A 49,984-nucleotide genomic window follows, 5' to 3' on the forward strand; every position below is an offset into this window, starting at 1 on the left:
CGCGACGACGCCGCCCCGCCCGCCGAGCCGGTGGGCAGCCGTCCCTGGCTACCGATCCGTCAGTGCACCCAAAGGGCGTAGACGGTGCCGCCGTTGTTCAGACACAGGTACACCGGTCCGTGTGCCGGAACCGTGGCCTTGCCCGCCGCGTCGCACGACTCGGCGCTCGGGTAGTAACCCCAGAGGTAGAAGCCGCTCGGATCCGCCATCGCGGGTTGCGCGGCAACCCCCACGCCCAACATCGCCGCGGCCAACGCGATACCCGCCATAGCCTTGCGCATGTGCTCGACTCCGTTCTCGACCCGAGGGCAACTCGGGCCGCTGGAAAGGTCGTTCGGGCTGAACATGTGGAACATGTGGTGCCGGCGCGCACGCGGAAAACGCTAGCCCGTGCCATCGACACGAGCAATAGGTCTATACCAATTGAATCGATCCACGCATCGATCCACACGTTGCTCACACGTTCGGCCCGTGCTCGGCCGGAATGCGTCCCGGGTTCGGACGGTTGTAGCGACGAAGGAGAACCCTCGCCCGCCGGAGGAGAGCCCATGCCGACGTCCACACCCGGCCACGTCGTGACCACCGTGCACAGTGCCCAGACCGTGACCGTCGAGATCGACGGCGAGGTGGTGGCCCGGTCCAGCCGCCCCGTCGTGCTCTACGAGACGGGTCTGCCCGTCCGCTACTACCTGCCGCCGGACGACGTCGACCTGACCCGCTTCGAGCCCACCGACACGCACACCACGTGTCCGTTCAAGGGCGAGGCCTCCTACTGGACCTACCTGGGCGGCGCCGACTCCGCCCCGCGCCCGGACGTGGCCTGGGAATACCCGAAGCCCATCGAGTCGGTGCCCGACATCGCCGGTCACCTGTGCTTCTACGACTCGGTCGCGCGCGTCACGGTGGAGGGCGAACCCCCGGCCCCGCCCGCCTGATGATCGCGGCGGCCGGCACCGATCACCGACCCGGTCCGGGTTCCGCCGACGCCCGGCCGACGGCCCGATCCGCGGCCGGGTCGGCGAGTGCGAAGAAGCGCGCCGCGTTGCCGCCGAGGATCAGCGCCCGCTCGTCGGGGCTCAGCTCCGGGCAGTCCCGGACCACCCCGCCGGGGTCCGACTCACCCAGCGGGAACGGGAAATCGGTGCCGAGCATGACCCGGTCCGCGCCCATCACCTCGACCAGCAACCGCAGCGCGCGCGGGTCGAAGACGGCCGAGTCGACGTAGAACCTGCGCACGTACTCCGACGGCGGCCTGGGCGAGTCGGCCCGCACCAGATCCCGGTTGTGCCACGCGTTGTCGGCCCGCCCGAGCAGGAACGCGAAGCTGCCGCCGCCGTGGCAGAAGCACAACTTCAACGACGCGGGCAGCCGTTCGAACGCGCCCCGCAGGATCATCCCCAGGATGCTCAGCTGGGTCTCCGCGGGCATCCCGACCAGCCACGGCAACATGTGGTCGCGCATCCGGTCGCCACCGAGCATGTCCCACGGGTGTACCAGGACCGGGATGCCCTCGTCCCCGCAGTGCGCCAGGAACTCGACGATGCCCTCGTCGCCGAGGTAGCGCTCGCCGACGTGGTTGCCGATGTGTACGCCGCGATGCCCGGCCGCGACCGCCCGCGACACCGTCTCCCGGGCCGCGCCGAGGTCCTGCAACGGCACCTGGCACAGCGGCAGCAACCGCCGCGGGTCGGCCGCGCAGTAGTCGAGGATGCGGTCGTTGACCAGTTCGCACCACTCGACCGCGCGCGCCGTCTCGGCCGCGTAGCCGAACATCAGCGGGGTCGAGGAGATCGCCTGGACGTCCACGCCGAGCGTGTCCATCTCGGCCAACCGGCTCTCGGCGTCCCACAGCGGCGCGCGCACCGGGCGGTACTCGTCCGGGCCGCTCATCATCATCCCGGTGCCGTCCCCGCTCACCCGCAACCACGGCTCGCCCGCGCCCGCCAGCACCCGGCTCTCGGCCCGCGAGATCCTGGGGAAGACGTGCGCGTGGACGTCGATGACGGTCGCGGAACCTCCGTGCTCCACCGCCGGACTCGGCCGACGGTCGGAGCGCAGGGGGAGCGCGCGGTCGAGGCTCATTCGGCCGCTCCGGGCCGGGACACGATCCTCGGCCGCATCGCCTCGGGCCACACCCGACCCGGGTGGATCGCGCCGCAACGCGGGCAGGCGCGGTCGCCGGCGTAGAACGCCTCGAACAGCGGCGGCAGGTCGTCCACGATCGAGCGCACCTGTACCGGCGAGCGGTGCACCAGGTGGTGACACTCGACGCAGTACCACTCGAACGCGTCGACCTCGCCCTCGGCCCGACTGGACTCGATCACCAGTCCGACGCTGCCGGGCTCCGGTCGTTGCGGCGAGTGGCGGACGTGCGGCGGCAGCAGGAAGACGTCGCCCTCGTCGATCGGGATGTCGACCGGCGGCCGGCCCTCCTCCTCCATCACCCGCAACACCATGGACCCCCGGAGCTGATAGAAGAACTCCTCCAGCGGGTCGTCGTGGAAGTCGGTGCGCTGGTTGGGGCCGCCGACCACGGTGACCACGAGGTCGGTCCCGGTCCAGACCTGGACGTTGCCGACCGGCGGCCGGAGCAGGTCCCGATGCTCGTCGATCCAGGCGGTGAAGTTGAACGGCAGGCCGTTGCTCGGCTTCGGCAGACTCATCTCGCCCTCTCGGGATTCGACGACGGAGGCAGCGGAGGAGACGGTTCGGATCGTGGCGGCGTCCCCGGACGTTCCCCGGACGGGACGGGCCGCGGGATGTGGGCGACGCAGGAGATCTCGATCAGCAGGTGCGGATGCGGGAGTTGGTGCACCGCGACGGTGGTGCGGGTGGGGCCGCTCTCGTCGAAGTACTCGGCGTAGACCTCGTTGTAGCCGCCGAAGTCGTTCATGCTCACGAGGTACGTGGTCACCGAGACGGCGTCGGCGAGCCCACCCCCGGCGGCGGCGAGCAGATCGGCGATGTTCTCGATCACGGCCCGGGTCTGCGCACGGATGTCGAGATCGGTGGTGCCCGCCGGGTCCACCCGGGCGCCGACGATGCCGCCGTCGGGGCGCCGCGAGCTGGTCCCCGACACGTAGACGAAGTCGCCGGCCCGGCGCACGTGCGGGAACCGGCCGCGCGGGGCGGCCTTGCCCGCGACCACGATGGCGTCGTCGGCGCTCACCGGGTGCTCACCTCGGCCCGGCCCAGCCCCGCCGCGGACACCCGCACATGGACGCCCTTCGGCAGTGGCAGCGCGGCGGTGGCGGCGCCGGCCAGCACGATCCACCCGGGCCGCAGTTCCAGGCCGGCCCCGGCGGCGAGCCGGGCGGCGGCGATCAGCGAGCGCAGCGGGTTGCCCAGGATGGCCGCCGACGACCCGGTCGCCACGGGCCGGCCGTCGATCTCGACGAGCAGGCCCAGGTTGGCCGGATCGACCGCGCCCGGGTCCTGCCACGGACCCACGCCGAAGCCGGCCGCCGAAGCGTTGTCCGCGATCACGTCGGGCAGCGTGAAGGCGAAGTCGGCGTAGCGCGAGTCCAGTACCTCGTAGGCGACCGCGACGCCGGCGACCGCGCGCACCGCCTCGGCCGGGGTGACCGCGCCGGCGAGCGGGCGGCCGATCAGGAACGCGATCTCCGGCTCGATCCGCGGCTGGATCAGGCCGGCGGTGTCCAGGACCCCGCCCTCCTCGATCAGCATCGCGTCGGTGAGCAGGCCCCAGATCACGTCGTCGACGCCCATCTGGATCATCTTGGCGCGGCTGGTGAAGCCCATCTTGACGCCGATCGGCGCCTCGCCCCGGGCGATCCGCCGCTCGATCACGGCACGTTGGACCCGGTAGGCGGTCGCCGGGTCGAGGTCGGCGGTGTCGGTGGGGCGCTCGGCGGTCCGCCCGGCGAGCGCGGCCTCGTCCAGCCGGGCGGCGAGCGCCGCGACGAGGTCCGCGTCGTGTGAACCGCTCATCGGTCGTTCTCCTCGGTGTCGTTCGCGGCGAACGCGACCCGGACGTCGCCCAGTCCGTCGATCCGGGCCTCCAGCACATCGCCCGGGACGACCGGCACCATCGGGCCGAGCGCGCCGGTGAGCACGGTGTCCCCGGCGCGCAGCGGGCGGCCGAGGCGGACCAGGCGGTCGGCGAGCCACAGGGCCGCGTGCAGCGGATGGCCCAGGCAGGCCGCGCCGACGCCGGTGGAGACCGGTTCGCCGCGCCGCTCCAGGACCATGCCGGCGAGCCGCAGGTCGACGTCGGTGAGCGCCGCCGGGCGGTTGCCCAGCACGTACATCCCGGACGAGGCGTTGTCCGCGATCGTGTCCGCGATGGAGATGTCCCAGTCGCGCACCCGGCTGCCGCACACCTCGACCGCGGGCAGGACGAACGCGGTGGCCCGGATCAGGTCGGCGACGGTGTGCCGCTCGTGCGTGAGGTCGGCGCCCAGCACGAGGGCCACCTCCGCCTCGGCGCGCGCCTGCAGCACCGCGCCGATCGGGATCTCGGCCCCGTCGGGCACCGCCATGTCGGCGTACAGCATGCCGAAGTCCGGCTCGTGCACCCCGAGTTGGCCCTGCACGGCGGCGGAGGTCAGGCCGATCTTGCGGCCGACGAGCCGGCGGCCTTCGGCGAGCCGGGTCAGGGTGAGTCGTTCCTGGACCGCGTACGCCTGCTCGACGCCGTGGATCAGGTCGCGAACCGGTGCGCACGGCACGCCGGTTCGCTCCGCGTCGAGCAGTCGTGCGGCGGCGGCCTCGACGGCTTCCCCGTCGGCTCTCCCGCCGGCCGCCTCGCCGGTCGTCCCGCCGGCCGTCCCACTGGCATTCGTCACTGTTCCGGACCCTCCACAGCCTTCGGTGTCCTCGATGCCTTCGATGTTTTCGACGCCTTCAGATGGCGATGCAGATGTTGACCGGCTCGGAGAAGAAGTCGAGCGAGTATTCGCCGCCCTCTCTGCCGATGCCCGATGCCTTGATCCCGCCGAACGGGGTGCGCAGGTCGCGCAGGTTCCAGCAGTTGACCCAGACGATCCCGGCCGCGACGCGCGGGGCCACCCGATGCGCGCGGGACAGGTCGCGGGTCCAGATCGTCGCCGCGAGGCCGTACGGGCTGTCGTTGGCCAGTGCGATCGCCTCGTCCTCGGTGTCGAACGGCGCCACGTGGCAGATCGGCCCGAACACCTCCTCCCGCACGGTGCGCGCGCTCGGCGGCAGGCCGGTCAGCACGGTCGGCTCGACGTGGAAGCCCCGATCGCGCTCGTCGCCGAAGCTCGGTATCCCGCCGCCGGCGACGACCGTCGCGCCCTCCTCGACCGCGAGCCGATAGTAGGACAGCACCTTGTCTCGATGCGCGGCCGAGATCATCGGCCCGTAATCGGTCGACGCGGCGGCTCTGCGGCCCAGTTCGGCCACGAAGTCGGCGTGGATCGAGCGCTCGACGTAGACCCGCTCGGTGCACAGGCAGATCTGCCCGGAGTGGGTGAAGGCGGAGCGCAGGGTGCCCGCCACGGCCTGCTCGAAGTCGGCGTCCGCGAACACGATCGCCGGGTTCTTCCCGCCGAGTTCGAAGGAGACCGGGGTGATGTGCTCGGCGGCCACGCGCATGATCGCGGTACCGGTGGCCGACTCGCCGGTGAACGCGATCGCGTCGACGTCCGGGTGCGCGGTCAAAAACTCCCCGGCGGCGCCCGCGCCGTGACCGTGGATCAGGTTGAACGTGCCGACCGGCAGGCCGACCTCGTGAATCACCTCGGCGAGCAGCGTCGCGGTGGACGGCGTCTCCTCCGACGGCTTGGCCACCACGGTGTTGCCGGCCGCGAGCGCGGGCGCCACCTTCCAGGTGAGCAGCAGCAGCGGAAGGTTCCACGGCGAGACGATCGCGACCACGCCGAGCGGCCGGCGCACGGTGTAGTTGAGCGCGTGCCCGGTGCCGCCGCTCCAGCCGGGCACGGCGGTCGAGTGGGCCCGCTCGGGCCGGCCGTACAGCAGGTCGGCGTAGGCCCGGAAGTTGCCGATCGCACGCGGGATGTCCACGCTCGCGGCCAGGTCACGCGGCTTGCCGGTGTCCGCGACCTCGGCGTCGACGAACTCGTCGAAGCGGGCCTCGACGCCGTCCGCGATCCGCCGCAGCGCCGCGGCCCGCGCCTCGACCGCCGAGCCGCCCCACGCGGCCAGCGCCGCCCGGGCCGCCGCCACGGCCGCGTCCACCGTCTCCCGGTCGGCCTCGGGCACCTCGCCCACCACCGCCCCGTTCACGGGGTCCACGAGCGGGAACCGCGCGGCGCCGGCGGGCCGGAACTCCCCCGCCACGTAGTGCGCGGGCCGGACCGCCTTCCCGGCCGCCGAACCTGCCATCGCCGATCCCTTCGTCACGGTGACGGTCGCCGTCGCCGTCGTTGTCAATCATCCGTCCCCGGGTTTGTCACCTCGGGCTTTCCCACTCCGAGCCTCCCGCGCCACGGCATGTCCGTCCAATACCTGTTGGCGGCTCGCACATATCGTTTCCGGTATACCATGCAACTAATGCTTAACTCCTTCTTGACTCATTAGATCGAAGATCGATAGAACTGACCCACCAGCCCGACGACGAAGGTGGAAGATCATGAACATCGCCGCGATCCCGCAGGTGGCGCACCGGTTCGTGGAGGTCGACGGGGTTCGGGTCTTCTACCGGGAGGCCGGACCCGCAAACGCGCCCACGCTGCTCCTGCTGCACGGATTCCCGTCGGCCTCGCATCAGTTCCGCCGGTTGATCGACGTGCTCGGCAACGACTTCCACCTGGTCGCGCCGGACTACCCCGGCTTCGGGCACACCGAGGTGCCGGACGGGTTCACCTACTCGTTCGACCGGCTGGCCGACGTGGTCGAGGGGTTCGTGGACGCGCTCGGCCTCGACCGCTACGTGCTCTACACCTTCGACTTCGGCGGGCCGGTCGGCATGCGGCTGGCCGAGCGGCGGCCGGCGGCGGTCGCCGGACTGATCGTGCAGAACGCGAACGCGTACGCCGAGGGCCTGTCCGAAGTGGCCCGCGACTTCGTCGCGCTCACCCCCGAGATCGCCGGTGCGCGGGATCGGGCCGCCGAGTTGCTGGTCCTGCCGGTCACGCGCGGCCAGTACGAGGGCGGTACGGCCGACCCGACGCTGGTGGCCCCCGACGGCTGGACGCTGGACCAGCACTTCCTGGACCTGCCGGGGCGCAAGGACGCCCAGGTCGACCTGGCCCTGAACTACCACACCAACGTCGCGCTGTACCCGAGCTGGCAGGCGTGGCTGGCCGAGCACCGCCCGCCGACGCTGATCGTGTGGGGCCGCAACGACATGTTCTTCCCCGAGGCCGGCGCGCACGCCTACCTGGGCGACCTGCCGGACGCCGAGGTGCACGTCCTGGACACCGGCCACTTCGCGCTGGAGGACAAGCTTGCCGAGGTGGCCCCGCTGATCGCCGACTTCCTGGACCGACTCCCGCGCTGAGCCGGGCCCGGGTGGGGCGAGCCCGGGCGGATCGGGGCCCGGGCCGGGCGTTTTGGCTTCGCCCGGTGGCGTCGATAGGTTGGCAAAACGTGTTGTTGCCGATCGAAAGCGGTTCCCGGTGGATGTCGCCCGCGCCATGGCCCACGATCCGCACGGTGTCTTCGCCCGCATGCGCGAGGCCGGTCCCGTACACACGATCGTCGCACCCGACGGCAGCCCGGCGTGGCTGGTCACCCGGCACGCCGACGTACAGGCGGCGCTCGGCGATCCCCGGTTCTCGCTGGACAAGTCCCATGCCAGGCCCGGTGGCTACAAGGGGTTCGAACTGCCGCCCGCCCTGGACGCCAATCTGCTGAACATGGACCCACCCGACCACACCCGGCTGCGTCGACTCGCCGGCCAGGCGTTCACCGCGCGGCACACCGCGAACCTGCGCCCCGAACTGGAGCGTGCGGCCCAGGCGTTGGCCGACGACCTCGCCACCCGCGAACGGGTGGATCTGGTTCGCGACTTCGCGACCCCGTTCGCGGTCGGCGCGATCTCCGAACTGCTCGGCGTACCGGCCGAGTCCCGGACCGACTTCCGCACCTGGACCAACGCGGTGCTCGGCGCCGACGCCACGCGCGAGGGCATCCGCGCGACCGTGCGCGAGATGTACACGTTCTTCGTCGCGCTGCTCGCGGCCAAACGGGCGAATCCCGGCCCCGACCTGCTGTCCGCGCTGATCGCCGCGCGGGACGCCGACGATCGGCTGAGCGAGGACGAACTCACCTCGCTGGCCTTCCTGCTGCTGTTCGCCGGCTACGAGAACTCGGCCAATCTGATGGCCGGCGCGCTGTACGCGATGGTGGACGACGAGGTGTTGCGCGACGCGTTGCGGGCCGACCCGGAGGCGGTGCCGACCCTGGTCGAGGAGGTGGCCCGGCACATGTCCCCGGCGCTGCTCGCGATTCGGCGATTCCCGCTGGAGGATCTGGAGTTGGGCGGGGTGACCATCCCGGCGGGCGACACGGTCTTCCTGTCCATCGCGGCGGCCAACCGCGATCCGCGCCGCTACCCGCACGCGGACCGCGTCCGGCTCGACCGGCCCGACCCGGCCCGCCATCTGAGCTTCGGCCAGGGCATCCACTACTGCATCGGCGCGCCGCTGGCCCGCTTGGAGGGCGAGATCGCGGTCCGTACCGTGCTGACCCGCTTCCCGAAGGTCCGCCGGCACGCGCCGGTCTCCTGGCAGCCCTCGGTCCGGGTGCGCGGACTGAGCAGCCTGCCGGTCGAACTCGGCGGCTGACCCGCCGGATCCGCCCGCCGCGTGCCGTTCCCGTGGCGGGAACCCCCCTGGTCGGTGTTGCCGGGACCAATGGACTGTCACAAGTCTGTGAGAACCCTGTGCGAAGGGGATCGCGCCCCGTGACGTCCGGGCGGAAAAGGACGAGAGTGGAGGCAGCACGGCAGGGGATCGACGGCGCGAGGCCACAACCGTCGAAGTGTGGCGTGCGATGGATGGGGAGTCTCAGAGATGGCTGTTCGTCGAGCGATGGCAACACGAACGCGCAACGACAACGAGCGGGCACCCGGCCGGGCGGCGGGCGTGCGCTGGTGGACCCGGCGGACCACGCAGGCCGCCGCGATGCTCGTGCTGATGGTGGTGGCACTGGCGGTCGGGCCGTCGCTCGGCGTGCTGCCGTCGTTGTCCGAGCGGGTGAACGGGGTCAGCCGGATCACCGACGTGGTGCACGACTCGGATTCGCACGGCCACCACCGGCACTGACCGTCGCACGGGTTCGGCGCCGGCCCGCGGGGCCGGCCCGTCGCGCGCCCCGACGCGCCCGCTCCCGGCGCCTCAGCACCGCACCGACTCGATCGCCCGGCGCAGCCCGACCTCCAGGATCTCCGGGTCCTCCCAGTCGCGGGTGACGTGGTCGAACAGCAGCCCCTGGAGCAGGGCGAGCAGGACGTGCCCGTCCAGGCGCGCGTTCGTCGATCCCAGAGCCAGCGCGACCAGTTCGGCGAAGCCGCGGAACTCGGCCTGACAGCGGATCATCTCCTCGCGGATCAACGGCTCGCGCGCGCCCGCGAGTTCCAGCTCCAGACGGGCCAACTGCACGTCCCGGCCCTCGTTCCACCACTCGCGCACGAACCGGGCGATCCGCGGGTAGTCGATGGCGATCGGGCGCACCGCCGTCATCCGCAGCAGCTCGTGGGTGATCTCGTTGGCGTACATCTTGTCGAGGGTGGCCATCCGGTCGATCACGGCCAGGATCAGCTGATCGCGCGTCTTGAAGTAGTACGTCACCGAGCCGTTGGGCAACCCCGCCTCCTCCTGCACCGCGCGATGGGTCAGCCCGCGCAACCCCTGCGAGGCAAGCACCCGGATCGACGCGTCGAGCATCAGCGTGCGGCGGTCGGCTCGTGCGGGGGTCGGGGACGACGTGGCGGGTTCGTTGTCGTGCGGCATGGGTCCATTATCCCCGAGCTTGACGCTTGTAGAGATTTTCTCTACAACTATAGAAACTACTTCTACGAACGTAGGAATGGCCGATGGCTGCCTCAGGGATACCCGTCACCGCCGCGCCACGGGGGATCGACACTTCCGCGTCCAAACGTTCCGGCCGCCCGACGAACCCCAAGCCGGTGCTGCTGCTGGTGTGCGTCGCCCAGTTCGTCCTGCTGGTCGACGACACGATCGTCAACGTCGCCCTGCCGACCATCGGCGACGACCTCGAGTTCGGCGAGAGCTCGCTCTCCTGGGTCACCAACGCCTACTTCCTCACCTTCGGCGGCTTCCTGCTGATCGGCGGCGGGCTGGCCGACCTACTCGGCCGGCGCCGGTTGTTCGGGATCAGCCTGACGGTGTTCGTCCTGGCCTCGGCGGTGTGCGGACTGGCCCCGAACGCCGGGGTGCTGATCGGCGCCCGCGCGGCGCAGGGCATCGCCGGCGCCCTGCTCTCCCCCGCCGCGCTGTCGATCCTGCTGGCCACCTTCCGCGACCCCGCCGAGCGGGCCCGCGCACTCGGCACGTGGGCCGCGCTCACCGGACTCGGCGCGGCCACCGGACTGCTCCTGGGCGGCGCACTCGTCGAATGGACCCACTGGCGCTGGATCTTCCTGATCAACCTGCCGATCGGCGCGCTCGCGCTGTTCGCGCTGCCCCGCACGATCGGTCCGGACGATCGCGACACTCCGCGCCGGGTACCGGACTTCGCCGGTGCGGCGCTCGGCACCGCCGCCGTGCTGACCCTGGTGTACACGGTGGTCGAGACCGACAAGCACCCGTGGGGTTCGACCCGGACCCTGATCGGCCTGGGCGTGGCCGTCGTCCTCGCCCTCGGCTTCACCGTGCGCCAACGCGCGGCGGCCGAACCGCTGTTGCCCCGAGCGCTGTTGCGGATGCGGCACGTGGTGCTCGCGGACGTCCTGGTCCTGGTCGCGGCCGGCGGACTGTTCGCGATGTTCTTCTTCCTGACCCTGTACATGCAGCGCGTCCAGGGCTGGTCGCCGATGCGCACCGGCCTGTCGTTCCTGCCGTTCAGCGTCGGCATGGGCGCGGGCGCGGCGGTGTCCACCAAGCTGCTCGCGCACCGGGGACCGCTGCTGCCGGTCAGCGTGGGTCCGGCCGTCGCGGCGGGCGGCATGTGGTCGCTCAGCCGACTGGACGCGCACAGCTCGTTCGCCGCGCACCTGTTGCCCGCGCTGGTGATCACCGGGCTGGGTCTGGGGGTGGCGTTCGTCGCGATCATCAACACGGCGACCGGCGGTGCGGGCGAGGGCGAGGGCGGGGTCGCCTCCGCCATGGTGACGACGTGCCAGCAGATCGGCGCGGCGATCGGCATCGCGGTGCTCGTCACGGTCGCCACCGATCACACGAGGAACCAGGTCGAGTCGGGCGTGGAACGGGGCCGGGCGGCGATCGACGGATTCGCCCGGGCGTTCGAGATCCAGGCGGGTCTGATGGCCGCCGCGGCGGTGATGGGCGTGGTGGTCGGGCTGGCCGCCGAGCGGCACCGCACCGCCCAGGGGTAGGCCGCGTACGTGACGCCGGCTCGGGTGGATCACCCGGGTCGGCGTCGGGGGGTGGTGGGCCGGCCCGGGTGGGTTCGGCGGGGCGATCCGCGCCGGTGTGATCATGTGCTCCGAACCGGTGAACTCCGCCCGACTCGTGCGTGTCCGCACCGAAATGATCACAAACGTATGCCAGATACACGATATGGACACCACTTCCGCCATGTCGTCACGTCGCACGGTGCTGATGGGCGCCGCGGCAACCGCCACCCTCGGTCTCTTCGCCGCCGCTCCGTCCGCTTTCGCCACGGACAAGCAGCCCTCCCCCCGTCCCGCCTTCGTCCCGGACCCGGTCGACACGGTCGACGCCGGCCCCCAACGCATCGCGGTGACCTTCGACGACGGACCACATCCCGACAACACCCCCGAGGTGCTCCGAGTACTGCGCCGCTATCAGGTGCGCGCGACGTTCTGCGTCGTGGGCGCCCAGGTCGAGAAACATCCCCAGCTGCTACGCGCGATCCACGACGCCGGACACATGGTCGCCGGCCACTCGTGGTCCCACCCGGACCTTCGGCTCCTGAAAGCCACCGAGGTGGCCGAGGAGGTCGACCACAACCTCTCCGCGATCGCACGGGTGTTGCCCCGGTATCGGGTCGAGTGGTTCCGCGCGCCGTACGGCGGCTGGTCGCCGGAGGTGATGGGTGCGCTGAGCGCTCGCGGTCTGCGTCCGCTGGGCTGGTCGGTCGATCCGGTGGACTGGTCGCGCCCGGGTGCGGACGCGATCACCGAGCGGGTACTGGGCGCGCTCACGACCGGCTCGATCGTGCTCAACCACGACGGCGGCGGGAACCGCGACCAGACGGTCGCCGCGCTGGATGTATGGGTGCCCGAGGCGCTGTCCGACGGGTACCGCTTCGTGCACCCGGCCTGACCCGCACCCGCGGCGGGCCGCCGCCACCGCTGCCGCCGCCGGGCCCACGTCGACCTCCGCGCGACGTGGGCCCGGACCGGCCGGGCCGGAGCGGGGGGAGCGGACCGGCGGCTCAGGTCGGCTTGGCGCAGCGTGCGCAGCGGCCGGTCAGGGCCACGGCGGTCGGGTCGAGGGCGAAGCCCTGTTCCGCGGCCAGCCGGAACGCCACGTCGTCCAGCAGGTCGCCCGGGGCGTGGCCGACCGTGCCGCAGACCCGGCAGCGTACGTACACCCGTGCGCCGCCGACGAGATGGCCCGCCAGATGGTAGGTGGCCGCGTCGTGCCGGAGCCGGGTGAAGGCGACCAGGTCGAGGCGTTCGAGGGCGTCGAGCGCCCGGTAGATGGTGGTCCGGTGTACCCCCGGCGCCGCGCGGGAGACGGCGGCGAAGATGGCGTCGGCGCTCAGGTGTTCGTCGGCGTCGGCGAGGACCCGCAACACCGCCGTACGCGCCACCGTGACCCGCTCGCCGTGCGCGCGGATCTGCCGCACCGCCTCGGCCACGGGGTCGGGGGTGGGGTGCTGTACACCGTCGTCCATATGCAACAGTGTCGCATCTGGCCGGCGCGTGATCCGGCCCGGGGCGACCGACCGGACACCCCGACGCAGGCCGGCGAGGCGGCACGAAGGGGGTGGGGGCGGTGCCGATCCGAGACCGTGACGACGCCTGCCCCGGGGTCGTGGACACCTCCCCCGCCGACGACGGACTGATCGCGCGCGTACGCCTGCCGGGGGGCCGGCTCGGGCCCCGCCAGGTGCGTGAACTCGCGGCCCTGGCGCGGCGGTTCGGCACCGGCTCGGTGGACCTGACGGCCCGCGCCAACATCCAGCTGCGCGGCCTGGGCGAGGCCGACCTGCCCGCCTTCGCCGAGGCCGTCGCGGCGGCCGGCCTGATGCCCTCGCGCAGCCACGACCGGGTGCGCAACATCCTGGCGAGCCCGCTGGCGGGTCGCGATCCGCGGGCCCTGCTCGACGCGGACCCGATCCTGGCCGCCGTGGACGAGGCCGTGTGCGCGGCGCCGGACCTGACCGCGCTGTCCGGCCGCTTCCTGATCGGCATCGACGACGGCGGCCTCCCGATCGCCTCCGCCCGCCACGACCTGGACCTGGTGGCCCGGTCGGCGAACACCGTCGCGCTGTACGCCGCCGGCCACGACACGGGATGGCGCTTCGCCCCGGCCGACGCGGCGACGGCGATCGTCCGCGCGGCCCGCGCGTTCCTGACCGCCCGCGCCGACAGCGGCGCCTGGCACGTCCGCGAACTCCCGCACGGCGCGCTGGCGTTCGCCGCCGAACTGGGCGGCGACCCGGGGCGTCCCGGGCCGATCCCGGACGGCTCGGCTACGCACCCGGACGCGCGGCGGCGCGACGCGGGGGCGCCGATCGGGGTGCTGCGGCAAAGTGACGGCCGGTATGCCGTCGGGGTCTCGGTGCCGCTCGGGCGGTTGACGCCGGAACAGTTGCGCGCGCTGGTCGCGACGGGGGCCGAGGTACGGATCACCGGCTCCCGGGGCCTGGTCGTCCGCGACCTGGTCGACCCGGCGGGCGTATGCGCCGGATTGGCGGCGGCCGGCCTGTCCGCCGACCCCGAGTCGCCGTGGCGCGGGGTGAGCGCGTGCAGCGGCCTGGGGGCGTGCCGCCGAGCCCTGGCCGACGTCCGCGCGGAGGCGACCCGCCACGCGCTGGGCCACTCCCGGGCCACCGCGCTCGTCCTCGACGAAGACCTGCACCAAGACCTGCACGAGGACCCGGACGAAGACCTCTCCGGCAACGCCGGTTCGGCCTCCCCCGGACGTGTCGCCACACACTGGGTCGGTTGTGCTCGCGCCTGTGGCACACCCGCCGGGGCGACCGTGTTGGTGGCCCGGGAGGACGGTGGCTACCTGGCCCTTCGGCCGGGTGCGGCCGGGCCGCCGGGTGCCGAGGGGGCGACCGCGCCGACCGGGCCGACCGGGCCGCCGAGTCGGACATGAGCGTCGGCGCCCACCCCCCGACCCACCCCCGCCGTGGCCGACCGCCACGTACCCCGATCACCATCACCCCGACCACCATCACCCCGCTCGCGGGCGAAGGAGCAGCCGACGTGGACGACTGGATCAAGGACGGCCCCGAGATCTATCGGCGTTCGTTCGCGACCATCCGGGCCGAGGCGGACCTGTCCCGCTTCCCCGAGGACGTCTCGCGCGTCGTCGTCCGGATGATCCACGCCTGCGGCATGACCGACCTGCCGCAGGACGTCGGCTTCCATCCCGACGTGGCCCGCGCCGGCTCGGCCGCCCTGCGCGACGGGGCGCCGATCCTGTGCGACGCGAACATGGTCGCGTCCGGGGTGACCCGCAAGCGGCTGCCCCGGGACAACGACGTGCGCTGCCTGCTCGCCGACCCCCGCACCCCCGTGCTCGCCGCCGAGCAGGGCACCACCCGCAGTGCCGCCGCCGTGGACCTGTGGGTGGACGACCTGGGCGGCGCCGTGGTGGCCGTCGGGAACGCGCCCACCGCGCTGTTCCGGCTGCTCGAACTGATCGACCTCGGCGCCCCGCGCCCCGCCGCGATCATCGGCATCCCGGTCGGCTTCATCGGCGCGGCGGAGTCCAAGCAGGCCCTCGCCGAGCATCCCGCCGGCATCCCCTACCTCGTCGTGCACGGCCGCCGCGGCGGCAGCGCGATGACCGCCGCCGCGCTGAACGCGCTCGCGAGCGAGCAGGAATAGCCGATGCCCCGCACGAGCGGCGCGCGGACCCGCGGCACCACCCCCACACCCACCCCCAGGAGCACAGCGTGACCACCACCGGCCGCCTGTACGGCATCGGCCTCGGCCCGGGCGACCCCGAGCTGATCACCCTCAAGGCGCATCGCCTGATCACCTCGGCCGACGTGGTCGCGTATCCGGTCAAGAAGGGCGCCCGGGGCGTCGCGATCACCATCGCCGAGCCGTATCTGACCGCGACCCAGCTGCGCCTGCCGCTGGAGTACCCGGTGACCACCGAGAGCACGGATCACCCCGGCGGCTACGACGGCGCGCTCGCCGACTACTACGACACGACCGCCGCCGAGATCGCCGCGCATCTGGACGCCGGTCGCGACGTCGCGGTGTTGTGCGAGGGCGACCCGTTCTTCTACGGCTCGTACATGTACTGGCACGAACGGCTCGCCGACCGCTACCCCGTCGAGGTGGTCCCCGGGGTGACCTCGGTCAGCGGCGCCGCGGCGGTGCTGGGCCGCCCGCTCGTCCAGCACGACGAGGTGCTCACGATCCTGCCCGGTACGCTCCCGCCCGACGTGCTCGCGGCGCGGCTGCGCACCGCCGACTCGGCCGCGGTGATCAAGCTCGGCAAGCGGCATTTCCCGGCCGTCCGGGGGGCGTGCGAGGAGGCCGGACTGGCCGATCGCACGTGGTATGTGGAGCGGGCCACCACCGAGCGGCAGCGGGTGCGCCCGCTCGCCGAGGTCGACCCTGCCGAAGTCCCGTACTTCTCCCTGGTGATCACCCCCTCCACCGCGCCCGGCGGCGAGTTCGCCACCAACCGCACCCCGCGCGAGCCGGAGCCGGACTACGCCGTCCCCGAACCCACCGGCGAACTCGGCTCGATCGACGTGGTCGGCCTGGGCCCGGCCGGCCCCGAATGGCTCACCCCCGACGCGCACGCCGTGCTGGCCGCCGCGGACCACGTGGTCGGCTACGGCCCGTACGTCGACCGCGTCCAGCCCCGCCCGGGCCAGAAGCGGCACCGCACCGACAACCGGGTCGAGGCCGAACGCGCGCGCCACGCCATCGCGTTGGCCGAGGCGGGCGGCCGGGTCGTGGTGGTCTCCTCCGGCGACGCGGGCGTGTTCGCGATGGCCTCGGCCGTACTGGAGGCCGCACACGAGACGAGCACCGAGGTCCCGGTCCGGGTGGTCGCGGGGCTGTCCGCGATGCAGGCCGTGGCGGCGCGCGCGGGTGCGCCGTTGGGCCACGACTTCTGTGTGATCAGCCTGTCCGCGATCCTCAAGCCGTGGGACGTGATCGAGCGCCGGTTGACCGCCGCCGCCGAGGCGGACCTCGCGGTGGCGATCTACAACCCGGCCTCCAAGACCCGGCGGACCCAGGTCGCCGAGGCCCGCGACCTGTTCCTGAAGCACCGCTCGCCGGACACCCCGGTGGTGGTCGGTCGCGACGTCGGCGGTGCGAGCGAGTCGGTACGGGTGGTCCGCCTCGCCGACCTGGACCCGGACGTGGTCGACATGCGCACGCTGCTGATCATCGGCTCGTCCCAGACCCGCGCCTACCCGCGCCCCGACGGCGGCACCGGCGTGTACACGCCGCGTCGCTACCCCGCCTGAGCGTGCGGGGCGGGGTCGAGGTGCGGATTTATGGCACAGTGACTGATATGTACGCCTCACGCCCCGCCCGGCGCCCCGCCGACGGCCGCCCTGGCCAGGACCCAGCGCGCGGCGCTCGCCGCGTCGGCGACCTGTTCCGGCGCGGTCGCCTCGGGACGGCGGATCAGCACCACGGGCAGGCCGAGTTCGCGGGCCGCGGTGAGTTTGGCCGCGGTCTGGGTGCCGCCGCTGTCCTTGGTGACGATCGCCTCGACGCGGCGGTCGCGCATCAGCGCGATCTCGTCCTCGACCGTGAACGGGCCCCGGGCCAAAAGCACTTCGCAGGCCCGGGGCAGTGCGCCGGTGGGCGGCTCGACGCTGCGCAGCAGAAACCACAGATGGTCCAGGTGCGCGTACGGCGCGGTCTCCAGGCGCCCGGTGGTCAGGAACACCCGGCGGGCCAGTCCGGGCAACACCCGTGCGGCGTGCTCGGCCGAGTCGACCGGGTGCCAGTCGTCGCCCGGCACGGCCGTCCAGCCCGGCCGTTGCAGCCGCAGGAGCGGTACGCCGACCTCGGCGCAGGCGGCGACCGCGTGCGCCGAGATGCGGGCCGCGAACGGGTGGGTGGCGTCGACGACGCCCGCCACGTCCCGGTCCCGCAGCCAGGCCACCAGGCCGGGTATTCCACCGAAGCCGCCCACCCGGGACTCGCCGACCGGCAACACCGGCGCCCGGGTCCGCCCCGCCAGCGACGACACCACCCGCAGTCCGGGCGTGTCCGCGACGAGTGCGGCCAGGGTCCGGGCGTCGGAGGTGCCGCCGAGCACCAGCAGCACCCGACCGTCGGCCGGCCGGCCGGATGGTGTCGCCTCGCTCATGATCGGCTCCCGCTCCGATGACGCGCCCCGATCGCCCGCTGCGTCGCGGCTGGACCACCGGGGCGTGTGCCACGGCCGCCACCACGGCCGCCTATCAGGCCCTGCTGAGCGGCGAGTTCCCGGATCCGGTGACGGTGTACCTGCCCGGCGGGCAGACGCCGGCGTTCGCCCTCGCGGTCGAGGAGCGTGGCGCCGACGTGGCGATGGCGGGTGTGATCAAGGACGCCGGGGACGATCCGGACGCCACCCACGGTGCGCTGATCCGGGCCACCGTGCGGCACGCGGCGGCCGGGTCCGGGGTGACGTTCCGGGCCGGGCCCGGGGTCGGCACCGTGACGCTGCCCGGTCTGCCGCTGCCCGTCGGCGAACCGGCGGTCAATCCCGTCCCGCGCATGCTGATGCGCGAGGCGGTGGCGCGGGTGGCCGGCGCGTACGGCGGCACCGGTGACGTCACGGTGGAGTTGTCCGTGGACGACGGCGAGCGCATCGCCGAGCGGACCTGGAATCCGCGCCTGGGCATCCTCGGCGGCCTGTCCATCCTGGGCACCACCGGCATCGTGATCCCCTACTCGTGCTCGGCCTGGATCGACTCGATCCGCCGGGGCATCGACGTCGCGGCGGCCACCGGCGAGACGCACGTGCTCGGCGCCACCGGCACCACGTCCGAGCGGGTCGGCGCCGAGCTGCACGGGTTGTCCGGCACGGCCCTGCTGGACATGGGCGACTTCGCGGGTGCGCTGCTCAAGTACCTGCGCCGGCACCCGATTTCGCGGTTGACCATCGCCGGCGGCTTCGCCAAACTCTCCAAGCTCGCCGACGGACATCTCGACCTGCACTCGGGCCGCTCGCAGGTGAACCTGGACCACCTCGCCGAGCGAGCCGCGGCGGTGGGCGGGGACGCGGAGTTGGTCGCGAACATCCGCGCCGCGAACACCGCGCTGCACGCCCTGCAACTGGCCCGTGCCGCCGGGGTCCCGCTCGGCGACGCGGTGGCCGAGGCCGCTCGGGACGCGGCGCGCGACCTCCTGCGCGGCAGCGAGACCCCGATCACCGTGGACGTGATCGCGATCGACCGCGGCGGCACGATCGTCGGCCGCGCCGAACCCGGGTAGCGGCGCCCGCCCGTTCATCCGGCCGGCTGCGACGCCGCTGCCCGGTCGCGCGCCTCGCTGTACAGGTGGCTGTCGCAAAAACCCGGTTCGCCCAGCACGCGGCCGACCATGATGACCGCCACCGCCCTGATCCCGTTGTCGCGCACCAGCGACACCAGGTCGGCCAGTTCGCCGCGCACGATCAGCTCGTCGGGGCGCGACGCGCGGGCGACCACCGCGACCGGGCAGTCCGGGCCGTACAGCGGGGTCAATTCGGCCACCACACGCTCGACTTGGCCCACCGCCAGGTGCAGCACGAGCAGCGCGCCGGAGCGGCCGAGGCCGGCCAGGTCCTCGCCGGGCGGCATCGCCGTCGCGTTGCCCGCGACCCGGGTCAGGATCACCGTCTGACCCACCGTCGGCAGCGTCAACTCCCGGCCCATGGCCGCCGCCGCGGCGGCGAACGCCGGTACGCCCGGGGTGATGTCCCACGGGATGCCGAGCGCGTCGAGGCGGCGCTGCTGCTCGGCCACCGCGCTGAAGAACGAGGTGTCCCCCGACTGGAGGCGGGCCACGTCGTGCCCGGCGGCGTGCGCCGCCCGCAGTTCCTCCACGATCTGATCCAGGTTCAGGTCGGCGGTGTCCACGAGGCGGGCGCCGGGCGGTGCGGCCTCGACCAGTTCGCGCGGTACGAGTGCGCCCGCGTACAGGCACACCGGCGACGCGGCGATGATGCGCAGCCCCCGCACCGTGATCAGGTCGGCGGCGCCGGGGCCGGCGCCGATGAAGTGCACGGTCATGGGTGGGACTGCTCCTCGTCGGAGGGGAAAACGGACACGGGTTTCACGGCCACCCATTGGGTGACCGGCATCGCCGGCCGCCACCCGGTGAACGAGCCCACCGGGCCGGACCGGGTAACCTGAAGGCGGGTCAACTCGCCGCCGAAAACCGCGCGTTGCCGCACCAACTCGGCCTCGGACTCGGCGACCACGGCGTTGGCCACCAATCGTCCGCCCGGGCGCAGCGCGTGCCAGCAGCGCTCGACCACGCCGGGCGTCGTCAGCCCGCCGCCGATGAAGACCGCGTCAGGCGTCTCCCCGTACAGCGCCTCCGGCGCCCGGGCGACCACGATCCGCAGATCCGGCACGCCGAGCGCGATCGCGTTCGCCGCCGCCCGCTCGGCCCGGTCCGCACGCGCCTCGAACGCCGTGGCCCGGCAGTGCGGATGAGCGCGCATCCACTCGATCCCGATGCTGCCGCTGCCCGCGCCGACGTCCCAGAGCAGTTCGCCGGGGCGCGGCCCAAGGGCGGCCAGCGTCACCGCCCGGATCTCCCTTTTGGTCAACTGCCCGTCGTGCGTGTAGGTGTCGTCCGGCAGGCCGGCCAGCCGGCTCAGTCCCGGCCCCGGCCCACACGCGACGGCGACCACGTTCAGGTCCGCGAACCGCCGCTCCGGGGCCGCCGCGAGCGCGTCGGCGGTGCCGCGCCACATCGACTCGTCCGGGCCGCCGAGGTGTTCGAGCACGGTGACCTCGCTCGTCCCGAACCCGCGCGCCACCAGCAGTGCCGCCGCCCGACCCGGCGTCAGCCCGTCCGCACTGAGCACCAACACCCGCTGGTCCGTGGCCAGTTCGGCGGCCAGGGTGTCGAGTGGTCGGCCCACCGCGCTGACCACCGCCACGGTCTGCGTCGACCAGCCGAGCCGCGCGCAGGCCAACGACGCCGACGAGGCCGCCGGCAGCACGGTGACCCGATCGGCGCCCAACCTCCGGACCAGCGTGGCCCCGACGCCGAAGAACATCGGGTCGCCACTGGCCAGTACGCACACCCGCCGGGACGCCGCCAGGTGGGCCACGAAGCCCACCTGGAACGGCGACGGCCAAGCGATCCGTTCGGCCTTGGTGTCGGGCACCATCGCCAAGTGCCGCGCTCCGCCGACCAACACCTCGGCCTCGCGCACCGAGTCCCGGGCCGCCTCGGACAGTCCGACCCAGCCGTCGTCCCCGATCCCGACCACGGACACCGGACCGGTGCCGGTGAACGGCGCCCCCATCAGGGACACCGCCTCCGACACCAGCCCGGCCCCGGTCTCCCGCTCAGCCATCCCCCGCGTCCTCGCCGCCTTCGAGATCGCCCTCGACATCCAGGTACACCTCGCGCAGCCCGTCGAGCGTGGCCGCCTCCGGCTTCTCCCACATGCCCCGGTCGGCCGCCTCGAGGAGCCGCTCGGCGATCCCGCGCAGCGCCCACGGGTTGGACGTGCGCATGAACTCGCGGTTGGTCTCGTCCAGGACGTATTCGCCCGCGAGCTTCTCGTACATCCAGTCCGCCACCACGCCGGTGGTGGCGTCGTAGCCGAACAGGTAGTCCACGGTGGCCGCCAGCTCGAACGCGCCCTTGTAGCCGTGCTTGCGCATCGCCTCGATCCAGCGCGGATTGACCACCCGGGCGCGGAACACCCGGGCGGTCTCCTGCTGGAGGGTGCGGGTGCGGACCGCGTCGGGCATGGTCGAGTCGCCGATGTAGGCGGCCGGAGCGGTCCCGGTCAGCGCGCGCACCGCGGCGACCATGCCGCCGTGGTACTGGAAGTAGTCGTCCGAGTCGGCGATGTCGTGCTCGCGCGTGTCGGTGTTCTTGGCCGCGACCGCGATCCTGCGGTACGCGTCCTCCATGTCCTCGCGCGCGAACACCCCGTCCAGGCCGCGCCCGTAGGCGTAGCCGCCCCACGTCGCGTACACCTCGGCCAGGTCCGCGTCGTCGCGCCAGGTGCGCGCGTCGATCAGCGGCAGCAGGCCCGCGCCGTACGCGCCCGGACGCGAGCCGAACACGCGCGTGGTGGCGCGCCGTGCGTCGCCGTGCCGCGCGACGTCCGCCCGCACGTGCGCCCGGACGTAGTTGTCCTCGTCCGGCTCGTCCGCCTCGGCGGCCAGCCGCACCGCGTCGTCGAGGAGCAACACCACGTGCGGGAAGGCGTCCCGGAAGAAGCCGGAGATACGCACGGTGACGTCCACGCGCGGGCGGCCCAGTTCGGCGGGCGAAATCGTCTCGATCCCGGTCACCCGGCGCGACGCGTCGTCCCAGATCGGCCGCACGCCCAGCAGCGCCAGCACCTCGGCGATGTCGTCGCCGCTGGTCCGCATCGCACTGGTGCCCCAGACCGAAAGGCCGACCGAGCGCGGCCAGTTCCCGTCGTTGTCGGCGCGGTAGCGGGCCAACAGCGAGTCGGCGAGCGCCTGTCCGGTCTCCCAGGCCAGTCGGCTGGGGATCGCCTTCGGATCCACCGTGTAGAAGTTGCGGCCGGTCGGCAACACGTTGACCAGCCCGCGCAGCGGCGAACCGCTGGGCCCGGCCGCGACGTAGCCGCCCTCCAGGGCGTGCAGCACCGCGCCGATCTCGTCCCCGGTGCGGTCCAGGCGCGGCACGATCTCGGTCGCCGCGAACGCCAACACCTCGGCGACGGCGGGCGATTCGTCGCCCAGCACCTCGGCGGTGACGGCCGCCGCCCGGGTCGGGTCCCAGTCGGCCGCCTCCATCGCCGCGACCAGCCGATGCGCCCGGTCCTCGGCGTCGTCGGTCTCGGTGCGCGAGGCGCCGCCGCCCTCGACCAGGCCGAGGGATTCGCGCAACCCCGGCAGCGCGGCGGCCCGTCCGCCCCACACCTGGCGCGCCCGCAACATCGCGGTGACCAGGTTGATCCGGCCCTCGCCGGTGGGCGCGTCGCCCAGGATGTGCAGGCCCTCGCGGATCTGCGCGTCCTTGACCTCGCAGAGCCATCCGTCCAGGTGCAGGATCAGGTCGTCGAACTCGGCCTCGTGCGGCCGGTCGGTGATGCCCAGGTCGTGGTCCAGCTTGGTGGCCTGGATCAGCGTCCAGATCTGGCTCTGCAGGGCCGGGCCCTTGGCCGGGTCGAGCGCCTGCACGTTGGCGTATTCGTCGAGCAGTTGCTCCAGCCGGGTCAGGTCGCCGTACGTCTCGGCGCGCGCCATCGGCGGCACGAGGTGGTCGACGATGATCGCGTGCGCGCGCCGCTTGGCCTGTGCGCCCTCGCCCGGGTCGTTGACCAGGAACGGGTACACCAGCGGCAGATCGCCCAGCACCGCGTCGGGGCCGCACTCCGCGGACAACCCCAGGTTCTTGCCCGGCAGCCACTCCAACGTGCCGTGCTTGCCCAGGTGTACGAGGGCGTGTGCGCCGAAGCCGGCCGGCCCGGCGGGCGCGTCCAGCCACCAGTAGGCGGCCAGGTAGTGGTGGCTCGGCGGCAGGTCCGGGTCGTGGTAGATGGCGACCGGGTTCTCGCCGAAGCCGCGCGGCGGTTGGATGATCAGGATGACGTTGCCCGCGCGCAGCGCGGCGAGCACGATCTCGCCCTCCGGGTCGCGCGAGTGGTCCACGTACAGCTCGCCGGGCGGCGGGCCCCAGTGCTCCTCGATGTTCGCGCGCAGTCCGAGCGGCAGGGTGGCGTAGCGCTCGCGGTAGGCGGCGGCGGAGATCCGGACCGGGTTGCCTTCGAGCTGACCCTCCGTCAACCACTCGGGGTCCTGGCCGCCGGCCGCGATCAGCGCGTGGATCAGCGCGTCGCCGTCCGGGGGTTCCAGGCCGGGCAGCGCGTCGGCGCCGTCGAGCGCGCCGACGTCGTAGCCGGCCGCGCGCATCGCGCGCAGCAGCGCGACCGCCGAGGCGGGGGTGTCCAGGCCGACGGCGTTGCCGATCCGGGAGTGTTTGGTCGGGTACGCGGAGAGCACCACGCCGACCCGGCGCTCCGCGGCCGGTACGTGCCGGAGCAGGGCGTGTCGTACCGCGATCCCGGCCACCCGGGCGGCCCGTTCGGGATCGGCGGCGTAGTGGGTGAGGCCGTCCGCGCCGGTCTCCTTGAACGAGAACGGGACGGTGATCAGCCGGCCGTCGAACTCGGGTACGGCCACCTGGGTGGCCGCGTCCAGCGGTGACAGGCCCGCGTCGCCGGCCTCCCACTCGGCCCGGCTGGTGGTGAGGTTGAGCGCCTGGAGGATGGTGATGTCGAGTCCGGCCAGCGCGCCGACGTCCCACTGCTCGTCGTCGCCGCCGGCGGACACCTCGGCGGGCTTGGCCCCACCGGCGCCGCCCGCCGCGAGCACGGTGACCAGGAGTGCGTCCACTTCGCCGAGCGCGGCGAACAACGACTCGTCGGCGCCGCGCAGCGAGGCGCACCAGATCGGTACCGGCCGCCCGCCCGCGTTCTCGATCGCCGTGCACAGGTCGGCCACGAACGCGGTGTTCCCGGCCAGGTGGTGCGCGCGGTAGTACAGCACGCCCACCGCCGGACCGTCGCCGCCGGACGCCGTGCGGTCGAGCCGCCCCCAGGAGGGCACCTCGACGGGCGGCTCGAAGCCGAAGCCGGTGAGCAGCAGCGTGTCGGACAGGAAGCGGTACAACCGGGTCAGGTTGGCCGGGCCGCCCTGGGCGAGGTAGGCGTGCGCCTGGGCGCTCACCCCGGCGGGCACCGTGGCCAATTCCATCAGCGCCGCGTCGGCGGCGAGTTCGCCGCTGACCACGACCACCGGGCGCGGTCCGGCGAGCAGCGCGTCCAGGCCCGCCTCCCAGGCGCGCCGGCCGCCGAGCAGGCGGACCACGACGAGGTCGGTGCCGTCGAGGAGCGCGGGCAGGTCCGCCACGTCGACCCGGGAGGGGTTGGCCAGGCGCCAGTCGCCCTCGCTCGCCTTGGCGCTGAGCAGGTCGGTGTCGGAGGTGGAGAGGAGGAGGATCACCGGGAGCCTCCGGCGGGGACGATGCCGCGGGCCGACCGGCGGGGCGTGTGGCCGCCGGGCGTGGGGTGGGCGAGCGGGTGGCCGCCGGGCGTACGTCGGCTGGGTGTACGTCGGCTGGGTGTGCAAGAACGCCGGCAGGACGAAATCGTCACCTGGAAGCGCCTCTCCGGGGTCCGCGCCCCATCGGACTCGGGGTGAGACGCGCAGTTCCTGACTCCCGGTCGCGCCGTGGTCGACGTCGGACGACGTCGTACGGCGGAGCCGGTCACAGTGGCGGGACCGTCCCGGGATCACACCGGGTTCCTGCCACGCCCTCCCCGCGCCGGTAGGGCCGGCGCGGGGCCAGCATTGCTCAGTGGCCCGCCTTGACGCAACATGCCCGGATCGGCGTGGGCGGCGGGGGTGACACATGTCACCGACGGCCGCCGGTCGCCGCGCCCGCGCTCAGCCGCTTTTGCGGACCCGCTCCACGAATGCGCCGAACTCGTCGGCGACCTCGTCCTCGGTCCACTCCAGGGCGGGTTCGGCGACGGTGATCTCCGTGTACGACAGGCCCGGCGGCCCGGGCTCGGTCCAGCGGCCGGTGAGCCACACGCCACGCTCGACGGCGTACTCGACGTTGACCCGGTTGAGCAGTTCGGCCGGGTACGGCAGCCACGCCTGGAACTGGTGGGTGTGCGGGACCGCCGGGAACACCCTGGTCTGCGGCACCCGGGCGAGGCCGGCCGCCACCGTCGCGGCATGCCCGACGCAGGTCGCCAGCCGGGGCAGGGTCTCGGTGAGCGCGGCCAGCGCCTCCAGCGCCATCGGCCAGGCCTGGAACGGTCGCCCGCCGTAGCGGTGGCGCCACGCGTGCGCCTCCTCGATCAGCTCGGCGTCGCCCGCGAGAGCCGCCCCGGCGCTCGCGCCGAGACCCTTGTAGTAGGACACGTACACCGAGTCGAACAGGTCGACGATCTCGGTCAGCCGGTGTCCGAGCCCGGTGGTGCTCTCCCACAGCCGGGCGCCGTCCAGGTGCAGCGCGGCGTCCCGATCCCGGGCGGCCTGCACGACGGCGATCAGGTCGTCCCAGGCGGGCAGGACGAAACCGTGGTCGCGCAGCGGGAGTTCGTAGAAGAGTGTGCCGAACCGCTCGGCGCTGCTCCGGACGTCGTCGGCGGTGATCTGCCCCGGCCCCCGGGCGAGCACGAGCGGCCGGAGCCCGGACAGGACCGAGATCGCGTCGCGCTCGTAGGTCAACGGGTGGGCGCGGGGGTGGATGCCGACCACGTCGGATCCCGTGGCCCCGGCGTGGATGCGCAGCGCGACCTGCTGGGCCATCGTGCCGGTGGGGAAGAGCAGCGCGGCCTCGGTGCCGAGCAGCTCGGCGGTCCGGGCCTCCAGGCGGGCGACCGCGCCGCCGTCGCCGTAGGTGTCGGGCCATTCGTCGGGGTCGACGTTCTCCCGCACGTAGGTGTCGAGCCGGGCCAGCCGCTCGGCGACCGTGGCGGGCCGTACCCCGGACAGGATCCGGCCGCACGCGCGGATCACGCGCATGCGGCCGACGTGCTCGTCGTTGCCGATGTATGCCATGGGGGCATCATGCAACGCGCGGGGATCGCTCCGGTACGCACACACGGCCCGCCCCGGGAAGGGGACGGGCCGTTCGGGTGGTGCGGCGTGGATCAGACGGTGATGTTCTCCGCCTGCGGGCCCTTCTGGCCCTGCACGGAGTCGTAGGTGACCTTCTGACCTTCGGTCAGCTCACGGAAGCCCTGCGACTGGATCGCCGAGTAGTGCGCGAAGACATCCGGGCCGCCGTCGTCCGCCTGGATGAAGCCGAAGCCCTTTTCCGCGTTGAACCACTTCACGGTTCCAGTAGCCATACAAATCTCCTTCGTGGTGCCGAATGTGGACGTGCACACATGCACATCCACAGGCCGCAACAGCAATTCACTCGTCACACGAATCCGGTTCTGGACAAACAAAAAGCGCCCGACGGTCACGACCGTAAGGCGCTCACAAAATTCATGGGAACCACTACTGCAACTGCCCCAAGGCTAGCACGGAAATGTCGCGGAGATCGGGAGGCGGAGAAGTATTTCCGGTGGCGGGCCGCGCGTCACCTACTCGCCGGCGGGCTTCGGCTCGGTGAACCCCAGCTCCGCGAGGATCGCCTCCGTGTGCTCGCCGACCGCCGGGATCGGGCCCATCGCCGGCTCGCGGCCGGCCACCGTGACCGGCGGCAGCAACGCGCGCAGCGGGCCGGCCGGGGAGTCGACGGTGCGCAGTCGGTCGCGGGCGGCGAGTTGCGGGTGGTCGGCGAATTCGGCGACGGTACGCATCCGGGCGTTGGCGATGCCGACCGCGTCCAGGCTCGCCACGATCTCGTCGGCCGTACGGTCCGCGAAGGCCGCCTCGATCAGCGCGGTGAGCCGCTCGTTGGCCGCCACCCGCAGCGAATTGTTGCGAAAGTCCGGATCATCGACCAACTCCGGCCGCCCGAGCACCCGTTCACACAGCGCGGCCCACTCCCGGTCGTTCTGCACACCCACGAACACCTGCCCGCCGCCGCCCACGCGGTACGGCCCGTAGGGCGCGATCGCCGCATGCCGGGCCCCGGTTCGCGGCGGGGGTGTGCCGCCGTAGGTCGCGAAGTAGTACGGGAACCCCATCCACTCGCCGAGCGCGTCGAGCATGGAGACCTCGAAAGAGCTGCCCTCGCCGGTGAGTTGCCGCTCGTAGAGCGCGGTGAGCAATCCGGTGAAGGCATACATCGCGGCGGCGATGTCGGCGATCGGAATCCCCGCCTTGGCCGGCTCCTCGGCGGTACCGGTGACCGACAGCAGTCCCGCCTCGCACTGCACGAGCAGGTCGTACGCCTTCTTGTCCCGATAGGGCCCCGCGGTCCCGTAACCCGATATTCCACAAACGATCAGCCGCGGAAATCTGGCCCGCAATTCCGCCGCGCCGAGCCCGAGCCGATCGGCCGCGCCCGGAGCCAGGTTCTGGACGAACACATCGGCCCGGGCCAGCAGTCGATCCAAAATCTCCGGCGCCCGCTCGTCCTTCACGTCGAGCGTCAGACTTTCCTTCCCCCGATTGGCCCAGACGAAGTGGCTGGACAAACCCTCGACGGTCTCGTCGTACGCCCGGGCGAAATCCCCCGCGCCGGGCCGCTCGATCTTGATCACCCGGGCACCGAGATCCGCCAGTTGGCGCGTGGCGTAGGGCGCGGCGATGGCCTGTTCGAGCGAGACGACGGTGACACCCGTGAGCGGTAGGAACACGCCCCCATCCTGACAGAGCCGGACGCGCGCACGGCCTGTCGGCGGCGGCGAACCCTTCGGTCCGGGCCGAAGCGTCCCGGGGTGATGATGGCGGCATGGACTCGATCGCACGTGCCTCCGATCCGGATTCGGTGCCTCGCCTCGCCGCGCTCGCCGCGTTGCTCGCGGACGAGACGCGGGCGGCGGTGTGCCTGGCCCTGCTGGATCGGCGGGCCTGGACCGCCGGCGAGTTGGCCCGGCACTGCGGGGTCGCGCCGTCCACGATCAGCGAGCACCTGACCCGACTCGTCGAGGGCGGCCTGCTGGTCGGGGAGCGGCAGGGGCGGCACCGGTATGTGCGGTTGGCCGACGCGGGGGTGGCGCGGCTGGTCGAGGACCTGGCCACGTACTCGGCGCCGGCGACGCCCCGGCCGGCGACGTCGCTGCGGGCGCACTCGGCCGGCGCGGCCCTGGCCCGGGGGCGCACCTGCTACGACCACCTGGCCGGCCGCCTCGGCGTGGCGATCACCGACGCGCTCACCGCCCGGGACCTGCTCCGCCAGGACGCCGGCTTCGCGATCACCGACGCGGGCCTGACCTGGCTCACGGACCTTGGCGCCGACCTCACCACCTCCGGCAAACGCCCCCTGGCCCGCCCCTGCCTGGACTGGACCGAACGCCGCCACCACCTGGCCGGCACGGCCGGCGCCGAACTGTGCCGGCTGTTCCTGTCCCGGGGCTGGACCGAACGTGTCGGCACGGGCCGCGCGGTCCGAGCCACCGAGGCAGGGCGCACCGAACTGGGCCGGATGCTGGGCATCCGGCCGGAGGAGTTCGAGGTGACGGCGAGCGGCACGGCTCCGGCCCGAACGGAAGCCGGCGCCCTCACACACGCGTGAACGCCGGTGAGGGTGCGCCCACCGGTGTTCGCATGGGCGGCGAGATCGGCCGGAGTGAACGGGCGCCCGAGCGGACCAGGGCCCGGACGCGGGCTTCGGCGAGCGATACGCCGTTCTCCGCCGGAAGCGCCGTTTCGATGAACTGCGCCTGCCCGCCCGGGTCCCGGGGGCCGAGTCGCGATACTGAGCGCCATGACACACCCCCCGGACCCGGACCCGACGGCGGTCCCGTTCTCCCGGATCAAGGTCCGGGTCGGCGCCCTCGTCTTCTGCGGCGCCGAGATCGCCCTGATCCGACGTGAACATGGCGGGTCCCCCCTCTACGTCCTGCCCGGCGGCAACGTCGAGGAGGGCGAGGACTTCGCAAAGGCCCTACGCCGCGAACTCGTCGAAGAACTCGACCTCGACGTCGAGCGGGCCGAGGGCGGCGAGCTGTTGTGGATCCTCGACCAGCGCGTCAGCCGCCCGGGTCGCACCCCACCGCCACGCAAACTCCACCTGATCCACCGCCTGCACATCACCCCCGAGATCCGCGCCCGCCTCGCGGCGCACGAGCGGGACGAACTCCCCGACGGAAGCCACGACGTCGGCACGATCGTCTGGATCGACTACCGCAAGACCGCCGAACTCCCCGTCTTCCCACCGATCACCGGGTCCCTCACCGCCCTGCCCACCCCCCATGCCCCCACCACCGACGCCGCCCTGCCCCCGGTGACCGACGAGACATACACCTGGCTCTGACCACCGGCCCACCGGTCGCACGACGATCGCTCCGCTCGGTGGATGGCGCGTATACCTTCGGCACATGCGGGCTTGGGGTGGGGGCGGGCGGTGGCGCGGGCGGGTCCGGGTGGGGCTCGTCGTGGTGGTCCTGGTCGGGGGATGTGGTTTGGCCGGGGGCGATGCGGACGAGGTTCGGCCTACGGACACGAAGGACTTGCCGGCTCCGGGGCCGGGGCGTGGTGGTGGCTTCGTGGTTCGTTATGAGGAGCCGGATTTCGCGGATCGGGGGGATGCGGGGTTTCTGCGTGCTCGACGGCCCATGGAGGAGGCGGTCGAGGCGCTCGGGGCATTCGTCGACCCCGGGCGGGAGATCGTCGTCGTCGGGCGTTCCTGTGGTGGGGAGGGTTCCGCGTACGATCCCGAAACCCGTCGCATCGAGGTGTGTTACGACGATGTCGCGGACGAGCGTGGTCTGTTCGAGCGTGGTGGCCATCGGCCGGCCGACGACGAGGTCGTCGCCGTCCTGGTGGAGACCCTGTACCACGAGGCCGGCCACGCCCTCGTCGACGTCCTGCGGTTGCCCCTCGACGAACGCGCCGAGGAGGATGCGGCGGATCGGTTCGCCGCGCTGATGTTGCTGCGGCAAGGGGTGGGCGGGGAGCGGCGGTTGCGGGCGGCCGTGGAGGAGTATCGGCTTTCGGCGGCGGAGGCCGGCAGGGCCGCTCGCGATGCGAAGGACGAGCACGCACCGGATCTCGTGCGCGCCGCCGATCACCTCTGCCGGCTCTACGGCGCCGCCCCCGACCGGAATCCCGACCTGGCGAACACGAGCCTCCTGCCACGGGAACGCGTCGCCGGCTGCGCGGCCGAGTGGACGAGTGCGCGCGACGCCTGGCTGAAGGACCTCGCGCCCATCCTCCGCCGATAGCGTCGGCGCCCGCCGTGTGGGCGGGTCCACTCGGTCGAAGCCGTCGCCCGCCTCACCGTCTCGGGTCAGGGGAAGAGGGCGTGGAGCCTGGGGAGGAGTCGGGCTCGGGCGGTGTCGGTGAGGCCGTCGTCCGGCGGGTTCGGATCGGCCGCGAGGTCGATGCCCAGGGCGTCCAGGGCGTTTTCCAGGCCGTCCTCCTGTCCCGTTCGCGCCTCGTACGCCTCTTCGGCGACGTAGGCCAGTTCCTCCCACTGCGGCCATTCCGCGTCGGACCAGGATTCGAACGGCCGGCCGGCCAGGCACCGCACCTCCGGCAGGTCGGCGAGCGCGTCCGGGTTCGCGACCACCCGCTCGTAGGCGTCGCGGCCCAGGCCGATCACCCAGGGTTGGAAGTACCAGAAGCCGTCGTCGGAGCAGAAACCGCCCATGATCCGCGCGGCGGCGGCCCACGACACCCACGTGTCCAGCGGCCGGCGCACCTCGTCCAGGCCGATCTGGAAGCCCACGATCTCCGGCAGCGGAAGGCCCGAGAGCCGATCGCACAACACGCGCAGGCGTTCGTTCGGGTCGGGGTCGGCCCGGCGGGCTTCCTCGATCAGGTTCCACACGTCGTCTCGATGCACGATCGCCACCCTGCCGGCCGGGTCCGACACAGCGACCACGACGCCGCCGCGGACGGCCGGTCGGATCGAATCTGCGAGGCCCATGGCGGAAACATCCTGGTATCTGCAAGGATGACGCTCCGCAGGCGACGGCCCCGCCGCCGCCTGCGTACATCGGCTTCGCTCTGCGGGAGAGGCGCGCGTGGCTAGGATCCCGGCCGTGAACACGTTCGGGATCGGTGACGCGGCGGCTCTGCTCGGTGTGAGCGCGGACACGGTGCGGCGATGGGTGGACTCCGGTCGACTCGACGCGCGGCGGGACGAGAACGGCCGGCGGGTGGTGGACGGTGCGGCGTTGGCCGCGTTCGCCCGCTCGACGGCCGCCGGCGACGCCCGCGCGGACAGCGAACGGCTCGGCTGGTCGTCGGCGCGCAACCGCTTCCGCGGCATCGTCACCGACGTCCGCAAGGACACGGTGATGGCCCAGGTCGAGATCCAGGCCGGGCCGTATCGGGTGGTCTCGCTGATGAGCGCCGAGGCCGCGGACGAACTCGGCCTGCGGGTCGGCGTACTCGCCACCGCGGTGGTGAAGTCGACGAATGTCATGGTGGAGCGGACCGAGGGCGCGCGCGAGCACTCCCTCGAATAGCTGGGAGTGGGCACAGTGGGCGCAATCGGGACGGTGCGAGCCAGGCGGGCGATCGCGGCGACGCTGCTCGCGGGGGCGATGGTGACCCTCGCCGCGTGCGGCGACGACGACGGGAAGAAGAGCGACAAGGACACCCCGAAGGCCGCCACGCAGGCTCCCGGCAGCACGCCCGCCGCCGACGCCAAGCCGCTCAAGGGCACCGTCACCGTGTTCGCCGCCGCCTCGTTGACCGAGACGTTCACCGCGCTGGGCAAGCAGTTCGAGGCCGCCCACCCCGGCGTCACCGTCAAGTTCAACTACGGGGGCAGCTCGGCGCTCGCCGCGAGCATCAACCAGGGTGCGCCCGCCGACGTGTTCGCCTCCGCCGACGAGAAGAACATGAAGCTCGTCACCGACGGCAAGAGCGCCGACGGCACACCCACCGCGTTCGCGAAGAACACCCTCCAGATCGCGGTGGCCCCGGGCAACCCGAAGAACATCAAGTCGCTCGCCGACCTCAAGCAGGACGGCCTCAAGGTCGCCCAGTGCGCCCCGCAGGTCCCGTGCGGCGCCGCCGCCAAGACCGCGCTCGACGCGGGCGGCGTCAAGTTCACCCCGTCGACGCTCGAACAGGACGTCAAGGCCGCGCTGACCAAGCTCACCCTCGGCGAGGTGGACGCCGCGCTCGTGTACCGCACCGACGTCAAGGCCGCGGGTGCCAAGGTGGTCGGCGTGGACTTCCCCGAATCCGCCCAGGCGGTCAACACGTACCCGATCGTCCCGCTCGCGAAGGCGCCCAACGCCGACGCGGCCAAGGCGTTCGTCGCCTTCGTCCTGGCCGAGCCCGGCCGCACCGCGCTGACCGCGGCGGGTTTCCAGGCCCCGTGATCGGCTCTCCCCGGGTCCGCCGCCGCGTGCGGGCCGAACGTCCGCGCCGCGGCGGCGCGCCCCTGGCCCTGCTCGTCCCCGGCCTGATCGGCCTGGTGTTCCTGGTGCTGCCGCTGCTCGGACTGCTGATCCGGGCGCCGTGGAGCGACCTGGGGAGCCAACTCGGCAGCGGCGAGGTCCGCGAGGCGCTGAAGCTCTCGCTGTTCACCGCGACCGTGGCCACCGGCATCGTGCTCGTGCTCGGTGTGCCGCTGGCGTGGCTGCTCGCCCGTACCGACTTCCCCGGGCGGCGCCTGGTCCGCGCGCTGGTCACCCTGCCGCTGGTGTTGCCGCCGGTGGTGGGTGGCGTGGCGCTGCTCCTGGTGCTGGGCCGCCGGGGCATCGTCGGCGAGTGGCTGGACGACACGTTCGGCTACACGCTGCCGTTCACCACCACCGGGGTGATCGTGGCCGAGGCGTTCGTGGCGATGCCGTTCCTGGTGATCAGCGTCGAGGGCGCGCTGCGGGCGGCGGATCCGCGGTACGAGGAGGCCGCGGCCACGCTGGGCGCGTCCCGCTGGACCGCGTTCCGCCGGGTCACCCTGCCGCTGATCGCCCCGGGCGTGGCGGCGGGCGCGGTACTCGCGTGGGCCCGCGCGCTCGGCGAGTTCGGCGCCACCATCACCTTCGCCGGCAACTTCCCGGGCAAGACCCAGACGATGCCGCTCGCCGTCTACCTCGCGCTCGAAACCGATCCGGAGGCGGCGATCGTGCTCTCCCTGGTGTTGTTGGCGGTGTCCGTGCTGATCCTGGCGGGCCTGCGCGAGCGTTGGATGACCACGTCGTGACCGGCCCGGGCAAGGCATCCGACACGGCGCCCGACGCGGCACCCGACGCGGCCTCCGGTCTCGACGCGCATCTCGTGGTCGCCCGCGACGCGTTCCGCCTGGACGTACACCTGACCGCCGCACCCGGCGAGGTGGTCGCGCTGCTCGGACCCAACGGCGCCGGCAAGAGCACCGCGCTGCGCGCCCTGGCGGGCCTGACCCCCCTCGGCGGCGGGCACACCCGACTCGCCGGCGTCGACCTGGAGGATCCGGGCCGACGCCGGTACACCCCGCCCGAGCGGCGACCGGTGGGCGTGGTGTTCCAGGACTACCTGCTCTTCCCGCACCTGTCCGCGCTGGACAACGTCGCCTTCGGCCCGCGCTGCCAGGGCGTCGGCCGGCGCGAGGCGCGCGCCGCGGCGGCCGAGTGGCTGGAGCGGGTCGGCCTGGCCGAGCACGCCGGCGTCAAGCCGGGTCGGCTCTCCGGCGGCCAGGCGCAGCGGGTCGCCCTCGCCCGGGCGCTGGCCACCCACCCGCGGCTGCTGCTCCTGGACGAGCCGCTGGCCGCCCTCGACGCGCGCACCAGGGTGGAGATACGCGCCACGCTGCGCCGGCACCTCGCCGATTTCGACGGCGTCGCGGTGGTGATCACCCACGATCCGCTCGACGCGATGGTGCTGGCCGACCGGCTCACCGTGATCGAGGCGGGTCGCGCGGTCCAGGAGGGCACCCCGGCCGAGGTGGCCCGGCACCCGCGCACCGACTACGTGGCGCGCCTGGTCGGCCTGAACCTGTACCGCGGCACCATCTCCCCCGGTGGCGTCGAGGTAGCCGCCGGGCAGCGGCTGGTGGTCGCCGAACTCCCGGACGCGGCCGAGGTGTTCGTGGCCTTCCCGCCATCGGCGGTGACGCTGTACCGCAGCCGCCCCGACGGCAGCCCGCGCAACCTGTGGCAGGTCGAGGTGGACGGCATGGAACTGCACGGCGACACGGTGCGAGTCGAGCTGACCGGCCCGGTGCCGCTGCTCGCCGACGTCACGCCACTGGCCGTCGCCGAACTCGAACTCGCGCCCGGGAAGCCGGTATGGGCGGCGGTGAAGGCCACCGAGGCGCGTGCGTACCCGGCCTGAACACCGTTGCCGCGCGCGATGACGGTGCGAGCGTGCACCATGGTCCCCGTGACGAGCCTGACCACCACCGACGCGACTCGTGCCCGGATGAGTCGCCAACGCAGCAAGGACACCGACGTCGAGGTCGCGCTGCGACGTGTCCTGCACGGCATGGGACTGCGCTACCGGGTGCACCGCCGCCCGCTCAAGGGCGTCCGCCGCGAGGCCGACGTCGTCTTCGGCCCGGCCAAGGTCGCCGTCTATGTCGACGGCTGCTTCTGGCACGGCTGCCCGGTGCACGCGACCTGGCCCAAGCGCAACGCCGAGTTCTGGAAGACCAAGATCGAGGGAAACCGCACCCGCGACGCGGACACCGACCGGCGGATGGCCGAGGCCGGCTGGTTGGTCGTGCGGGTCTGGGAGCACGAGGACGCGGCGGTCGCGGCGGTCAGGGTTCGGGATGCGGTGATCGCCAGGCGCGCGGCCGGCTAACCTGTCCGCATGGCACGACCCATCACCATGATCGACCTGTTCGCGGGCTGCGGTGGAATGACGTCCGGGTTCGCCGCCGCGAAGGGCTTTCGGCCGGTCATGGCGGTCGAGTGGAACCTGCACGCGGCCGCGACCTACGCCGCCAACTTCGGCGAGGCGCACATGCGCTGGGGCGACATCGCGGAGATCCCGGACCGGGACATCCCACGCGCCGACGTGATCATCGGCGGCCCGCCCTGCCAGGGTTTCTCCAACCTCGGCAGCCGCAACGTGGAGGATCCGCGCAACAAGCTCTGGAAGGAATACCTGCGCTTCGTGCGTCGGGCCAAGCCCAAGGTGTTCGTGATCGAGAACGTGGACCGCTTCCAGAAGTCCGCCGAGTTCGCGCTGTTGCTCGCCGAGGCGCAGCCCGGCGGCCTCCTGGAGGGGTACGAACTGACCGACGCGCTGCTCCCGGCGGTGGACTACGGCGTTCCGCAGCGCCGCAAGCGGGCGATCGTGATCGGCTCACGGATCGGCCGGATCGAGGCACCCGAGCCGACCCACGGCCCCGGCCGCCGACTGCGCTGGAGCACCGTGCGGGACGCGATCGCGGATCTGCCGCGTGTGCCCGGGACGACCAGCCTGCCCACGTCGAAGACCGAGTTCTTCGGCCGCCCGGTGCCCGGCGTGTTCAAGGAGGCCGACCTGCACCTGGGCCGCACGCCGACCGAGCGCTCGCTGCTGCGCTACGACTGCGTGCCGCCCGGCGGCGGCCGGTTCGACCTGCCCGACCACCTGCTTCCCGACTGCTGGCGGAACAAGAAGACCGGCACGACGGATGTGATGGGCCGGATGCGCTGGGGCCACCCGTCGCTGACCATCCGAACCGAGTTCTACAAGCCCGAGAAGGGCCAGTACCTGCACCCGCAGTGGAACCCGGACGACCCGGCCGACCGGGTCAACCGGCCGATCACACACCGCGAGGCGGCCCGGCTCCAGTCCTTCCCGGAGACCTTCGTGTGGTGCGGGTCCAAGACCGAGATCGCGCGGCAGATCGGCAACGCGGTGCCGCCGGGGTTGGCGGAGGCGATCGCCCGGCAGTTGAAGCCGAGGTTGCGCGAGGCAGGGTGATCGGCGGTCGGGTGATCGGCGGTCGCGGGGTGATCGGCGCCCGCGACCGGTCAGGAGGGCGTTTCCTCGTCCAGGGCGTACATCCGGGGCGGTAGCTGCTCCTCGGCCAGGTCCAGGTCGGTCCCGTCCAGGTCGAGCCACACCCGATCGCGGCGCTCGGCGGGGCGGTCGAGGCCGCTCGCGGCCCAGGTGAAGATGCCGCACACGGTGGCCCGGTCCCGGTCCGGCGCCTGGATCTGGGCGGCGAAGCAGACGGCGAGCGCGGTGCGGGTGGGGATCAGGTACTGCTCGTCGTCCGGGTCGGGCCGGCCGGTGGTGGCGGCGCGCGGGGGTTCGAGCACCTTCATCCAGGTCAGCGTCGCGCCCGGGGCCTGACCCGCGAAGCAGTCGGTGACCGCTTCGCGCAGCGCGGCGGCCGGGTCGTCGCCGATCCAGTCGAACCAGGCGTCCTGGTCCAGCAGCTTGCCGAAGTCGTCCCGCGGCGGGCCGTGGTGCGGGTTCTCCCGGTACTCCCCGGTGAGCACCCCGTCGGGGCCGACCAGCCACGCGCCGCGGATCGCCTCGCCGGGCACGTAGCCGTTCGGGTCGTCGGCGTAGGCCGGGTCGATCTCGGCGACGGAGCCGCCGGGCGACTGCGCGGCGGCGGCGGCGAGTCCGGGGTCGTCCGGGGGCTCGCGTCGTACCACGGACCCGGTCACCGGGGGCTCACCCATGCCTACCACTCTCCAGCGCTCGTCGACGGTGTCGGAGGGCTCGGCTCATCCGCGCGGCCCCGGACAGGTCGGCCATTCTCGCGCACGGCCGCGGGGCGGCCGGCCGCCGGGCGACCCGGTCCGGCCCGCCGCTCAGCGACCCCAGGCGACGGTGATCGCCTTCGTGTGTTCGACCGCCTGCTCCCGGGCCGTGGCCGCCTCGGCCGCCCGGCCCAGTTCCTCGGCCAGCCGGGCCCGACCCAGCCAGTTGTACGGGCTGCTCGGTCGCAGGTTGACCCGCTCGCTCAGGAGGGTGCGGGCCAGGTCGTGCCGCTGTGCGCGCAGGGCCGCCTCGACCAGGGTCTGCTGGATCGCGTCGCGCTGCGCGTGGCTGCCGCCGAAGGTGTTCAGGCGGTGCCGGATCGGGGCGAGGATGTCGACGGTGTCCGGGTAGCGCCCCTGTTCGAAGGCGACCAGCGCGCGGCACACCGGCAGGCCGACCTCGGCGGTCATCGTGTGGTTGCTCACCCCGGGGTGCGGGTCGGCCAGCCACCGCTCCCGGTCGCGGACCACCGCCTCGGCGTCGGCGATCCGGGCGGCGCCGAGATAGGCCATCACCGCGTGCACGTCGTTGAAGGCGTAGTACGGGCCGTCGGCGCGGGCCGCCCACGCGTCGGCCAGTCGGGCCCAGCGCTTCGGCTGTTCGCCGCCCGCCAGGTGGATGCGCCACAACAGCGCGGAAGCGTCCAGGAGTTCCATCGCGGCGCCGATCGAGTGGTCGTTGTGCAGCACGGCGTCGTAGATCGCCAGCGCCCGGTCGATCGCGCCGGCCTCGATCGCGTACAGGCCGTAGTGCCACCAGTTGTGCACGTTGAGGTAGTTGCCGCCCGACCAGTCGCCGACCCGGGCGTCCAGGAAGCGGATGCCCTCGGCGAAGCGGCCCTGCATCTCGTACGTGTGCACCACCGCGTGGATCGCCCACACATCGCGCGGGTGCGCCGCCACGGCGGCCAGTCCGGCCTGTTCGGAACGCTCGTAGTGGCCGGTCTCCTCCAGGCCGAACGCGGACATCCCGAGCAGGGGCCCGTAGTGCGGATCGTCCGGCTCCCACGCGCTCAGCGCGCCGCCGACGCGGTCGCGCAGCCGGGTCGCGTCGCCGGTGAAGAAGTCGATCTGATGGCCGATCGCGAGCGCGAGCGTGTCCCGGGGGTGCGCCACGACCAGGTCGCGCAGGATGTCCCCGGCCCGGTGGATGTCACCCGCCAACCACGCCTCGGCGGCCTCGAGGTGGGCCGACTCGCGCGCATCCCCCCGCGCCCCACCGGCCGCGAACGCCGCGAAACGCTCCCGCGCGGCGGCGGCATCGGCCGGCTCGGTGCCAAGCAGCCCGAGATAGGCGGCGAACACATGCCCCATCGGCGCCTGGGGAGCCGCCGACAACACGGCCTCCACCTCGACGGAAACCTCCGCCCGAAAGAACAACAACGCGTCAAGCCCACGCTCGAAGCGCCCGGCCGCCTCCGCTCCCATCCCGGACAACCCGAGCCCCTGCCGATCGACCACGCCCACCGAGATTCCTTCCATCACACCCGAACCCGAGCCGCACCCCCGATTAAACACGCCGCGCGTGCTCGCGCCCGAGCTCCAACGGGTGATTCGTCGGGATCGATGCCTTCGTTGATTCGGGGGGAACGATCGGATCGGTCTCGGATGAACCGGCGAGACCGGTGCCCACCGTCGGCCGTATCGGGCGGATCGCGCGGCGAGGCCGGGGGTGACCGTGTCGGAGGACCTGGTCGCGCTGCTCCGGGTGGCCGTCGAGGGCAACACCGTGTTGTCCCCGGCCGCGGCCCGCAACCTGGCCGAGGCGGTCGGTGAGCCAGTCGCTTGTGTCGGGGAGCCAGGCCGCCTGGGCGTTGCAGAGTAGGTGGTCGCCGTGGGGGATCAGCAGGATCTCCGCTTCGGGGGCGTCGTGGGTCACGTGGGCGGCCGGCAGTACGCCGGGGGTGATGTCCTCGCCGCCCTCGACCACCCGAAGGGGTGCGTGGATGCGGTCGGCGATGCCGGTGAGATCGACGTGGCGGGTGAACTCCTTGGCGGCGGCCGGGCTTCCGGTGCGTACCGTGAGCGTTTCTCGGACGAACAGCGGGAGTTCCGGCCAGTCCAGGCGATACGGACCGCTGACCGCGACGACGGCCGCCACGCGGGGTTCGTGGGCGGCGGTCAGGAGCGCGTAGAAGCCGCCCAGGCTCAGGCCGATCAGTCCGACCCCGCCGCGCGTGTCCAGGTCCGCCCGCGCGTCGAGGGCGTCGATCACCCGGCTCACCACGCGGTGGTAGTCGGCCCGCGGCGCGGTGTCGACCAGCACCCCCTGGCCCGGACCGTCGAAGGAGAAGACGCCCAGGCCGCGACGCAGCAACGCCTCGTCCACCGCCTGGAATTCCTCCTTGCCGGAGTTCAACCCCGGCGCCACCACCACGACCCGGGGCGGCAGTGCCGCGTCGACCGGCCGGCGCAGCCATCCCGCGAACCCCTCCCCCTCGATCCGCACCGCACCCGGATCCAGATACCCGAACGCCCGCCGCATCGCCGCGTCGGCCGCGCGCGCCGCCACGATCGTGCCCGTGTGGTCGGCGGCCGGCGGGAACGTCGCACAGTGCAGCCACCGGGCGGCGGTCCGGAACGCCTCCCCCGCCGACACCTGGTGACCGCTCGCCGCACGCCGCTCGCCCACTCGCGAGTACGCCTCGCCGACCCGACGGAACGCGGCCGGCCACTCGGCGAGCGTGTCCAGGTCGGTCGCCGTGACCCGGTCGTACTCGTACGGGTCCAGCCCGCAGGCGATCGCCCGCGTACGGTTGCCGGCGACGAACTGCGGCAGGAATCCCGGGATTTCGAAGACGGTGGAGACATCGGGGAGCACGTTCGTGGATGTCATGGTCGTCGTGATCGCCTTTCGGGCGTTGTGTGCGGATGCGGCGGGTGGCGACGGTTCGGTGGGCGTCAGGCCGCGACGACGTGGTTCGGGAACAACACGCGACCCGTGTGGCCGGTGTCCGCGTACTCCCGTACCGACACGATCCGGCCGTCCGCCACCTCGAAGATCCCGAGGCACCGGTTGTGGTACTCGACCCCGCCGACCGTGACCGCGTCCGAGGTCCATTCGGCGAACACCACGTCGCCGTCCGCGTGGATCGACACCAGGCGAATCCGTACCGTCTCCGGCCGCAGCAGCGCGCCGACGTCGCCGAGGAAGTCCTCGATGATCGTGTCGCGGCCGACCCAGGTGCGGGAGATGGGCAGTTCGCCGGGGTAGGTCCAGGTGGCGTTTTCGGCGAAGCTCGCCCGGATCGTGGGCAGATCGCCGTCGGCGACGGCCTCGACGTAGCGGGTGACGACGGCCTTGGGGGCGGTGGTGGTCATGACGTACTCCTGGGGCGTGGATGGGTCAGGGGGGTGCGAGGGCAGGCGGGCGGGGTCACGACACCGTCAGTACCGCCTTCCCCCGCACGTGCCGCTCGCGCAGGTCGGTGAGCACCGCGGCGGTCTCGGACCAGTCGGCGACCAGACCGAGTTCGGGGTTCAACCGGGCCTCGGCGACCAGTCGCACCAGCGTGCCGAGGTCGGCGGCGAACGGCGTGTCGCAGTCCATGTAGTGGAAGTGGCGCAGGGTGGCCGACTCGGGCCCGGCGAAGAAGTCGAAGAAGTCGAGGGTGACCGGGGTCCGGCTGGCCTGGCCGAACCAGATCAGCAGTCCCCGTCGGCGCAACTTCGCCAGCGCTCGGGGCAGTTCGGTGCCGCCGGTGGATTCGAGCACCACGTCGTACGGGCCGACCGCGTCGCCGACGTCGTGTACGACCGCCGCGGCGCCCAATTCGACCAGGCGGCGGCCGCGTTCCGGGGACCGGGTGACCGCGGTGACCTCGGCCCCGGCCGCGGCGGCCAGTTCGGTGACGTAGTGGCCGACTCCGCCGGACGCCCCGGTGAGCAGCAGTCGGCGGCCCGCGACCGGCCCCGCCGTACGCAGCAGCCGCAGCGCGGTCAACCCGGCCAGTGGCAGCGCGGCGGCGACGGTCGCGGGGATCGATTCGGGGAGCGGCGCGAGCGCGGAGGTCGGCACGGCGGCGTACTCGGCCCACCCGCCTCCCATCGGGTGCCCCACGACGCGGGTGCACACCGCCGGCCCCGAGCCGTCCGCCGCGGCCTGGACCACCAGCCCCGCCACGTCCTTGCCCGGCCGGTGTCCCGCGCGCGGATGCTCCAGCAGGAAGGTCTCGCCCCGGTTCACCGCGAACGCCTCCACCTTGACCAACGCCTCGTCGGGACGCGGCCGGGGCTGCGGCACCTCCTCGGGGACGACCCAGGACCCGATCCCACCGCTCGGTGTCAACGCCTTCATCTCGATGCCCTCTTCTCGCCGTGTGCCGGGCCGCCCCGCCCTTGTGCCGGACCGCTCGCCGTGTGCCGGGCCGCTCGCCCTCGGGCCGCTCGCCGGACGTCCCGGCCGGGTGCGCCGACCCGGCCTCCCCGTCGGGATCAACACAACGCCGCCGCATACCGGCCGGTCCAACAACCGACCGGCCCACCCGACAACCAACGGTTGTCACCTATGGTGAGCGGCATGGATCTGGACCTCGCCCGGGTGCGCGCATTCGTCGCGGTGGCCGACCTGCGGCACTTCGGCCGCGCCGCCGAGCAGCTGGCGATCACCCAGCAGGCGCTGTCCAAGCGGCTCGCCCGCCTGGAGGCCGCGTTGGGCGCCGCGCTGGTCGACCGCGCCGGCAGCCGGGGCGTCACCCTCACCGAGGCCGGCGCACGTTTCCTGGACCCGGCCCGCCGGGCGCTGGCGGCGGGCGAACTCGCGGTCGGCGCGGTCCGCGACGCCCGGCCGGCGCTGCGTCTGGACGTGTGGGGGCACCTGTACGCGCCGATGCGCACCGTCGCGCGGGTGCTCGACGCCGCCCCCGACCTGAACCTGGAGCCGAGTGCCGGGCGCGACCTGCCGTCGGTGGCCTCGGCGATCCTGCGCGGCGACGTGGACGCCGGCTTCGGCCGGGTACACCCGCTGCCCGGACACGCCCCGCTCGGGCTGACCCATCGCCTGGTCCGCCTCGAACCGGTGGACGCCGTCGTCGGCCCCGGCCACCCCCTGGCCGACGCCGCCGAACTGCGCCCGAGTCAGCTGCGCGACAGCGTCCTGTGGTGCCCTGCGGCGGTGGACCGGCTGGACTTCCTGGCCCGATTCGCCGCCGCGTTCGGGATCGCCGAGTGGGCGGCCGGACCGAACCTGGGCCTGACGCCCTTCCTGGAGCACCTGCGCGACGACCCCACGTGCTTCGCGCTGCTGCCCGCCGACGGCCCGCTGCCCGAGGGCCTCGCCGTACGGTCGATCCCGCTGGTCGCGCCCACCCCGCTGTACGCGTGGTCCCTGCTGTGGCACCCGGACCGGCCACACCCGCGGCTGGACGCCCTGCTCCGCGAGTTCGCCCGGGTGGGCGCCGCCGACCGCTGGCTCGACCACGACCCGTCCCGGGACTGGCTCCCGGGGCCCGACCACGCGTGAACCCGCCTCAGGACACCAGGTCGCGCCAGAACGGCACCGTCGGCTCCGCGTACTCGATGCCGCCGCCCAGGAACTCCGCGGTGAGGTAGTCGGTCAGGTTCGCGCCGTACACCACGATGTCGGTCTGCATCATCGACAACACCGGGTGACCCCACTGGCCCTCGGTCCCGGGCAGGTAGCGGTGGCCGTACACCGGCACCATCCGCGGCACCCGCGCCAGGTGATACCGCGCCGACTTGAGCGCGTGTTTGAGCTGCGCCGGCCGGACGCCCCACGCGTCCGGCCAGAACGCGTTGTGCTCGACGTCGAACAGCACACCCTCGGCGGGCAGGGCCAGTCGGGCCTTCAGGTCGCGGGCGCCGCCGTAGCGCCAATTCGGCCACCCCTTGCCGGTCGGCAACGCGGCCGACAACATCGACCGGTGGTCGGCGGCGAAGCGGAACCCGAAGTCCTGCTCCACGGTCTCGAACTCGGCCTCCGTCAGGCCGGGCAGGAGGTCGGCGCCGGTCCGCTCCAGAAGCAGGCGGAAGTCCCGCTCGGTCGGTCGATCCGGGGACGGTGTGCTGGTCATGGCCACCGAGCGTAGTCGGCGCCGGTCGCCGCGCCGGGACCGCCGGAGCGGCACGCGGCCGGATTTTATCGGAACCGGCCCGGCAAGCACCTGAAAGTCGGCTGACCGGTGTTCTAGCATGAGCGCTCGATGCTGGGATGAAGTGCTGATTGAACGGTGCTGGTTGAACGGTCGGGGGACCCGTTGATCGACGAAGTTCGGCATGCCCCGCGGGCCGCCCGATGACGGTCCCGCTTCTCGCCGCCGTCGCGGCCCTCCTCGCCTTGGTGGCCGCACTGATGTGGTTCGCATTCCGGCGCAGGCCCGCCTCCGTGGCCGCCCGCGCCGACACGTTGTTGGCCCAGGCCGAGGGGGCGCATCGGGCGGGACGGCTCGCCGCGGCCGATCGCGGCTATCGGCGCGTCGCGGACGCGCTCGGCAAACCGGGCGCACCGACCGGCCTCGCCGCGACGCGGGGCCAGGCGCTGGTCGGCCTCGGCGAGGTGGCGAGCCGCCAGGGGCACTCGGCCGACGCGCTCACCGCCTTCCGGGCCGCGTTCGCGCTGACCACGCTGCCGCCCGGCGCGCTGGAGCTGACCGCGGCCGACGCGACCCGGCGGGCCGATCCGGGGTCGCTGGAGGTCGCGTTGTGCGTCGACCTGGTCACCCGCACCGACACCGACCCCGACCATCCCGCCTACGACTTCCTGGAGGCCCGGTGTGTGGTCGCCCCCGGGGCGTCGGAGGCCGAGCTGATCGCGGTGGAGGCGCTGGCGGCGCGGATCGAGGCGGGCGCGCCGCGGCTGGAGTGGGCGGTGTACGGCCGCGCGTGCGCGCTGCGCGACCTGGGCCGTGGCACCGAGGCGATCGCCGCGTTCGAGCGGGCCGACCGGCTGGTGCCGCGTGCGGCCACCGGGTACGAGCTGGGCCGGCTGCACCGCGACGCGGGCCGCCCGGACGAGGCGCTGGCCGCGTTCGAGCGTTCGCTCACCATCGAGCCGGAGCGGCCCGAGGTGCTGTACGCGATGGCGCTGACCCACCTGCGCCGCACGCCCGCCGACAAGGCGCAGCGCGTCGCCGCCCTGGAGGCCGCCGTCGGCCTGCTCACCCGCACCTGCACGCTCGCCCCCACCCACGCCCAGGCCTGGCTGGGCCTGGGCCGGGCGCAGCACGCGCTCGGACACGACGACGCGGCGTTCGAGCCGCTGCGCCGGGCCTGCGAGTTGATGCCCGAACACGTCGACGTGCAGATGGAGTTCGTCGACCTGGCGCTGGCCCGGGGGCAACGGGCGGCGGCTGTCCCGGTGTTGCGCCGCGTAGTGACGGGCCGGCCCCGGCATGTCGCGGCCAACCTGATCCTGGGCACGCTCCACGACGAGGACGGCGACTTCGTCGCCGCGGCGCCCTGTTTCGAGCGGGTGGTCGCGGTCGAACCGGGCCACGCGCGGGCCCGCTTCGGCCTGGGCCGGGCGCTGTTCGAGCAGGGCGAGGCGCAGCGGGCGATCCCGCATCTGGCCGCGGTGCCCGAGCGGGACGCGGCGCAGCACCACCTGTTGGCGCGGGCGTACAGCGCGGCGGGCGAACCGGCGGCGGCCGACGCGGCGTTCTCGGCCGCGATCGAGGCGGGCGACGACAGCGCGATCGCCCACCACCGGCAGGCCTGCGTGCGGTTGCGGCGCGAGTTGCGGCAGGACGCGATCGCCTCGTTCTGGCGGGTGTTGGACCGGGCGGACGACGATTCGCCGTTGGCCGCCGAGGCGTTGCTCTTCCGCGGCATCGCGTATCGCGAGGAGGGCGACCTCGGCGCGGCGCGGGCCGACGCGGACGCCGCGGTGGCCGCCGCGCCGCGCGACGCGCGGGCCCACTACGCGCGCGGGCAGCTGGCCGTCGTGGAGGACGAATGGGCCACCGCCCGGGGCGCGTTCGAGACCGCCGTGCGGCTCGACCCGGACTACGCGCCGGCCCGGTTCGGGCTGGGTCTGGTCCGGGAGCACGCGGGCGAGCACGAGGGCGCGGCGGAGGCGTACGAGCAGGGGTTGGCGCGCCGGGCGGACTGGACGCCGGCCGTGGTGCGCCTGGGGGCGGCCCGGATCGCGGCGGGGCGGCTCGCGGATGGCGTCGAGGTACTGGGGCGGGTGCGCGGCGAGCCGACCGGGTCGGCCCGCTTCCATCTGGCCCTGGGCTACGCCCGGCAGGGTCGGGTGGAGCGCGCGGACGAGTTGTGGGCGGCGCCGGGCGGGGTCAACGACGCGATACGCGCGCACAATGTGGCCACCGCGCGCGATCTGCTGGCCCGGGCGGCGCTGGCCGCCGGGGACCACGCGCTCGCCAGGGAGCATTGGCAGGCGTGTCGGGGCGCGTTTCCCGAGCACGACGGCTATCGGACCGCGCTGGCCGAGACGTTGTTCCGCGAGGGCGCCGAGTTGTTGCGGTTCGGCCGCGACGGGGGCGCGCACCTGGCCACCGCCCGGGACCGGCTCGGCGCGGCGGGCGCGCTGGTGCCGGGCGATCGCCGGGTCCGGCTGCACCTGGCGGTCGCGGCGTTGTACGCGGGCGAACCGGCGCTGGCGGTGCGGTTGTCGGCGGCGCTGGATCCGCTGGCCGATCCGCGCGTGGGGCATCTGGCGCCGCTGGCCCGGCTGGCGCTCGGCGCGGGCACGGTGTCGCTGGGCGCGCTGGTCGAGGCGGAGCCGGCGGCGTGGGCGGTGCGCGGGATGCACGCCGCGCGGGGTCGGCGGTGGGCGGACGCGGCGGAGGCGTATCGGCAGGCGTTGGTGGTGCCGGGCCCGGTCGAGCCGGAGCCGCACGCGGCGGTCTGCGAGGCGGCCGAGTGCACGGCGTCGGCGCGGGCGGGGTGCGGGCAGTGCGGGCGGGCGTATTGCGCCGAACACGGCGTCCTGCCGGCCGCGTTGCCGGCACGGTGCGGGGCTTGCGTGGACGCGGTCCTGGCCGCGTTGGCGTCCTGTGCGCATCTGGCGGGCACGGGGGCGGCGGCGGAGGCCGAGGCGACCCGGTGGGCGGGCGACGGTGGGCGGGCGGCCGCGCATCACCTGCTGGCGCTTTTGCGGGCGCAGCGGGGCGACCACGACGCGGCGCTCGCGGGCCTGGAGCGGCTGTTGGCCGGGCCGATGGCCAGTGACGAGGGCCGGCTGATCGCGGCCCGGGTGTATCTGCGTCGGGCCGCGGCGCACAGCGAGGACCTGGTCGCCGCGTCGGCGGACGTGGAGCGGGCCGCGCGGCTGGTACCGGAGTTGCCGGAGGTGCGCCGGGCCCGACCGCTGCTGCGCTCGTGGCAGGCGCTCGCCCACGCGCTGGCGGGCAGGCACGGGGCGTCGATCGAGATCCGCCTCGAGTCGGAGCGGATCGACCCGACGGATGTACGCAACCTGCAGTGCCTGGCACTGTCCGCGCTGCGCGCCGGGCAGGCGGGCGACGCGGGGCACACCACCGGGCTGTGGCGGCTGGTCTGCGGGACGTGGGCGACGGTGTTGTACAGCCCGAGGTTTTGGCTCGACCTGGAGGCGCGGACCGGGCGGGAGATCTCCGCCGAGCAGATCCACGCCGCGCGGCAGGAGCAGATCGAGCGGGTGTTCCTGGAGTTGCGCGAGCGCGCCGCGCACAGCGAGGGCTCGGTGGCCGCGCTGTATCGCCGGCTGGACCTGCACTGGGCGTGGGAGGTGGCCGCGACCGAGCGGGTGGCGGCGCTGGATCCGGCGCCGGCGCCGATCGTGTGCGGGCCGCTGTTCCTGGCGCGGGTGGCCGATCCGGAGCAGGGTTCGGACGCGGGTCGGGCGTTGGCCGAGACGGTGCGCGCCGCCGCCGATCCGCACACCGGCGACCTGCTCGGGCCGCTGGGGATGTACCACCACCTGATCGACGTGGGCCGCTTCGACGAGGCGGTGGCGGGGCTGACCGGACTCGCGGGGCTGGCCGGGCCGGACGCGACGCCGGGGGTGGCCGCGCTGTTGGCCCGGGCGCATCTGGCCCGGGCGCGGGATCTGGGCGGGCGCGGGGAGTGGGCGCGGGCGCTGGAGTGCCTGGAGCAGGCCGCGCCGATCCCGGCGGAGGCGGTGGAGTTGGCGGCCGAGGTGGGTATTCGCGCGGCCGAGACGGCACTTGCCGCCGATCCGGCCGAAGAGGACGAGGCCGCGCGGCTGTTGGAGCGCGCGTGGGCGCTGGCTCCCGACGGGCCGGGCCTGCGCGGGGAGTTGGCCGGGGCGTACGCGCGACTGGCCCGGCGGGCGCACGAGGGCAGGCGGCATCGGGACGCGATCGCGCTGGTGCGGCAGGCGCTGGAGCTGACCCCGGCGGATCCGGCGACCCGGGCGCTGGCGGGCGCCGCGTTGCGCGGGCTGGTGATGGAGTTGCTGGCGGCCGACACCGACGCGGCGGCGGCCGAGGCGGTCGGGGCGATGCGCGAGGCGTTCGCGCTCGACCCGGGCGAGGCGAGCCGGATCGGGCTGACCAACGCACTGTTCCTGAGCGCGGAGCGGCTGGCGCTGCGCGGGGGCGCCCGCGAGCAGGCGGTGGCGGCGATGGCCGAGGCGATCGCGCTGGCCGACCCCGACGGCGAGAGCGACTCCGTGGCCGCCGAGGCCCGCCGGCGGGTGGCCGCGCTGCTGGTGGAGACGGCCGGGGCGAGTGAGCGGGACGAGGACTTCGACCGGGCGATCACGCTCCTGGAGGAGGCCCGGCACTACGGCGACGACCCGCCCACCCGCCGGGCGTTGGCGTTCAACCACTACTACGCGCGGCACTACGAGGTCGCGGAGCGGTTGTTGCGGCAGGAGATCGGCGCCGGTCTGGAGATCGACACGCTGCGCGAGGCGTGGGTGGTGGTGGCCGTCGACTGGGGCTACGACCTGCTGGCCAAGGGCCGTGCGTACGACGCGATCGAGGTGCTGTCGGCGGCGCTGGGCGAGCACGAGGAGCCCAGGCTGCGGGACGCGCTGGTGGCGGTGTACCTGGGCGAGGAGCGCTACCAGGACGCGATCCGCACACTGGAGGCGATCGAGCCGACCCCGGAGAACACCCGCCTCCTGGCCCTCGCGCTGCACAACGAGGGGGTACGGCAGGCGAACATGGGCCACAACCACACCGCGCTGGTACACCTGGAACGGGCCCACGAGTACCACCCGACGGACGGCACCCGGGAAATCCTGGACGAGGTCCGCTCCCGAATCCACGGCTACTACTGACCGAAGCCACCCCCCATCGCACCCGCCCCCTCCCCGCCCCCTCCCCACCCCTTCGGAGCCCGGAGCATGCCCGCAGCCGAACCCTCCCCATACGACATCCTCGGCATCACCCCGGCCGCCACACCACCCGAGGTACACGCCGCCTACGAGCGCGCGTTGGCGGCGGCCACGGGCGCCCCCGCCCGCGAGACCTGCACCACGGCCTACCTACACCTGCGCAACACCGGCCGCCGCCTGGGCGCCGACATCCTGGAGTACGCCGCCCCCGACCCGTCCACCACCGCGCGCGAGGCCTTCGCGGGCGTCGCCGAACAACGCTTCCTCCCCCATGACGCCCCACCCCCACCGATCACGACCCTGGTCGTCCTGCGCCGCTCCACCACCGCCGAGGACCACCGCGAACCCCCACCCACCGACACCACCTTCGCCACCCCGGCCCGCTTCACCGCCACGGCAGAGGTATTGCCCCCGGTGGACATCCCCCGCTGAGACGGGACGCGAGCATCCATAGCCGCCGCAGCCGCCGCCGGTCCGGTCGCGTTCAACGGATGCGCTGCGGGTGGCGGGTGCGGGGCCGGCCAGAGTCGGTGGTGGACCGCCGCCGGCGTGCGGGGCCCGGAGACTTCGAGACCCCTACGAGGCGGGCGTGTTGGTCGGCGAAAAAGCGACCTGCAGCGGCGGACAGGGTAGGTGCTCGGGTCGGGTTCGCCGGGCGTGCGTTCCCGAGTGGCCGGGTGATTTCGGCGCGCGTTGCGCTTTGGGTTGCGGGTGGCCGGTGCAGAGCTGGTCAAAGTCGATGGTGGACCGCCGCCGGCGTGCGGGGCTCCGAGACCTCGAAACCCCTACGAGGCGGGCGTGTTGGTCGGCCGAAAAGCGACCTGCAGCGGCGGACAGGGTGGGTGCTCGGGTTGTGTTCGCCGGGCGTGCGTTCTTGAGTGGGCCGGGCGGCTTCCGGCGCGCGTTGCGCTTGTGGTTGCGGGTGCCCGGTGCGGGGCCGGCCAGAGTCGGCGGTGGACCGCCGCCGGCGTGCGGGGCTCCGAGACTTCGAGACCCCTACGAGGCGGGTGTGTTGGTCGGCGAAAAAGCGACCTGCAGCGGCGGACAGGGTGGGTGCTCGGGTTGTGTTCGCCGGGCGTGCGTTCTTGAGTGGGCCGGGCGGCTTCCGGCGGGCGTTGCGCTTTGGGTTGCGGGTGGCTGGTGCGGGGCCGGCCAGAGTCGATGGTGGGCCGCCGCCGGCGTGCGAGGCTCCAAGACTTCGGGCTTCCCGTGAGATGGGCGCGTTGCTCGGCGAAAACCGGCCGGCAGCGGGGAGCAGTGAGGGCGGTCGGGTCGAGTCCGCCGGCGAGCCTTCCCGGGTGGGTCGGGAAGGGCATTTCGAGGTGCGGTTGGGCGTGTGGGGGCGGGAGTTCACGAAACCGGACGGCGTGAGGTGCCGTGGCCTCGACGTGAGAGAAAACCGCAGGTCAGTGCGAAGAGGGAGCGTTTGAGATGCCTCGGGATCCGGTTTCGGCCCCCGCCGGGCACTTTCGGTCGGCTCGACGGCCTCCGCGAGGGTACAGCGCCCGAAGCCGAGCCCGACCGGGCAGTTTCGGTCCCCTCACCGGCGTCGAGAAGGCCGAAGCGCACGAAACCGGCACTCGACATCCGACTTTCCACCCCACCCACGCAAAACCGCAGGTCACCAAAGCCCGAAGCCCACAACCACCCACCGCGATCCGGTTTAGAACCCCAACCCCCTCCAAATACCCCCAAAACACCCGCCCCACTCTGGAAGGCCCCCGGAGAACCCGACCGGACCACCCACCCGCTCCCCCACTGCCAGCCGGTTTTCGGTGAGCAACACGCCTGTCTCGTCGGGACCTCGAGGTCTCGGAGCCCCGCACGCCGGCGGCGGCCCACCATCGACTCTGGCCGGCCCCGCACCGGCCACCCGTAACCACAAGTGCAACGGCCGCCGGAAGCCTCCCGACCCACTCAAGAACGCACGCCCGGCGAACCCAACCCGGGCACCCACCCTGTCCGCCGCTGCAGGTCGCTTTTTCGCCGACCAACACACCCGTCTCGTCGGGACCTCGAGGTCTCGGAGCCCCGCACGCCGGCGGCGGCCCACCAC

The 49,984-nt window shown here is 73.4% G+C and carries 45 protein-coding genes and 1 riboswitch; of the genes, 22 read left to right on the forward strand and 23 right to left on the reverse strand.

From position 1 onward, the window contains the following. Positions 1-59: 59 nt before the first annotated feature. On the reverse strand, positions 60-281 hold the full coding sequence (locus ACFRCG_RS32575; protein WP_143657836.1) for a hypothetical protein: 222 nt from the start codon (positions 279-281) through the stop codon (positions 60-62). Positions 282-548: 267 nt separating this feature from the next. Here ACFRCG_RS32575 and ACFRCG_RS32580 point away from each other — a divergent pair, with 267 nt between their 5' ends. Beyond that, the gene (locus ACFRCG_RS32580; protein ID WP_380038102.1) at positions 549-935 is read left to right on the forward strand and encodes a DUF427 domain-containing protein; all 387 of its coding nucleotides are present in this window, start codon (positions 549-551) and stop codon (positions 933-935) included. 22 nt (positions 936-957) lie between these two features. Here the strand turns inward: ACFRCG_RS32580 and ACFRCG_RS32585 are convergent, their stop codons facing one another. The 6 genes from ACFRCG_RS32585 to ACFRCG_RS32610 all read right to left on the reverse strand — a co-directional run bounded on the left by ACFRCG_RS32585 (position 958) and on the right by ACFRCG_RS32610 (position 6,330). Continuing rightward, the gene (locus tag ACFRCG_RS32585) at positions 958-2,082 is read right to left on the reverse strand and encodes an amidohydrolase family protein (protein WP_380038104.1); all 1,125 of its coding nucleotides are present in this window, start codon (positions 2,080-2,082) and stop codon (positions 958-960) included. Continuing rightward, the gene (locus ACFRCG_RS32590; protein WP_380038106.1) at positions 2,079-2,663 is read right to left on the reverse strand and encodes a 3-hydroxyanthranilate 3,4-dioxygenase; all 585 of its coding nucleotides are present in this window, start codon (positions 2,661-2,663) and stop codon (positions 2,079-2,081) included. Before ACFRCG_RS32590 ends, ACFRCG_RS32585 begins: the two co-directional genes overlap by 4 nt. Beyond that, complete coding sequence (locus tag ACFRCG_RS32595) at positions 2,660-3,151, reverse strand: RidA family protein (RefSeq protein ID WP_380038245.1); 492 nt, start codon at positions 3,149-3,151, stop codon at positions 2,660-2,662. Before ACFRCG_RS32595 ends, ACFRCG_RS32590 begins: the two co-directional genes overlap by 4 nt. Positions 3,152-3,165: 14 nt before the next feature. Beyond that, on the reverse strand, positions 3,166-3,951 hold the full coding sequence (locus ACFRCG_RS32600; protein WP_380038108.1) for a 2-keto-4-pentenoate hydratase: 786 nt from the start codon (positions 3,949-3,951) through the stop codon (positions 3,166-3,168). Then, positions 3,948-4,715 carry a 2-keto-4-pentenoate hydratase gene (locus ACFRCG_RS32605; RefSeq protein WP_380038247.1) on the reverse strand — a complete coding sequence of 256 codons (768 nt, stop codon included), beginning with the start codon at positions 4,713-4,715 and terminating at the stop codon, positions 3,948-3,950. Before ACFRCG_RS32605 ends, ACFRCG_RS32600 begins: the two co-directional genes overlap by 4 nt. 151 nt (positions 4,716-4,866) lie before the next feature. After that, positions 4,867-6,330, reverse strand: a complete 1,464-nt coding sequence (locus tag ACFRCG_RS32610; RefSeq protein WP_380038110.1) for a 2-hydroxymuconic semialdehyde dehydrogenase — start codon at positions 6,328-6,330, stop codon at positions 4,867-4,869. A gap of 247 nt (positions 6,331-6,577) precedes the next feature. Between ACFRCG_RS32610 and ACFRCG_RS32615 the strand changes: the two genes are divergently transcribed. The 3 genes from ACFRCG_RS32615 (at position 6,578) to ACFRCG_RS32625 (ending at position 9,215) form a co-directional block, all read left to right on the forward strand. Continuing rightward, complete coding sequence (locus ACFRCG_RS32615) at positions 6,578-7,447, forward strand: alpha/beta fold hydrolase (protein WP_380038112.1); 870 nt, start codon at positions 6,578-6,580, stop codon at positions 7,445-7,447. 136 nt (positions 7,448-7,583) lie between these two features. After that, positions 7,584-8,735 carry a cytochrome P450 gene (locus ACFRCG_RS32620; protein WP_380038114.1) on the forward strand — a complete coding sequence of 384 codons (1,152 nt, stop codon included), beginning with the start codon at positions 7,584-7,586 and terminating at the stop codon, positions 8,733-8,735. 246 nt (positions 8,736-8,981) lie between these two features. Continuing rightward, a complete protein-coding gene (locus ACFRCG_RS32625; RefSeq protein WP_380038116.1) occupies positions 8,982-9,215 on the forward strand; it encodes a hypothetical protein in 234 nt (77 codons plus the stop codon). 72 nt (positions 9,216-9,287) lie between these two features. Here ACFRCG_RS32625 and ACFRCG_RS32630 read toward each other — a convergent pair whose 3' ends face one another. Further along, the gene (locus ACFRCG_RS32630; protein ID WP_380038118.1) at positions 9,288-9,902 is read right to left on the reverse strand and encodes a TetR/AcrR family transcriptional regulator; all 615 of its coding nucleotides are present in this window, start codon (positions 9,900-9,902) and stop codon (positions 9,288-9,290) included. An 83-nt stretch (positions 9,903-9,985) separates the two neighbouring features. Between ACFRCG_RS32630 and ACFRCG_RS32635 the strand changes: the two genes are divergently transcribed. Both ACFRCG_RS32635 and ACFRCG_RS32640 read left to right on the forward strand, forming a co-directional pair. Then, a complete protein-coding gene (locus tag ACFRCG_RS32635) occupies positions 9,986-11,467 on the forward strand; it encodes an MFS transporter (RefSeq protein ID WP_380038120.1) in 1,482 nt (493 codons plus the stop codon). 202 nt (positions 11,468-11,669) lie between these two features. Further along, positions 11,670-12,380 (forward strand): polysaccharide deacetylase family protein, encoded by a 711-nt coding sequence (locus tag ACFRCG_RS32640; protein WP_380038122.1) that lies wholly within the window; start codon positions 11,670-11,672, stop codon positions 12,378-12,380. A 112-nt stretch (positions 12,381-12,492) separates the two neighbouring features. On the opposite strand, the gene ACFRCG_RS32645 is transcribed toward ACFRCG_RS32640, so the two are convergent. Beyond that, on the reverse strand, positions 12,493-12,957 hold the full coding sequence (locus tag ACFRCG_RS32645; protein ID WP_380038125.1) for a Fur family transcriptional regulator: 465 nt from the start codon (positions 12,955-12,957) through the stop codon (positions 12,493-12,495). Positions 12,958-13,058: 101 nt separating this feature from the next. Between ACFRCG_RS32645 and ACFRCG_RS32650 the strand changes: the two genes are divergently transcribed. From ACFRCG_RS32650 to ACFRCG_RS32660, 3 genes are all read left to right on the forward strand, one after another. Then, positions 13,059-14,390, forward strand: coding sequence for a cobalamin biosynthesis protein CobG (locus ACFRCG_RS32650; protein ID WP_380038128.1), 1,332 nt, complete (start codon positions 13,059-13,061; stop codon positions 14,388-14,390). A 110-nt stretch (positions 14,391-14,500) separates the two neighbouring features. Further along, complete coding sequence (locus ACFRCG_RS32655; RefSeq protein WP_126641191.1) at positions 14,501-15,127, forward strand: precorrin-8X methylmutase; 627 nt, start codon at positions 14,501-14,503, stop codon at positions 15,125-15,127. A gap of 68 nt (positions 15,128-15,195) precedes the next feature. Then, the gene (locus ACFRCG_RS32660; protein WP_380038130.1) at positions 15,196-16,740 is read left to right on the forward strand and encodes a precorrin-2 C(20)-methyltransferase; all 1,545 of its coding nucleotides are present in this window, start codon (positions 15,196-15,198) and stop codon (positions 16,738-16,740) included. Positions 16,741-16,796: 56 nt separating this feature from the next. On the opposite strand, the gene ACFRCG_RS32665 is transcribed toward ACFRCG_RS32660, so the two are convergent. Further along, positions 16,797-17,597, reverse strand: coding sequence for a cobalt-precorrin-6A reductase (locus ACFRCG_RS32665; RefSeq protein ID WP_380038133.1), 801 nt, complete (start codon positions 17,595-17,597; stop codon positions 16,797-16,799). 17 nt (positions 17,598-17,614) lie between these two features. Here ACFRCG_RS32665 and ACFRCG_RS32670 point away from each other — a divergent pair, with 17 nt between their 5' ends. Beyond that, complete coding sequence (locus ACFRCG_RS32670; RefSeq protein ID WP_380038136.1) at positions 17,615-18,709, forward strand: cobalt-precorrin-5B (C(1))-methyltransferase; 1,095 nt, start codon at positions 17,615-17,617, stop codon at positions 18,707-18,709. A gap of 14 nt (positions 18,710-18,723) precedes the next feature. Here ACFRCG_RS32670 and cobM read toward each other — a convergent pair whose 3' ends face one another. From cobM to ACFRCG_RS32700, 6 genes are all read right to left on the reverse strand, one after another. Then, the gene (gene cobM, locus ACFRCG_RS32675; protein ID WP_380038139.1) at positions 18,724-19,488 is read right to left on the reverse strand and encodes a precorrin-4 C(11)-methyltransferase; all 765 of its coding nucleotides are present in this window, start codon (positions 19,486-19,488) and stop codon (positions 18,724-18,726) included. After that, the gene (gene cbiE / locus ACFRCG_RS32680; protein ID WP_380038142.1) at positions 19,485-20,792 is read right to left on the reverse strand and encodes a precorrin-6y C5,15-methyltransferase (decarboxylating) subunit CbiE; all 1,308 of its coding nucleotides are present in this window, start codon (positions 20,790-20,792) and stop codon (positions 19,485-19,487) included. The genes cobM and cbiE overlap by 4 nt, the downstream gene beginning before the upstream one ends. Continuing rightward, positions 20,785-24,432 carry a cobaltochelatase subunit CobN gene (gene cobN / locus ACFRCG_RS32685; protein ID WP_380038144.1) on the reverse strand — a complete coding sequence of 1,216 codons (3,648 nt, stop codon included), beginning with the start codon at positions 24,430-24,432 and terminating at the stop codon, positions 20,785-20,787. The genes cbiE and cobN overlap by 8 nt, the downstream gene beginning before the upstream one ends. A gap of 204 nt (positions 24,433-24,636) precedes the next feature. Continuing rightward, a riboswitch (cobalamin riboswitch) is annotated at positions 24,637-24,738 on the reverse strand. A gap of 138 nt (positions 24,739-24,876) precedes the next feature. Then, a complete protein-coding gene (locus ACFRCG_RS32690) occupies positions 24,877-26,004 on the reverse strand; it encodes a threonine aldolase family protein (RefSeq protein ID WP_380038146.1) in 1,128 nt (375 codons plus the stop codon). A 92-nt stretch (positions 26,005-26,096) separates the two neighbouring features. Beyond that, complete coding sequence (locus ACFRCG_RS32695) at positions 26,097-26,297, reverse strand: cold-shock protein (protein ID WP_379996997.1); 201 nt, start codon at positions 26,295-26,297, stop codon at positions 26,097-26,099. Between the two features lie 240 nt (positions 26,298-26,537). After that, positions 26,538-27,701, reverse strand: a complete 1,164-nt coding sequence (locus tag ACFRCG_RS32700) for a CaiB/BaiF CoA transferase family protein (RefSeq protein ID WP_380038148.1) — start codon at positions 27,699-27,701, stop codon at positions 26,538-26,540. Between the two features lie 95 nt (positions 27,702-27,796). On the opposite strand from ACFRCG_RS32700, the gene ACFRCG_RS32705 reads away from it, so the two are divergent. The 3 genes from ACFRCG_RS32705 (at position 27,797) to ACFRCG_RS32715 (ending at position 30,230) form a co-directional block, all read left to right on the forward strand. Next, positions 27,797-28,579 carry an ArsR/SmtB family transcription factor gene (locus ACFRCG_RS32705; protein WP_380038150.1) on the forward strand — a complete coding sequence of 261 codons (783 nt, stop codon included), beginning with the start codon at positions 27,797-27,799 and terminating at the stop codon, positions 28,577-28,579. 192 nt (positions 28,580-28,771) lie between these two features. Next, a complete protein-coding gene (locus tag ACFRCG_RS32710) occupies positions 28,772-29,320 on the forward strand; it encodes an NUDIX hydrolase (RefSeq protein WP_380038153.1) in 549 nt (182 codons plus the stop codon). A gap of 64 nt (positions 29,321-29,384) precedes the next feature. Then, positions 29,385-30,230 (forward strand): DUF4344 domain-containing metallopeptidase, encoded by an 846-nt coding sequence (locus ACFRCG_RS32715; protein WP_380038155.1) that lies wholly within the window; start codon positions 29,385-29,387, stop codon positions 30,228-30,230. A 65-nt stretch (positions 30,231-30,295) separates the two neighbouring features. On the opposite strand, the gene ACFRCG_RS32720 is transcribed toward ACFRCG_RS32715, so the two are convergent. Next, entirely contained in the window at positions 30,296-30,937 is a 642-nt protein-coding gene (locus ACFRCG_RS32720; RefSeq protein ID WP_380038157.1) for a DUF4240 domain-containing protein, read from the reverse strand. A 115-nt stretch (positions 30,938-31,052) separates the two neighbouring features. Between ACFRCG_RS32720 and ACFRCG_RS32725 the strand changes: the two genes are divergently transcribed. The 6 genes from ACFRCG_RS32725 to ACFRCG_RS32750 are packed head-to-tail and all read left to right on the forward strand — an operon-like array spanning position 31,053 to position 35,868. Beyond that, positions 31,053-31,481 carry a molybdopterin-binding protein gene (locus ACFRCG_RS32725; protein WP_078974592.1) on the forward strand — a complete coding sequence of 143 codons (429 nt, stop codon included), beginning with the start codon at positions 31,053-31,055 and terminating at the stop codon, positions 31,479-31,481. A 15-nt stretch (positions 31,482-31,496) separates the two neighbouring features. Beyond that, the gene (modA, locus tag ACFRCG_RS32730; protein WP_380038159.1) at positions 31,497-32,348 is read left to right on the forward strand and encodes a molybdate ABC transporter substrate-binding protein; all 852 of its coding nucleotides are present in this window, start codon (positions 31,497-31,499) and stop codon (positions 32,346-32,348) included. Continuing rightward, positions 32,345-33,175, forward strand: coding sequence for an ABC transporter permease (locus tag ACFRCG_RS32735; RefSeq protein ID WP_380038161.1), 831 nt, complete (start codon positions 32,345-32,347; stop codon positions 33,173-33,175). Before modA ends, ACFRCG_RS32735 begins: the two co-directional genes overlap by 4 nt. Further along, positions 33,172-34,284 carry an ABC transporter ATP-binding protein gene (locus tag ACFRCG_RS32740; RefSeq protein WP_380038163.1) on the forward strand — a complete coding sequence of 371 codons (1,113 nt, stop codon included), beginning with the start codon at positions 33,172-33,174 and terminating at the stop codon, positions 34,282-34,284. Before ACFRCG_RS32735 ends, ACFRCG_RS32740 begins: the two co-directional genes overlap by 4 nt. A gap of 39 nt (positions 34,285-34,323) precedes the next feature. Continuing rightward, positions 34,324-34,755 carry a very short patch repair endonuclease gene (locus ACFRCG_RS32745; RefSeq protein ID WP_380038165.1) on the forward strand — a complete coding sequence of 144 codons (432 nt, stop codon included), beginning with the start codon at positions 34,324-34,326 and terminating at the stop codon, positions 34,753-34,755. 9 nt (positions 34,756-34,764) lie between these two features. Continuing rightward, positions 34,765-35,868 (forward strand): DNA cytosine methyltransferase, encoded by a 1,104-nt coding sequence (locus ACFRCG_RS32750; protein ID WP_380038168.1) that lies wholly within the window; start codon positions 34,765-34,767, stop codon positions 35,866-35,868. A gap of 50 nt (positions 35,869-35,918) precedes the next feature. Here the strand turns inward: ACFRCG_RS32750 and ACFRCG_RS32755 are convergent, their stop codons facing one another. From ACFRCG_RS32755 to ACFRCG_RS32775, 5 genes are all read right to left on the reverse strand, one after another. Continuing rightward, positions 35,919-36,581, reverse strand: coding sequence for a hypothetical protein (locus ACFRCG_RS32755; RefSeq protein ID WP_380038170.1), 663 nt, complete (start codon positions 36,579-36,581; stop codon positions 35,919-35,921). A 132-nt stretch (positions 36,582-36,713) separates the two neighbouring features. Further along, entirely contained in the window at positions 36,714-38,129 is a 1,416-nt protein-coding gene (locus tag ACFRCG_RS32760; protein ID WP_380038172.1) for a tetratricopeptide repeat protein, read from the reverse strand. A gap of 43 nt (positions 38,130-38,172) precedes the next feature. Beyond that, positions 38,173-39,498: an alpha/beta hydrolase family protein gene (locus ACFRCG_RS32765; protein ID WP_380038174.1), complete on the reverse strand. Its 1,326-nt coding sequence runs from the start codon at positions 39,496-39,498 to the stop codon at positions 38,173-38,175. A 65-nt stretch (positions 39,499-39,563) separates the two neighbouring features. Continuing rightward, positions 39,564-39,983, reverse strand: a complete 420-nt coding sequence (locus ACFRCG_RS32770) for a nuclear transport factor 2 family protein (protein WP_380038176.1) — start codon at positions 39,981-39,983, stop codon at positions 39,564-39,566. Between the two features lie 55 nt (positions 39,984-40,038). Beyond that, the gene (locus ACFRCG_RS32775; RefSeq protein WP_380038178.1) at positions 40,039-40,959 is read right to left on the reverse strand and encodes a zinc-binding dehydrogenase; all 921 of its coding nucleotides are present in this window, start codon (positions 40,957-40,959) and stop codon (positions 40,039-40,041) included. A gap of 222 nt (positions 40,960-41,181) precedes the next feature. On the opposite strand from ACFRCG_RS32775, the gene ACFRCG_RS32780 reads away from it, so the two are divergent. Continuing rightward, positions 41,182-42,123: a LysR family transcriptional regulator gene (locus ACFRCG_RS32780; RefSeq protein ID WP_380038180.1), complete on the forward strand. Its 942-nt coding sequence runs from the start codon at positions 41,182-41,184 to the stop codon at positions 42,121-42,123. A 7-nt stretch (positions 42,124-42,130) separates the two neighbouring features. Here the strand turns inward: ACFRCG_RS32780 and ACFRCG_RS32785 are convergent, their stop codons facing one another. After that, positions 42,131-42,694 carry a hypothetical protein gene (locus ACFRCG_RS32785; protein ID WP_380038182.1) on the reverse strand — a complete coding sequence of 188 codons (564 nt, stop codon included), beginning with the start codon at positions 42,692-42,694 and terminating at the stop codon, positions 42,131-42,133. 221 nt (positions 42,695-42,915) lie between these two features. On the opposite strand from ACFRCG_RS32785, the gene ACFRCG_RS32790 reads away from it, so the two are divergent. Continuing rightward, positions 42,916-47,871, forward strand: a complete 4,956-nt coding sequence (locus tag ACFRCG_RS32790) for a tetratricopeptide repeat protein (protein WP_380038184.1) — start codon at positions 42,916-42,918, stop codon at positions 47,869-47,871. A 66-nt stretch (positions 47,872-47,937) separates the two neighbouring features. Further along, positions 47,938-48,360: a hypothetical protein gene (locus ACFRCG_RS32795; RefSeq protein WP_380038187.1), complete on the forward strand. Its 423-nt coding sequence runs from the start codon at positions 47,938-47,940 to the stop codon at positions 48,358-48,360. Positions 48,361-49,984: the final 1,624 nt, after the last annotated feature.

Source organism: Embleya sp. NPDC056575 (assembly GCF_042793325.1).
Classification (GTDB): Bacteria; Actinomycetota; Actinomycetes; order Streptomycetales; family Streptomycetaceae; genus Embleya.

What these genes read in the sequence shown, in the direction of transcription:
- ACFRCG_RS32575 (WP_143657836.1), bottom strand. Translation starts at nt 281, where the DNA reads ATGCGCAAGGCTATGGCGGGTATCGCGTTGGCCGCGGCGATGTTGGGC.
- ACFRCG_RS32580 (WP_380038102.1), top strand. Translation starts at nt 549, where the DNA reads ATGCCGACGTCCACACCCGGCCACGTCGTGACCACCGTGCACAGTGCC.
- ACFRCG_RS32585 (WP_380038104.1), bottom strand. Translation starts at nt 2,082, where the DNA reads ATGAGCCTCGACCGCGCGCTCCCCCTGCGCTCCGACCGTCGGCCGAGT.
- ACFRCG_RS32590 (WP_380038106.1), bottom strand. Translation starts at nt 2,663, where the DNA reads ATGAGTCTGCCGAAGCCGAGCAACGGCCTGCCGTTCAACTTCACCGCC.
- ACFRCG_RS32600 (WP_380038108.1), bottom strand. Translation starts at nt 3,951, where the DNA reads ATGAGCGGTTCACACGACGCGGACCTCGTCGCGGCGCTCGCCGCCCGG.
- ACFRCG_RS32610 (WP_380038110.1), bottom strand. Translation starts at nt 6,330, where the DNA reads ATGGCAGGTTCGGCGGCCGGGAAGGCGGTCCGGCCCGCGCACTACGTG.
- ACFRCG_RS32615 (WP_380038112.1), top strand. Translation starts at nt 6,578, where the DNA reads ATGAACATCGCCGCGATCCCGCAGGTGGCGCACCGGTTCGTGGAGGTC.
- ACFRCG_RS32620 (WP_380038114.1), top strand. Translation starts at nt 7,584, where the DNA reads ATGGCCCACGATCCGCACGGTGTCTTCGCCCGCATGCGCGAGGCCGGT.
- ACFRCG_RS32625 (WP_380038116.1), top strand. Translation starts at nt 8,982, where the DNA reads ATGGCAACACGAACGCGCAACGACAACGAGCGGGCACCCGGCCGGGCG.
- ACFRCG_RS32630 (WP_380038118.1), bottom strand. Translation starts at nt 9,902, where the DNA reads ATGCCGCACGACAACGAACCCGCCACGTCGTCCCCGACCCCCGCACGA.
- ACFRCG_RS32635 (WP_380038120.1), top strand. Translation starts at nt 9,986, where the DNA reads ATGGCTGCCTCAGGGATACCCGTCACCGCCGCGCCACGGGGGATCGAC.
- ACFRCG_RS32640 (WP_380038122.1), top strand. Translation starts at nt 11,670, where the DNA reads ATGTCGTCACGTCGCACGGTGCTGATGGGCGCCGCGGCAACCGCCACC.
- ACFRCG_RS32645 (WP_380038125.1), bottom strand. Translation starts at nt 12,957, where the DNA reads ATGGACGACGGTGTACAGCACCCCACCCCCGACCCCGTGGCCGAGGCG.
- ACFRCG_RS32665 (WP_380038133.1), bottom strand. Translation starts at nt 17,597, where the DNA reads ATGAGCGAGGCGACACCATCCGGCCGGCCGGCCGACGGTCGGGTGCTG.
- ACFRCG_RS32670 (WP_380038136.1), top strand. Translation starts at nt 17,615, where the DNA reads ATGACGCGCCCCGATCGCCCGCTGCGTCGCGGCTGGACCACCGGGGCG.
- cobM (WP_380038139.1), bottom strand. Translation starts at nt 19,488, where the DNA reads ATGACCGTGCACTTCATCGGCGCCGGCCCCGGCGCCGCCGACCTGATC.
- cbiE (WP_380038142.1), bottom strand. Translation starts at nt 20,792, where the DNA reads ATGGCTGAGCGGGAGACCGGGGCCGGGCTGGTGTCGGAGGCGGTGTCC.
- ACFRCG_RS32690 (WP_380038146.1), bottom strand. Translation starts at nt 26,004, where the DNA reads ATGGCATACATCGGCAACGACGAGCACGTCGGCCGCATGCGCGTGATC.
- ACFRCG_RS32695 (WP_379996997.1), bottom strand. Translation starts at nt 26,297, where the DNA reads ATGGCTACTGGAACCGTGAAGTGGTTCAACGCGGAAAAGGGCTTCGGC.
- ACFRCG_RS32705 (WP_380038150.1), top strand. Translation starts at nt 27,797, where the DNA reads ATGGACTCGATCGCACGTGCCTCCGATCCGGATTCGGTGCCTCGCCTC.
- ACFRCG_RS32710 (WP_380038153.1), top strand. Translation starts at nt 28,772, where the DNA reads ATGACACACCCCCCGGACCCGGACCCGACGGCGGTCCCGTTCTCCCGG.
- ACFRCG_RS32715 (WP_380038155.1), top strand. Translation starts at nt 29,385, where the DNA reads ATGCGGGCTTGGGGTGGGGGCGGGCGGTGGCGCGGGCGGGTCCGGGTG.
- ACFRCG_RS32720 (WP_380038157.1), bottom strand. Translation starts at nt 30,937, where the DNA reads ATGGGCCTCGCAGATTCGATCCGACCGGCCGTCCGCGGCGGCGTCGTG.
- ACFRCG_RS32745 (WP_380038165.1), top strand. Translation starts at nt 34,324, where the DNA reads ATGGTCCCCGTGACGAGCCTGACCACCACCGACGCGACTCGTGCCCGG.
- ACFRCG_RS32750 (WP_380038168.1), top strand. Translation starts at nt 34,765, where the DNA reads ATGGCACGACCCATCACCATGATCGACCTGTTCGCGGGCTGCGGTGGA.
- ACFRCG_RS32755 (WP_380038170.1), bottom strand. Translation starts at nt 36,581, where the DNA reads ATGGGTGAGCCCCCGGTGACCGGGTCCGTGGTACGACGCGAGCCCCCG.
- ACFRCG_RS32765 (WP_380038174.1), bottom strand. Translation starts at nt 39,498, where the DNA reads ATGACATCCACGAACGTGCTCCCCGATGTCTCCACCGTCTTCGAAATC.
- ACFRCG_RS32770 (WP_380038176.1), bottom strand. Translation starts at nt 39,983, where the DNA reads ATGACCACCACCGCCCCCAAGGCCGTCGTCACCCGCTACGTCGAGGCC.
- ACFRCG_RS32775 (WP_380038178.1), bottom strand. Translation starts at nt 40,959, where the DNA reads ATGAAGGCGTTGACACCGAGCGGTGGGATCGGGTCCTGGGTCGTCCCC.
- ACFRCG_RS32780 (WP_380038180.1), top strand. Translation starts at nt 41,182, where the DNA reads ATGGATCTGGACCTCGCCCGGGTGCGCGCATTCGTCGCGGTGGCCGAC.
- ACFRCG_RS32785 (WP_380038182.1), bottom strand. Translation starts at nt 42,694, where the DNA reads ATGACCAGCACACCGTCCCCGGATCGACCGACCGAGCGGGACTTCCGC.
- ACFRCG_RS32790 (WP_380038184.1), top strand. Translation starts at nt 42,916, where the DNA reads ATGACGGTCCCGCTTCTCGCCGCCGTCGCGGCCCTCCTCGCCTTGGTG.
- ACFRCG_RS32795 (WP_380038187.1), top strand. Translation starts at nt 47,938, where the DNA reads ATGCCCGCAGCCGAACCCTCCCCATACGACATCCTCGGCATCACCCCG.